Annotated in this window: 44 protein-coding genes and 1 pseudogene (1 of these 45 running past the window's edge); 17 read left to right on the top strand and 28 right to left on the bottom strand. The window is 65.8% G+C overall.

Features of this window, described 5'->3' with window-relative positions:
- The 6 genes from tssH to N5C91_RS29195 form a co-directional block, all read left to right on the top strand.
- Positions 1-1,778 carry the 3' portion of a type VI secretion system ATPase TssH gene (tssH, locus tag N5C91_RS29220; protein ID WP_279833857.1) on the top strand. It extends 772 nt beyond the left edge of the window, so 1,778 of the gene's 2,550 nt are visible here — the last part of the coding sequence; its start codon lies beyond the left edge, outside the window; the stop codon is at positions 1,776-1,778.
- Between the two features lie 43 nt (positions 1,779-1,821).
- Complete coding sequence (locus N5C91_RS29215; RefSeq protein ID WP_279833854.1) at positions 1,822-2,673, top strand: hypothetical protein; 852 nt, start codon at positions 1,822-1,824, stop codon at positions 2,671-2,673.
- Positions 2,674-2,772: 99 nt separating this feature from the next.
- Positions 2,773-3,225 (top strand): hypothetical protein, encoded by a 453-nt coding sequence (locus tag N5C91_RS29210; protein WP_279833852.1) that lies wholly within the window; start codon positions 2,773-2,775, stop codon positions 3,223-3,225.
- A 100-nt stretch (positions 3,226-3,325) separates the two neighbouring features.
- Positions 3,326-4,294 (top strand): endonuclease/exonuclease/phosphatase family protein, encoded by a 969-nt coding sequence (locus N5C91_RS29205; RefSeq protein ID WP_236200106.1) that lies wholly within the window; start codon positions 3,326-3,328, stop codon positions 4,292-4,294.
- Positions 4,295-4,350: 56 nt separating this feature from the next.
- Positions 4,351-6,357, top strand: a complete 2,007-nt coding sequence (gene tssI / locus N5C91_RS29200; RefSeq protein WP_279833850.1) for a type VI secretion system tip protein TssI/VgrG — start codon at positions 4,351-4,353, stop codon at positions 6,355-6,357.
- A gap of 10 nt (positions 6,358-6,367) precedes the next feature.
- Positions 6,368-6,913, top strand: a complete 546-nt coding sequence (locus N5C91_RS29195) for a toxin-antitoxin system YwqK family antitoxin (protein ID WP_236173540.1) — start codon at positions 6,368-6,370, stop codon at positions 6,911-6,913.
- Positions 6,914-6,934: 21 nt separating this feature from the next.
- On the opposite strand, the gene N5C91_RS29190 is transcribed toward N5C91_RS29195, so the two are convergent.
- The 11 genes from N5C91_RS29190 to N5C91_RS29140 form a co-directional block, all read right to left on the bottom strand.
- A complete protein-coding gene (locus N5C91_RS29190) occupies positions 6,935-7,330 on the bottom strand; it encodes a DUF4280 domain-containing protein (protein WP_236200102.1) in 396 nt (131 codons plus the stop codon).
- Between the two features lie 74 nt (positions 7,331-7,404).
- On the bottom strand, positions 7,405-8,892 hold the full coding sequence (locus tag N5C91_RS29185; protein ID WP_236173542.1) for a TolC family protein: 1,488 nt from the start codon (positions 8,890-8,892) through the stop codon (positions 7,405-7,407).
- A 62-nt stretch (positions 8,893-8,954) separates the two neighbouring features.
- Complete coding sequence (locus tag N5C91_RS29180; protein ID WP_279833846.1) at positions 8,955-16,076, bottom strand: DUF4347 domain-containing protein; 7,122 nt, start codon at positions 16,074-16,076, stop codon at positions 8,955-8,957.
- Positions 16,077-16,156: 80 nt separating this feature from the next.
- Positions 16,157-16,765 carry a tail fiber protein gene (locus tag N5C91_RS29175; RefSeq protein ID WP_279833844.1) on the bottom strand — a complete coding sequence of 203 codons (609 nt, stop codon included), beginning with the start codon at positions 16,763-16,765 and terminating at the stop codon, positions 16,157-16,159.
- 67 nt (positions 16,766-16,832) lie between these two features.
- Positions 16,833-17,141 carry a hypothetical protein gene (locus tag N5C91_RS29170; RefSeq protein ID WP_279833843.1) on the bottom strand — a complete coding sequence of 103 codons (309 nt, stop codon included), beginning with the start codon at positions 17,139-17,141 and terminating at the stop codon, positions 16,833-16,835.
- 11 nt (positions 17,142-17,152) lie between these two features.
- On the bottom strand, positions 17,153-17,668 hold the full coding sequence (locus N5C91_RS29165) for a GNAT family N-acetyltransferase (RefSeq protein WP_279833842.1): 516 nt from the start codon (positions 17,666-17,668) through the stop codon (positions 17,153-17,155).
- 197 nt (positions 17,669-17,865) lie between these two features.
- Positions 17,866-18,828, bottom strand: coding sequence for a sulfotransferase family protein (locus tag N5C91_RS29160; RefSeq protein ID WP_279833840.1), 963 nt, complete (start codon positions 18,826-18,828; stop codon positions 17,866-17,868).
- On the bottom strand, positions 18,828-19,637 hold the full coding sequence (locus N5C91_RS29155; RefSeq protein WP_279833837.1) for an aspartyl/asparaginyl beta-hydroxylase domain-containing protein: 810 nt from the start codon (positions 19,635-19,637) through the stop codon (positions 18,828-18,830). Before N5C91_RS29155 ends, N5C91_RS29160 begins: the two co-directional genes overlap by 1 nt.
- Positions 19,627-21,720 carry an HlyD family efflux transporter periplasmic adaptor subunit gene (locus N5C91_RS29150; protein WP_279833836.1) on the bottom strand — a complete coding sequence of 698 codons (2,094 nt, stop codon included), beginning with the start codon at positions 21,718-21,720 and terminating at the stop codon, positions 19,627-19,629. The genes N5C91_RS29155 and N5C91_RS29150 overlap by 11 nt, the downstream gene beginning before the upstream one ends.
- Positions 21,721-23,040: an HlyD family efflux transporter periplasmic adaptor subunit gene (locus N5C91_RS29145; protein ID WP_279833834.1), complete on the bottom strand. Its 1,320-nt coding sequence runs from the start codon at positions 23,038-23,040 to the stop codon at positions 21,721-21,723. It abuts the gene before it with no gap.
- Entirely contained in the window at positions 23,037-23,816 is a 780-nt protein-coding gene (locus tag N5C91_RS29140; protein WP_236173551.1) for an efflux RND transporter periplasmic adaptor subunit, read from the bottom strand. Before N5C91_RS29140 ends, N5C91_RS29145 begins: the two co-directional genes overlap by 4 nt.
- Positions 23,817-24,000: 184 nt before the next feature.
- Here N5C91_RS29140 and N5C91_RS29135 point away from each other — a divergent pair, with 184 nt between their 5' ends.
- On the top strand, positions 24,001-24,690 hold the full coding sequence (locus tag N5C91_RS29135; protein ID WP_279833832.1) for a phytanoyl-CoA dioxygenase family protein: 690 nt from the start codon (positions 24,001-24,003) through the stop codon (positions 24,688-24,690).
- 99 nt (positions 24,691-24,789) lie between these two features.
- The gene (locus tag N5C91_RS29130) at positions 24,790-25,773 is read left to right on the top strand and encodes a D-2-hydroxyacid dehydrogenase family protein (RefSeq protein WP_279833831.1); all 984 of its coding nucleotides are present in this window, start codon (positions 24,790-24,792) and stop codon (positions 25,771-25,773) included.
- A gap of 31 nt (positions 25,774-25,804) precedes the next feature.
- Here the strand turns inward: N5C91_RS29130 and N5C91_RS29125 are convergent, their stop codons facing one another.
- Positions 25,805-26,731: a cation transporter gene (locus N5C91_RS29125; RefSeq protein ID WP_236200091.1), complete on the bottom strand. Its 927-nt coding sequence runs from the start codon at positions 26,729-26,731 to the stop codon at positions 25,805-25,807.
- A gap of 374 nt (positions 26,732-27,105) precedes the next feature.
- Here N5C91_RS29125 and N5C91_RS29120 point away from each other — a divergent pair, with 374 nt between their 5' ends.
- Together N5C91_RS29120 and N5C91_RS29115 are read left to right on the top strand one after the other, a co-directional pair.
- Complete coding sequence (locus tag N5C91_RS29120) at positions 27,106-27,537, top strand: hypothetical protein (protein WP_279833830.1); 432 nt, start codon at positions 27,106-27,108, stop codon at positions 27,535-27,537.
- Positions 27,538-27,670: 133 nt separating this feature from the next.
- Positions 27,671-28,555 (top strand): DMT family transporter, encoded by an 885-nt coding sequence (locus N5C91_RS29115; protein WP_279833829.1) that lies wholly within the window; start codon positions 27,671-27,673, stop codon positions 28,553-28,555.
- Here the strand turns inward: N5C91_RS29115 and N5C91_RS29110 are convergent.
- The 3 genes from N5C91_RS29110 to N5C91_RS29100 all read right to left on the bottom strand — a co-directional run bounded on the left by N5C91_RS29110 (position 28,552) and on the right by N5C91_RS29100 (position 33,116).
- Complete coding sequence (locus N5C91_RS29110; protein ID WP_279833827.1) at positions 28,552-29,886, bottom strand: MFS transporter; 1,335 nt, start codon at positions 29,884-29,886, stop codon at positions 28,552-28,554. The genes N5C91_RS29115 and N5C91_RS29110 overlap by 4 nt on opposite strands.
- A 275-nt stretch (positions 29,887-30,161) precedes the next feature.
- Positions 30,162-31,241 (bottom strand): C45 family autoproteolytic acyltransferase/hydolase, encoded by a 1,080-nt coding sequence (locus N5C91_RS29105; RefSeq protein WP_279833825.1) that lies wholly within the window; start codon positions 31,239-31,241, stop codon positions 30,162-30,164.
- 138 nt (positions 31,242-31,379) lie between these two features.
- A complete protein-coding gene (locus N5C91_RS29100) occupies positions 31,380-33,116 on the bottom strand; it encodes an amidohydrolase (RefSeq protein WP_279833824.1) in 1,737 nt (578 codons plus the stop codon).
- Between the two features lie 106 nt (positions 33,117-33,222).
- Between N5C91_RS29100 and N5C91_RS29095 the strand changes: the two genes are divergently transcribed.
- A complete protein-coding gene (locus tag N5C91_RS29095; protein ID WP_236173560.1) occupies positions 33,223-34,137 on the top strand; it encodes a LysR family transcriptional regulator in 915 nt (304 codons plus the stop codon).
- A 634-nt stretch (positions 34,138-34,771) separates the two neighbouring features.
- Here the strand turns inward: N5C91_RS29095 and N5C91_RS29090 are convergent.
- The gene (locus N5C91_RS29090) at positions 34,772-36,244 is read right to left on the bottom strand and encodes an aldehyde dehydrogenase family protein (protein WP_279833823.1); all 1,473 of its coding nucleotides are present in this window, start codon (positions 36,242-36,244) and stop codon (positions 34,772-34,774) included.
- 249 nt (positions 36,245-36,493) lie between these two features.
- Positions 36,494-37,234 (bottom strand): nuclear transport factor 2 family protein, encoded by a 741-nt coding sequence (locus N5C91_RS29085; protein WP_054909797.1) that lies wholly within the window; start codon positions 37,232-37,234, stop codon positions 36,494-36,496.
- 240 nt (positions 37,235-37,474) lie between these two features.
- Here N5C91_RS29085 and N5C91_RS29080 point away from each other — a divergent pair, with 240 nt between their 5' ends.
- The 3 genes from N5C91_RS29080 to N5C91_RS29070 all read left to right on the top strand — a co-directional run bounded on the left by N5C91_RS29080 (position 37,475) and on the right by N5C91_RS29070 (position 40,422).
- Positions 37,475-38,860: an FAD-dependent oxidoreductase gene (locus N5C91_RS29080; protein WP_279833821.1), complete on the top strand. Its 1,386-nt coding sequence runs from the start codon at positions 37,475-37,477 to the stop codon at positions 38,858-38,860.
- Between the two features lie 11 nt (positions 38,861-38,871).
- Positions 38,872-39,231 (top strand): cupin domain-containing protein, encoded by a 360-nt coding sequence (locus N5C91_RS29075; RefSeq protein WP_236173563.1) that lies wholly within the window; start codon positions 38,872-38,874, stop codon positions 39,229-39,231.
- 384 nt (positions 39,232-39,615) lie between these two features.
- Positions 39,616-40,422 (top strand): lytic transglycosylase domain-containing protein, encoded by an 807-nt coding sequence (locus tag N5C91_RS29070; RefSeq protein ID WP_279833819.1) that lies wholly within the window; start codon positions 39,616-39,618, stop codon positions 40,420-40,422.
- Between the two features lie 360 nt (positions 40,423-40,782).
- Here the strand turns inward: N5C91_RS29070 and N5C91_RS29065 are convergent, their stop codons facing one another.
- The 6 genes from N5C91_RS29065 to N5C91_RS29040 form a co-directional block, all read right to left on the bottom strand.
- Entirely contained in the window at positions 40,783-41,877 is a 1,095-nt protein-coding gene (locus tag N5C91_RS29065; protein WP_279833817.1) for a hypothetical protein, read from the bottom strand.
- A 105-nt stretch (positions 41,878-41,982) separates the two neighbouring features.
- Positions 41,983-43,134 carry a Xaa-Pro peptidase family protein gene (locus N5C91_RS29060; protein ID WP_017517744.1) on the bottom strand — a complete coding sequence of 384 codons (1,152 nt, stop codon included), beginning with the start codon at positions 43,132-43,134 and terminating at the stop codon, positions 41,983-41,985.
- A 90-nt stretch (positions 43,135-43,224) separates the two neighbouring features.
- A complete protein-coding gene (locus tag N5C91_RS29055) occupies positions 43,225-44,067 on the bottom strand; it encodes an ABC transporter permease (protein ID WP_279833816.1) in 843 nt (280 codons plus the stop codon).
- The gene (locus N5C91_RS29050) at positions 44,064-44,915 is read right to left on the bottom strand and encodes an ABC transporter permease (RefSeq protein WP_236173567.1); all 852 of its coding nucleotides are present in this window, start codon (positions 44,913-44,915) and stop codon (positions 44,064-44,066) included. The genes N5C91_RS29055 and N5C91_RS29050 overlap by 4 nt, the downstream gene beginning before the upstream one ends.
- A 1-nt stretch (position 44,916) precedes the next feature.
- Complete coding sequence (locus N5C91_RS29045) at positions 44,917-46,038, bottom strand: ABC transporter substrate-binding protein (protein ID WP_236200080.1); 1,122 nt, start codon at positions 46,036-46,038, stop codon at positions 44,917-44,919.
- Between the two features lie 39 nt (positions 46,039-46,077).
- Positions 46,078-47,157 carry an ABC transporter ATP-binding protein gene (locus N5C91_RS29040; protein ID WP_279833815.1) on the bottom strand — a complete coding sequence of 360 codons (1,080 nt, stop codon included), beginning with the start codon at positions 47,155-47,157 and terminating at the stop codon, positions 46,078-46,080.
- 176 nt (positions 47,158-47,333) lie between these two features.
- Between N5C91_RS29040 and N5C91_RS29035 the strand changes: the two genes are divergently transcribed.
- Positions 47,334-48,203 (top strand): LysR substrate-binding domain-containing protein, encoded by an 870-nt coding sequence (locus N5C91_RS29035; protein WP_045207678.1) that lies wholly within the window; start codon positions 47,334-47,336, stop codon positions 48,201-48,203.
- Between the two features lie 111 nt (positions 48,204-48,314).
- Here the strand turns inward: N5C91_RS29035 and N5C91_RS29030 are convergent, their stop codons facing one another.
- The 5 genes from N5C91_RS29030 to N5C91_RS29010 form a co-directional block, all read right to left on the bottom strand.
- Positions 48,315-50,750 (bottom strand): MMPL family transporter, encoded by a 2,436-nt coding sequence (locus N5C91_RS29030; RefSeq protein WP_279833812.1) that lies wholly within the window; start codon positions 50,748-50,750, stop codon positions 48,315-48,317.
- A 44-nt stretch (positions 50,751-50,794) separates the two neighbouring features.
- Positions 50,795-51,871, bottom strand: coding sequence for a YCF48-related protein (locus N5C91_RS29025; protein WP_279833810.1), 1,077 nt, complete (start codon positions 51,869-51,871; stop codon positions 50,795-50,797).
- A gap of 54 nt (positions 51,872-51,925) precedes the next feature.
- Positions 51,926-53,284 (bottom strand): DUF1329 domain-containing protein, encoded by a 1,359-nt coding sequence (locus N5C91_RS29020; RefSeq protein ID WP_236173572.1) that lies wholly within the window; start codon positions 53,282-53,284, stop codon positions 51,926-51,928.
- A 41-nt stretch (positions 53,285-53,325) separates the two neighbouring features.
- Complete coding sequence (locus N5C91_RS29015) at positions 53,326-55,164, bottom strand: DUF1302 domain-containing protein (protein ID WP_279833809.1); 1,839 nt, start codon at positions 55,162-55,164, stop codon at positions 53,326-53,328.
- A gap of 172 nt (positions 55,165-55,336) precedes the next feature.
- A complete protein-coding gene (locus tag N5C91_RS29010; protein ID WP_279833807.1) occupies positions 55,337-55,903 on the bottom strand; it encodes an alpha/beta hydrolase in 567 nt (188 codons plus the stop codon).
- Between the two features lie 345 nt (positions 55,904-56,248).
- Between N5C91_RS29010 and N5C91_RS29005 the strand changes: the two genes are divergently transcribed.
- Together N5C91_RS29005 and N5C91_RS29000 are read left to right on the top strand one after the other, a co-directional pair.
- Entirely contained in the window at positions 56,249-57,253 is a 1,005-nt protein-coding gene (locus N5C91_RS29005; RefSeq protein ID WP_236173616.1) for an AraC family transcriptional regulator, read from the top strand.
- Between the two features lie 87 nt (positions 57,254-57,340).
- A pseudogene (locus N5C91_RS29000) lies at positions 57,341-57,496 on the top strand (AraC family transcriptional regulator); the annotation flags it as partial.
- Between the last annotated feature and the right edge of the window lie 175 nt (positions 57,497-57,671).

Raw genomic sequence — 57,671 nt, 5'->3', positions numbered from 1 at the left:
ACCTGGGCCTGCTGCAGGCCGGCGCCGGGGTCAAGGGCGAATTCGAGCAGCGCCTGAAGGGGGTGATCGATGCCGTGCGCAGCAGCGAGCAGCCGATCATCCTGTTCATCGACGAAGCCCATACGCTGATCGGCGCCGGTGGCACGGAGGGTGGCAGCGATGCCGCCAACCTGCTCAAGCCTGCCCTTGCGCGGGGCGAGCTGCGCACCCTGGCCGCCACCACCTGGCTGGAATACAAGAAGTACTTCGAGAAGGACCCGGCCCTGGCACGCCGCTTCCAGCTGGTGCAGGTGGAAGAGCCCGACGAAGCCACCGCCGTGGATATGCTGCGCGGTGTCGCCGCCAAGCTCGAACTGCACCACGGCGTGCAGGTCCTCGACGTGGCCATCCAGGACGCGGTGAAGCTTTCCCACCGCTACATCTCCGGGCGCCAGTTGCCGGACAAGGCCATCAGCGTGCTCGACACGGCCTGCGCGCGGGTCGCCCTGGCCCAGCACGACGTGCCGCCAGCGCTGGAGAATCTGCGCCACCGTGAACTGGCCGTGGAGGAAGAGCTGCAGCGCCTGCGCCGCGAACAGGCCACCGGACTCGAGCACAGTGCGCGCATCACCGGCCTGGAGCAGGAGTCGGTGGGCAATCTGTCGGCCATCCGCGCTCTGGAAAAACGCTGGGGCGAAGAACGCGAGGCAGTGCGCGAACTGCTGCAATCACGCCGCGAGCTGCTGACCCTGAGCGAGAGCGCCGACGCCGCCAAACCCGATGAAGAACTCGACGGCCGCATCGACCACCTGGCCGCCGAACTGGCGCGCCTGGAGGCCGGGCTCGAGGCGATCCGCGAGGACGACCCGCTGGTGCCCGAGCAGGTCGATTCGAAAACCGTGGCGGCGGTGATCGCGGGCTGGACCGGCATTCCGGTGGGCAAGATGCTCGCCGACGAAGCCCACGCCATTCGCACCCTGGGGCAACGCATGGGGCAACGGGTGATGGGCCAGGACGCCGCGCTGGGGACCATCGCCCAACGCATCCAGGCCTACCGCGCCGGCCTCACCGATCCGGCCAAGCCGGTGGGCGTGTTCCTGCTGCTCGGCCCCACCGGCGTGGGCAAGACCGAAACCGCCTACGCCCTGGCCGACGCGTTGTACGGTGGCGAGCGCAACCTCATCAGCATCAACCTTTCCGAGTATCAGGAAGCCCACACCGTCAGCCAGCTCAAGGGCGCCCCGCCCGGCTACGTCGGCTACGGCACTGGCGGCGTACTCACCGAGGCCGTGCGCCGCCGCCCCTACTCGGTGGTGCTGCTGGACGAGATCGAAAAGGCCCACCCCGATGTGCTGGAAGCCTTCTACAACGTCTTCGACAAAGGCGTGATGGAGGACGGCACCGGCCTGGTGGTGGACTTCAAGAACACCGTGATCCTCGCCACCAGCAACGTTGGCGCCGAACTACTGCTGGACACCCCGCCCGAACAGATCGCCACGCCAGTCTTCGACGAACGCCTGCGCCAGGTACTGCTGCAAGCCTTCCGCGCCGCCTTCCTCGCGCGCATGACCGTGGTGCCCTACCGGCCCCTGGAGGAAGCGACGCTGGAAGGCATCGTCATCACCAAGCTGGAGAAACTCCGCGAGCGCTACAAGGCGGCCACCGGCAAGCCGTTCGACTTCGACCCGGCCATCGTCAAGGCAGTACTCGCCAAGTGCAGCTCGGCGGGGGCACGGGATATCGAGAATGTGCTGATGGCAGAAGTGACCGGGAAGCTGGCGCAGTGGGTGTTGGAATGATCTACCGTCGGCCAGCCATAGAGAAAAGGAAATCGACACGACAATGAGCTACCAGAACGTCCTGAATGGCGCCGTCAATCTGGCCGCAGCCAACTTCAACGGCACCCCTGCCGTTGCCTCGCTGGGCCGGCAGTTCGTGATGAGCTGCCTGCTGGCACGTCTCACGCCCGCTAACCACATGGTTCAGATCAACAACCGCTTTCATCAGTTTCTCAGCAACCGTGGCTGGCGCTGGGAGCCCGGCGTCGCCGGCGCTTCGTACATCGCCGGCGCACGCCTGCTGGACGGAACGGTCACGCAGGGAGAGTGCGGTTTTCCCGCCTATGCCCTGGCTTACTTGATCCAGGCTCCGCCGCCCTACGGATTCGGCATGGGGATTGGCAGCGCAAGCGTCATCACCTACCGCGGCACGAACAACAGTGGATTCATTTCGGACCATGCCAACGCACTTCCCGGTCCCCAGCCCAATATCACCAGCCCGGCCGGAGCGCCGCTCGCCGGCTTCTATTACTGGGCCAACCACAAGGTCGTGCAATACGCAGGGCAGATTTACGATCCCTGCTACAACGCTGTATATGCGACTCCCGCTGGCATGGCAGCGGCTTCCCTCCTGACCGTGCGACAGCGGGCCCGGCTGCGCGACCTGGAAAACTACGACCCAGCGAGCCCCTGGGGATTGCTGCTCGGCTGGGGGTTGCCCAGGCTCACCGCCCTGAAGATTAGCGACCTGCTTTGGGGCAACAGCCATACGATCACCGTCACCCAGGCCGTCAACGTGACCGATAACGCCGTCAACGGCCATTTCATCGAATGGGACGAGCAATGGGCCCGGCCAGGGCTCGCTGGGCGGGGAAACATCTACGGCCCCATACCGCACAACCCTCTGGTCCGCTGATGGCGACGCCCCCTTCGCCAGCCCTGTTAGTTCCCTATGGAGCCCACTCCCATGGACCCAGGCGCTCCCTTCAGACCGAACGACCAGCGAGTGCCGCGCATGCCCCGCCCCGCCAACAGCACTAACAGCCTTTCCCGTACAGCATCGACGCTGGCGGATTTCTATCCGCAGGTTATTGCCGGTCGGGAGGCGCTGAACGATCTCGCCAATCTGCAAGTTCTGGACTTTGCCAGCAGTCCGCTCCCCCTTGCTAACGCCGTTATCACCCACGTCACCACCACCCTCCACAATGACAGCCAGCAACTCAGGTTCAGGGACTGGGGCGACGAAAATCGACTTTACGATCCAACACTCTGCACCACCACAGGGAACAACTACGATGCCATCGAGGGCAGTACGCAACCTTTAGTAACGCAGAATGACCAAGTAATTGCCGAGGTATTCGGAGAAAAGCATCTGGTCGTCACCCAGGGGCAAACAAGGGGCATCTTCCAGGCAAGCCAATCAACGCTAAACAACCGATATATCATTCAGGATTCTTCTTATGTATAGCAAGGGCACTTACGGACAATCAACCTACTCCGGAAATGGAGTAGCGACTGCACTTCAAGAACACTGAAACAATCGCACACATCACGCCAATGGAGTCAGTATGCCTCTGAAGATAATGATCTGGAACGCACAGCACTTCGACAACCAGAAATATTTCCGATCACAGGCATACACCGATAAACTTGATTTTCTCAGACATTATCTGACACAAGAAGAAATTGACATTATTGCCTTGATGGAGACCGGAAAAACCGGAGATATCAACCAAACGCTAATTGACGACCTCTCCTCCGAGTACACGATTATCGGAGCTGCATCGCAGGAGGGCGGGGCGAAGAAAAATACGACATTGGGGACCATGGTTTTTCTGAAAAATAAAATATCCAAGAAATTCTCCCTGATTGACAGCTATGTCCTCTCCCCAACCGAACAGCGTGGCGCCGTGATAATAAAGCACAATGAAACCCACTTGGGATTTGCCTTTTATCATGCAAACTCTTCGTATCGAGCAATGGCCAACATTATCGATACAGTGCAGTACATCCAACTCAACCTGAGTTCGCTCGGCATCTCGAAGCTCTGTTATTTCGGCGGCGACCTGAATACAGACGGAAAGTACGAGAGCAAGGAAATCTCCAGCAGAAAGACCCTGAGTGACAAGAACAATCCCTATGCGAGAGTGTTCCAGGTGGCAGGTCCCTCTCTGTACAAACTGCTGCCAACGGGCAGCGGCTACACCCATGCAAGTATCAAGGAAGTATTCGTACCGGATGCAAAAAGCCGCAGATTGCTCAAGAGTGCCGAGCAGCAGAAGAAACAACCAAGGGTTTCGATGAAGAGAACTGTACCTAAAACTTTGGTCCTCACAGGAAAAGTGACCGGATACACCACAACCTTTCGCCTCCTCGATTTTGCCTATGTCGATGACCTTGGAGCCTGGTCGGCCACTTGCGACGCCTCCCTGTCGGCACCAGGAGGTCTAATCAGGCCCACCCGAATGAGCAAAGGAAAGGCCATGCGCAGTGACCACTATCCCGTCGTGTTCACCCACAACGGTAATTTCGACTGAGTTAACGAGCCTCTCTGAAAGATGCAATCGCCACCAATAACTGCCCGAGACAATCCATGACCCGGCCCACCGATACCACGTCCAGCCTTTCCTTGACGGCGTCGGCGCTCACGGAACTCTATCCGCAGACCATTGCTGGTCGGGAGGCGCTGAACGATCTCGCCAATCTGCAAGTTCTGGGCTTTGCCAGCAGTCCGCTCACCCTGGCTAACGCCGTTGCCAGCCACGTCACCACCACCCTTAACAATGACAGCCAGCAACGCCCCCTCGATGCGCTGGTCGCCGAAATCCACCAGCTCCCCGCCGACGCCAGCGCCGAGCGCTACCAGCTCATTCTGCGTCCCTGGCTGTGGTGGCTGACCCTGGCCAGCAACAACCGCGTTTTCCAGAACCTCGCCACCAGCGACATCGTTACCACGATCTTCAAGGCCCACGGCTTCACCGACTTCAAGCTGTCGCTGAGCGGCAGCTACGAGCCGCGCGAGTATTGCGTGCAGTACGGCGAGAGCGATTTCGCCTTCGTCTCGCGGCTGCTGGAAGAGGAAGGCATCTTCTGGTTCTTCACCCATGAAGAGGGCACGCACACCCTGGTGCTCGCCGACAGCAATGACGCCTTCCCGCCCATCCCCAACGGGCCGAAGGTGCCGTACCTGGGCCAGGAGCTTGGCGTGCGCGAACTGCACGGCATCCGCTCGGCGCAGTACTGTCTGCAGGCGGTGGCCGGGACCTACAGCGCCACCGACTACGAATTCACCACGCCCAGCACCTCGCTGTATTCCCAGGCCCAGGCCGACGCCGGGCCGCGCGCGCAATACGAACACCCCGGTGGCTACACCGCCAAGGCCCGTGGCGATGCGCTGACCAAGCAGCGCGTGGACGGCCTGCGCAGCCAGGAACAGCGCCTGATTGGCGAGAGCGACTGCCGCTGGCTGGTGCCGGGGCACTGGTTCAGCCTGACCGGGCATGACGATGCCGCACTGAACATCGACTGGGTACTGACCTCGGTGACCCACGAGGCGGACCATGAGCACTACCGCAACCGTTTCGAAGCCATCCCCAAGGCCACCGCCTACCGCCCTCCCCGCACCACGTCCAAGCCACGCATGCACACCCAGACCGCCAAGGTGGTCGGCAAGGCCGGCGAGGAAATCTGGACCGACCAGTACGGCCGCATCAAGATCCAGTTCCCCTGGGACCAGCAGGGCAAGAACGACGAGACCTCGTCCTGCTGGGTGCGAGTGGTACTGCCGTGGAGCGGCAAGGGTTTCGGCATGCAGTTCATCCCGCGCATCGGCCAGGAAGTGATTGTCACCTTCATCGACGGCAACCCGGATCGCCCGCTGGTCACCGGCTGCGTCTACAACGGCGACAATGCCCTGCCCTATGCGCTGCCGGACAACCAGACGCAGTCCGGCATCAAGACCAACTCCTCGAAGGGCGGCGGCGGTTTCAACGAGCTGCGCTTCGAAGACAAGAAGGACGCCGAGGAAGTCTTCCTGCAGGCGCAGAAGGATATGAAGGTCAACGTGCTCAACGACAGCACCGCCACCATCGGCCACGACGAGACGCTGACGGTGCAGAACGCCCGCACGCGCACCGTGAAGGACGGCGACGAGACCATCACCCTGGAAAAGGGCAAGCGCAGCGTCGCCATCCAGACTGGCAGCGACACGCTGGATGTGAAGGACAGTCGCACCGTAACGGTAGGCGCCGACCAGACCCACAGCACTGGCGGCAACTACAGCCACAAGGTCAGCGGCAACTTCGAGCTGAGCGTGGACGGCAACCTGACCATCAAGGTCAGCGGCACCCTGACCCTGCAGAGCGGCGGCAGCCTGACGCTCAAGACCGACGCCGACCTCGCCGCCCAGGCCGGGACCTCGGTGACCAGCAAGGCCGGTACATCGCTGACCAACCAGGCGGGCACCGCGCTCACCAACAAGGCCGGCACCACGCTGACCAATGACGCCGGCGTCAGCCTCACCAACAAGGCCAGCGCCGAGCAGACGGTGGACGGCGGCGGCATGCTGACCATCAAGGGCGGCCTGGTGAAGGTCAACTGAGGACAACGACATGGCCAACAGCGGAACCCTCGACCTCAAGCGTGGCGACAGCACCCTGCGAGGACGCCTGCAGGATGGCGAGCTGGAGGGCCCCCTGCGCATCGCCGAGCGTGATCGCGCGCAGGCCAGTCTTGCCTACCAGGGCGGCGAATTGCACGGCAGCAGCAGCCTGTTCCACCCCAACGGCAAGGTCAGTGCGCTCATGCCTCATGTGCGCGGGCGCCTGCACGGCGAGGCGCGCTTCTACGCTGCCGATGGCGCCCTGCAGCGCAAGGTGATGTACCGCGACGGACTGATGCATGGCGAAGCCTGTACCTACTTCCCCGATGGTTCGCTGGCCGAGCAGTGCTTCTACCGTGACGGCGTGCAGGAAGGACCGTATCGGCGTTTCCACGGCAACGGACAGTTGGCTCACGAGGCACGCTTCGACAATGGAACGGCGACGGAGATGCCGCGCGCCTACGCCGAGGATGGCAGGCCGCTGGACGAACAGGGCAAACCGGTGTCGAGGCTGCGCTGGTGGCTGGGCAGCCGGGATGATGAAAGCATCGCCTAGGCGCGGTGAAAGGCGGAGTCCTCAGGGAATCAGCATCTGCACCTGGCCCGGCATGCTGATCTTGATCACCCCCGCCCAGTTGCACATCAGCGTGCCATTCGCGTCCAGCGCCGGCACCCCGCCCAGCAGCACGGTCGGCGGCCCGCCGGGAATCCAGGGCGACGCCGTTGCCGGAATGCACGGCATCGGCGTGAGCACTCCCAGTGCGGCCGCTGTGGCGGCCGCCACCATGGGGTTCGCCGGGCTGCTGCAGAGGCCGAACGGCAGGATGTTCACCAAGGGGATGTGATCCTGCAGGTTGGCCGCGGGCATGCCGCTGGTCAGCGTGCGGTTGATCGGCAACACGTTCAGCGGCGACGGCGCCACCCCGAAACTGCATTGCAGAACCGCACCACTGCATACCTGCGGGCATCCCATCGCTGCATCACCTCTGTGCGTGGAAGATCACCGGCGCGCATGGAGCTGGCGCTCCGGTGCGCACCGACGGAGGCTTACTGCACGTTGCCGCTGTCGAGCTGGCGCTCCTTCTCGGCCAGGCCGTTGGCCAGGGTCGACAACCGGGTGTCCGGGGCATTGCTGGGCAGCGGGTCGACGCCGGCCGAGGCGAATACCTGGCCGTAGCTGTTGCGCAGTTCGGCGTAGGCCAGGTCGCGGCGCAGGTCGGCCTGCAAGGCGTTGAGTTCACCCTGGATCAGGTCCAGCTCGCCGATGCCCTGCGCCTGGTGGCGGTTGCGCAGCTGGCCGACGATCTGGTTGTCCAGGCTGGCCAGTTCCTGGGTGGTGACGAACTGGCGGCGCGCCTCGTTATAGTTGGCGTTGGCCACGTAGAGCTGCGCCAGAACGGCCATCGACATGGCCTGGCGACGCGCCACGTTGACGTCTTCGCCGGCCTTGGCGACATCGATGGCTGCCGGGGCGGAAAGGACGTTGAACAGGTTCCAGGTGACCTTCACGCCGTAGTCGGCCCAGCGGTTGTTGACCAGGAAGCTGTTCGAGTCGTAGTGCCCGCCAGCAGAGAATTCCAGGCCCGGCAGCAGGCGCAGCATGGCCTTGCGGGTTTCCGCGGCGCTGATGCGGGCCTGGTAGTCCTGTTCGCGCAGTTCCGGGCGGCTGGCCAGGGCCTGCTGTTCCAGTTGCTCGATGCCCACTTTCAGCTCCGGCACGTCGTAACCTTCCGGCGCTGCCAGGGTCAGGTCGGTGCCCAGCGGCAGGTTGATCAGCGTGGCCAGTTCGGTCTTGGCCAGGGACAGCGCCCGGCGCTGTTCTTCCAGCTGGCGGCTGGCCTCGATCAGGGCGCGCTGGTAGCCCAGCGCCTGGACCGGGTCGCCGATGCGCTGCTGGCTCATCTGCTGGCTGTCCTTGCGTGCACTGTCGACCCGCGCCATCAGCGCGTCGATGCGATCCAGCAGGCGTTGTGCGGCGACGGCGCGCCAATAGGCCGAGCGCACGTCCTGGATGATCGTCTGCACCACCTTGCGCCGACGTTCCTGGACGATCAGGCGCTGGTCGGCCTGCTGCTTGGCGCTGACGTAGCTGACGCCGAAGTCCAGCACGTTCCACACCATGGTCAGATCGGCGACATCGCGGTCACGGTCCTGCGAGGTGGAAGGTTCCAGCGACTGGGTGTTGGTCAGCACGCTCTGGCTGCTGGAGGCGCTCTGGTTGTTGCGCCCGGCGTAGCCCGCTTCGAGCGCCATGCGCGGCAGCATGTCGAAGGTAGCGAGGTCGAGTTGCCGGCGCGACAGCGCCTCCTCCATTACCTTCAGGCGCGACTCGAGGTTGTACTTGACCGCGCGGGCCATGGCCTCGTGCAGGGTCAGCGGGCCGCTGAGCGGCTCCTGGTCCTTGAACATCGCCTGCAGGTCGTCACGTGCACGCTGCTCACTGACGCTGCGATCGATAGGTTGCGTGGTAACGGCGCAGCCGGACACGGCAAGTGCCAACAAGCTGATCCCTAGCAAAGTCGTGTGTTTTTTCATCCCTGGCCGTCCCCCTGGTTACGGCTTCGTTCTTGTGCTTATTGTGCTTTTTGATGTGCTGATCAGGATGCGTCGCGACCCTGGGCAACCTGCCCCAGCGCCCAGGCCAGCTCACGCACCGGTTGTTGTTCGGAGTCATGGATCTGTTGCAATTGCTGCGTCAGGCTCGGCGCGCCGAAGATGCCGCGGATGCCCTGGTCGATATGACCGCTGCGGCGGTCGAAGGCCTTGAGCGGCGTGTTCTCGTCGACGCCGTTGCGATCGAAGATGCCCGCCAGCGTGCTGCTGCCGAATACCCCGGCATCGCCGCCGCCAAAGCCGAGGAAACCGCTGCCGCTGCCATCGCCGAACGATGAACTGCCAAAGGCCTGGGCGATGAAGCTCTGCGACAGCCCACCGTCCTGCACGAAGATATTGCCCAGCGGCGGCAGGCCACCGGGACCTTCGCTCTGGAACAGCGAGGACGGCAGCACCGGCGAAGTGCCCTGCGGCGTGACCAGCACTGGCACGTTGGGCTGCAACGGCGTCGTCGACGGCGTTGTCGGTACGCTCGGCGTGGTGATGCGGAACTGCGGATCGCCATCGGACAGCGAGCCGATCACGTAACTGTCGCCGCGCAGGGAATTACCCAGGGCATTGCCGGCGGCATCATTGATGCCGCCAGCGTTGACCGTCAGGCCCAGGCTGCCCTGCCCGCTCACGCTGCCGACGGTCACGCGGTAGATGCGTGCGTCCAGTTGCACGACCGAGACGATACTGCCGCTGGCCGAGTTGCTGGTGACCAGGGAGAAGTCGCCGGCATCGACGCCGTTGACGTCCTCATCGAAAGTCACCAGGAAATTCACCGTGCTCGCGCCGGTGGGTGACGGGTCCAGGCGCACGACCCCGGTGGCCGTGGGCGCGCGGGTATCCACCAGCACACCGTGGCTGTCGCCGACGCCGTTCAAGGATGGATTCAGCGCATTGCCGGTGGCATCGCGCAGGGAGCCGCCATTCGCGGAAAGCCCGCTGACCTGGATGCCATCCGCGTCGTTGTCGCCAGCCTGGACGGTGTAACGGAACACCAGGCTGTTGCTGCCGGAACCGCTGACGTAGTCGGCGAATACCGTGCGCCCGCCCATGTCGATGGCCAGCTTCGGCGAGCCGTCCACCAGCACCGCTTCGCTGGTCTGAACCACGAACTCGAGGGTGTCGCCGGCCTTGTGCAGCGCGCCCGGCGGCACGCTGACCGCGGTGATGGTCGGCGCATCGCGGTCGACGCTGTATACCGCGCCAGCCAGGCCGCCGCTCAACGGGTTGCCCGCCGCATCGACAATGCCGGTGGCGCTGCCATTGAGGTTCAGGCCCAGGGTGCCGGTCCCCGAGATGCCGCTGACGGTGATCTGGTAAGTGCGCGCGTCGATCTGCTGCAGACCGCTCAGGCTGCCGGCGGCAGTACCGCTGCCGACCAGGGTGAAATCACCCAGGTCGACGCCACTGACGTTCTCGCTGAAGGTCACGGTGTAACGCACGCTGCCGGCATTGGTCGGCGACGGATCGAGGGTGACGATGGCGCTCGGGGTGGGTGCAACGGTATCGACGATAACGCCATTGGTGCCGCCCACATTATTGAGCGTCAGGTTCATGTCGTTGCCGGCGACATCGCGCAGGGTGGCGCCGTTGGCCGACAGTGCGCCCACGCTGATGCCGTCGGCGTCGTTGTCTCCCGCCTGGACGGTGTACTGGAACACCAGGGTCGAAGTGCCGGAGCCTGCGACCAGATCGGCGAATACCGTATGGCCGCCGATATCCAGGGCCAGCCGCGGGGCACCGTTGACCACGACCGCCTCGCTGGTGTTGACCACGAAGGTCAGGGTATCGCCGGCATTGTAGGGAACGCCGACCGGCACACTGACGCTGCTGACCGTGGGCACCACGGCATCGACCAGCACGCCGGAGGTGCTCGCCACACCGTTCAGGCCGGTGATGATGTTGTTGCCGGCAGCGTCGCGCAACACACCGCCGTTGGCCTGGATGGATGAGCCAAGGCTGATGCCGTTGGTATCCAGTTGACCAGTGGCCACCACCAGGCGGAACACCAGTGCGCTGCCGCCGCTGCCACTGACGTACTGCGCAAAGACGGTGCCGCCGCTGTCCAGGGTCACGGCGATGCGCGGTGTACCGCCACTGCTGTCGACGATGACGTTCTCGTTGAAGTTCACCGTGAAGTCGAGGTTCTGCCCCGCCACGTAGGTACCGTTGGCCGGCACGCCGACGCTGGTGACCGTGGGCGCCACGCCATCGATCACGATATCGCTGCGACCGCCGAGGGAGTCTGCGCCGCCGATGGTGGGCAACGTCAGGATCGCCAGGTCGTTGTTGGCGTTGGCCAGGACCGCGCCATTGAGTCGCAATGCCGTGGTGCTCTGGGCGTCGAGATCGGCGCTGCGGTCTCCGGCCTGCACGATGTACTGGAACGTCAGGATGTTGCTGCCCGAGCCGCTGATATAGACCGCCTCGCGATCGACCAGGCCGGTTTCCAGCAACAGGCTGGGGACGCCGCCACTGGTGTTGACGAACACCGAGCGGTCGAACTGGACCTGTACCACAATCAGGTCGCCCACTTTGTAGGTGCCATCCGGATTGCCGGCGCTGACACTGACGATACGCGGGTTGGGCTGCTCCACCGTGATCAGGATGAAGTCACTGTCGGTCTGGCTGCCGCCGCTTCCGGACTGCCCCAGGTCATTACTGACGATCTGCAGCGAGGCCGGGCCGTTGTAGCCGGCCGTGGGGCTGAAGCTCATGCCGGCCAGAGCATGGTTGATATCGGCGAGACTTCCATCGAAGGTGACGGTGCTGTCAGCGGAACCACTGCCGACGCTGAACGCCAGGCCGGTGACGCTGCCCAGGGTGATCGTCCCGTTGACGGCGGTGAGTGTCACCCGCATGGTTCCAGTGCCCACATCCACGTCCGAAATGGAAATCGGGTTGCCGCTGCCGACACCGAAGAACAGCGTCTGGCCACCAAGCACCGACTGGCTTCCCGGTACGCTGTTCACCGGGGCGTCGTTCACCGGGCTGATGGCCAGGTTGAAGGTGCTCGACGCATACAGGTTGCCGCCCATACCGGTATTGCCAAGGTCATCGAGCCTGACCGTCACGGTAACAGTGCCCGATGCATTGGCCGCCGAAAGGTAGCTCACCGCGCCGCTGGCGATGAAAGCGTTGATATCGGCCAGGGTGCCGCTGAGCACCAGGTGGTTGCTGCCCGACCCCGTCAGCGTCACGCCGCCTGCCGCCAACGCGCTGAAGGTGCCTTTGTCGGGTAGTACGCTGAAACTTGCCTCGACCTGCCCGGAGCCGGCGTCGATATCGCTGAAACTGATACCGGTCAGCACCAGGGGCACGTCCTCGTTGGCGTTCACCGGGGACGACGGCACCACGGGGAGGTTCGGGACATCGTTCACCCCTTCGACGTGCAGCGTCAGGCTGCCGCTGCTGGTCTGCGCCGGGCCCCCGCTGTTGCCCAGGTCACTCACGCGGACGTCGAGGCTGACGTCGCCGAAGTAATTCGGCGACGGCATGTAGGTCAGGTTGTTGCCGGCAAGGTAGGCGTTGATGTCCGCGACCCGCCCGGTAAGGATCACGCTGTACATCGCCGTGCCGACGGCGACGGTGCCGCTGACCGCCGCGTTCAGGGTGCCGTAGCCGGCAGGCAGAGTGAAGGTGACCTGGACGTTGCCGGTGCCCGCATCGACGTCGGAAACGCTGATGCCGGTGATACTGCCGGAGCTATCTTCAATGAGGTTGATCACCGTGGGCAGGCTGAGCTGCGGAGAGTCGTTGGCAGCCGTCACGGTCACCGTGCGCGTGGCTGAGGCACTGTCGAGCGAGCCGTCACTCACGCTGAAGCTGATGCTGCGGGTGGAGGTGTTCGGGGTGTCCGAGCTGTTGCTGTAGGTCACCGAGCGCAACGCCGCCTGCCATTGCGCGGCGGTGGCGCCGGCGGCGGAACTCAGGATCATGGTGCCGGTGGCGCTGTCATAGACGCCGACAATGTCGCCCATGGTAGCCGGATTGCTGGTGAAACCGAGCGCATCCTCACCCATCTGGAAATTGCCGGCGATCTGCACCCTGGCGCCCTGCAGCAAAGGCGAGTCGGCGTCGGTCACCGTGAGGCCGCTGTCGATCACCACCGGAGTCGAAGCGACGTCAGCGCCTTCGACGAACGCGGCGCTGCCGCCGCTGGCGGTGATCAGCGGCGCATCGTTGATCGCTGTAACGGTGATGGATGCCGTGTCGCTGCCAATGGAGTACGGCGAGCCGCCACCTGCGCCGGTTGCATTGGCCTTGGTGCCTTGCAGGCCGGCTGTGATGTCAGTCTGGTCCCAGGCTCTGTAGGTGATGCTTGCGCTGGTGCCATTGATGCCGTCCGGCACGAAGCGCACGCGGTCGATGCTGCGCAGCAGCAGCGCCGAATTGAGGGAGACCACTCCGACGTTCTGCCAGCTGGCACCGCCATTCACGCTGTATTGCCAGGTGCCGTTACCGGCGTTCAGGCCGGTGATGGCAATGCCCGTCAGTGCCCCGTTGTCGACGTCGCTGACACTGCCGAGGAAGCTGGAGACAGCCTGGCCGACGTTGTCGATGTCGGAATCGGTCAGCCCAGTGAGCGTGGGCGCCGTCGGCGTCAACACCGGCGCATCGTTTTCGCTGCTGACGATAAGCATCGCCTGAGCCGTGCCGCTGGAGAACGCGGTACTGCCGCCATTGGTGCTGGTGTCGCTCGTGCTGCGCACACCGTTAGTGGAAGCGATGCCGACAGTCCCGTCCCAGGCACGGAACGACAGCGCCGCCGTCTCGCCATTCTGCCCGTTGGGCACGTAGCGCAACTGGGTGGTGGCCGACAGCATCAGGGCGCTGGTGCCGCTGACGCTGCCCACCTGGGTCCAGGTCACCCCATCGGTGGAGTATTGCCAGTCGCCACTGCCAGTGCTGGCGATGATGGCAATGCCGCTGTTCGGGCCATCGCCATCGGCGTAGCTCACGCCGGACAACAGCGAGGACACGCTGACCGCGCTCGACGTGGCGTCTTCGCTGGTGCCGGCCCACGCGTAGGGACCACCGGACAATGTCGGAGCGTCGTTAACGGCGGTCACCGTGAGCTGCGCAGTGGCCAGGTTGGAAGTGCCGCCCTCGGCGTCGGTCACGGTGAAGTTGACCTGGCGAGTAATGTCGGTACCGCCGAAGGTGGGGTCGTCCGAAGAAGACGAATAGCTCACCGAACGCAGCACGGCCTGCAACGAAGCCAGCGAGCCGCTGCCGCTGATCTGCATCACGCCGGTCGTGCCGTTGTAGGTCGCCGAGAAGCCACCGGAAACGCTCACCGACAGCACGTCACCCGAGCGGAAATCGCTGATGATGACCGTGGCTCCCTGGAAGGTCGTGCTGTCGGCATCGGCCAGCACCAGGCTGCCCACCAGCACAGCAGAGCTGCCACCCTCGGTGTAACTCACCGAATTGTTGGCGGGATTCAGCGTCGGGGCATCATTCACCGGGCTGACGGCAACGCTCGAGGTGAGGTTCGGCGTTGCGCTGTTGTTGTTCGGCCCGCTGTCCGTCACCGTCACGACGGTGACGGCACGGGTGGCGCTGCCCGGGTTATCGCTGCTGTTGCGGTAGGTGATGCCGTCGATCAGCTGCGCCATCTGCGTGTTATCGCGCGACAGGCTGCTCAGGGTGATCAGTGCCGTACCACCGGAAAGGCTCACGCTATAGCTGCCGATGCCGGCAATTGTACCGCTGCTGCCGTTGCTCAACGCGATGTCGACGCCACCGATGTTCAGGAACTCGCTGGCACCATTGCTGACGTTGGTCACCCGCAGCGTCATTCCGGTGAAGGTCTCGCCGGCATCGTTGCTCGCGGCGACCACGCCACTGAACAGGTCCACGGCGGCGCCGTTCTCGGTGAAGCTGGGGTTGCTGGCGGTGGCGGTCACCGTCGGGGCAGTGCTCGGCGGAACAGGGTCGCCGGCAAAACTGTCGATGTTGGTGTTGAAGAAATCGCTGCCACTGATACGCACTTCGTCGACGCGGATGCCACCGAAGCTCAGAGTCCTCTGCTGCCCCATCAAGACGGTCTGCGCCGTCCCGACGAGTACACCATCGCGATACCCCGCGACAGTGACGGTCTCGCCGGCGCCGTTATTCAGGTAGATGCTGGTGAAGGTGAAATCGGCACCATCGGTGCGAGCAATGGTAAACACCTCGGTGGTTCCGGTGTTTGGGCTGGCGGACAGCAGGTTGATCGACGCGCTGTTGCCCTCCCCATAGAGGTTTTCCCAGGCTGCGTCGCCGCCGTCCCCCGCACTGGTGAAGGTATAGGTGTAGCTGACGCCGCCCAGTACTCGGGTAAAGGAAGCGGTTTGCCCGGTGTCGGTGCTGAAGTCGTCATTGAAGCTCACCAGCAGGCCGCGGAAGTCGCCCACGTCGAGCGCCGCCGCCTCGACGGCGCCGTGGCTGACTTCCAGCACCCAGTTGCCGCCCAGCGCGGTGGCGCCGGTCATGTCGTTTGAGGCGGCGACGTCGGCGCCGGTGGCATCGGCCAGTTGATCGACGAAGGAATGGCCCGCACCGTCGGCGCCCACCTGGCAGCCATACAGGAGGATGTCGCCATTCTTGTCCAGCGCCTGGCCGATGCTGGTGAGCAGGTCACTGCGCAGGGCGATGCTCGAACCGTCCAGCCAGATATTGCCCAGCTGCACCTTGCCTACATCGCCGTGACTGAGAATATGGATCGAATCGATGCCGGAACGCCCCTGTAGGTAATCGGCAATCTGCTGCAGGCCGTCCTTGTTCGCGTCGAGCACCACCACTTCGGTACCCGGCTTGAGGCCGGCCACCAACTGCTGGTAGCCCTTCACACTGGCGTCGACGAACACCACTTCCTGGCGGTGGTCCGAGGTGCCGGCAGGTACGGCGGAGAGGTTATCCTTGCTCGCGTCGTGGGCACTGTTGTCCTGCGCCGGGTGGGCCTGGGCGTCCTTCGCGGCGGTGTCGGCGGTCGGTTTGGCATCAGCGGCCTCGGCCATGGTGGCGGCCACGGCACCGTCGAACAGCATGCGCGGTTCCAGCGCCATTGCCAGGGCCGGCTTCACCGGTGCCTTGACCGGTACTGCACGCTTCGCCTTGTTCCACCACATGACCCACCTCCACTGCTCTTGGTCGGGAGCGGGTGCGCCCCGCTCCACTGTTTACTGCTTTAACGGTCGAAAACGAGCGATCAGTTGCGCGACGGGAAGACGCCTTCCAACGCAATGATGAAATTGATGCCCAGGTAGGGGTTGCGCACAGAGAAAGGCTGGCTACCGCCAGCAATGCTGGCAGTCCCGTTCGGTACGTTACCGCTGCAGGTGATGGTGAAGGGCTGCAGGGTAGTATCCGCCGCCGTGGTGGAGTACAGCGTGCCCGGGCGGCCGCCTGCGGCGATCGGCCCGAGTACGGTGGTCGCGCCCGGAGCTGCCTGGGTCGCCGTGCTGACCGACGCAGCCGGGATCGCGGCCTGGCCAGTGGCGGTCAGCGGCGAACCGAATGTCACGGTGTGCGTATGCTGCGGCATCTGGTTGGTATTCAGCGTGGTGTTCTCGACACCACCGACCTGGCCCAGGTTGATCGGCCCGAGACCGGGGGCTAGCCCCTGGCCGACGGGGCTGCGGCCGCGCATGTCGGGCAGGCCGAACGTGACCTGACCATCGCCGCCGTACGTCGTGCCCAGCAGCGAGAACAATGCTGAGTTCTGCGCGATCGACATGAGCTGCCCCTGGCAGAATGCGTAGCCACGCGGTGCGAAATTGCCACCGAACATCTTGATCTCACCGATAAAGGGGTCCACGTATTGCCTCTCCTTGGTACCAATCGCTGGAAATGACGGCCAGGCTCACAGCCGCCGGAATGGGTCGCTACTCCGCCTTGCGGGTATGGAAGACCGCCTGGAGCACCGCGCGGCGATCGGCAGCAGGCTGCACCGGGGTCAACAGCAGCAGCCAGCCCTCCTCGCCGGGTGGGGACAGGCGGTACAGCGCCTGGGGCAGGTCCCACTGCTCGGGCAGGGCAAAAGCGGCGCTGAAGCTCTCGTACTCGGAGCTCATCGGATTACCGACGAGCACCTCGAGCAGTTCGACGTCCAGGGCCTGATCCGGGGCAATCCACAACTGGAAGCGCGAACCTTGCGCCTGCTGCAGGCCATGCTGGGTGGGCATCGGATACATGGAGTTTTCCTTCACGACAGGACGTCGGCAGGCGCGATGGCCTGCGGTACGGCGCGGGGCAACCGGCGCAGCTTGAGATAGACGCCGTTTTCGCCGGCCACGACGAACCCCAGGCGGGTATACAGGCGCAGGGCCGGGTTGTAGTTCTCTACGTGCAAGCCGACGCTCAGGCCCTGTGCATCGGCGCGTTCGAGCAACTGCCCGAGCACACGGGTACCGATTCCCTGGCCGCAATGGCTGGGCAGCAGGGCAAGGTCGATGATCTGCAGGTGGGTGGCGCCCCAGTGGAGGTAGACGCGGCCGACGGACTGGGCGTCCGCCTGGATCACCAGGTACTCGGCGTCGGGGAAATGCGCCTGGTAGTAGTGGTGCTGGGCGTCGAACTGCTGGGTGAGAAAGGCATCGATGGTGGCAGGCTCCCAGGCTACCTGGGCCAACTCAGCGGAGCGGGTGCTCGCATAGAGGGCGCGCAGGAACGCCAAGTCAGCGTCCACGGCGGGATGGAACCTCAACGCGAGTGAAGTCATGGTGCTTTGAGTCCTTTCATACGGCAGCCCGGGAAGCCACCTACACCCTTTTGTTATTGAATCGCGCACGCAATTAGCTGCAAGACTACCTGATGCTGAAGGCAAGTTGCCACCTGATTCCAACACAACTAACCAGTCTTTTCGCAAACTATTGTCTGAATTCGATCAGCCTGACTATTTCCCCTACGACAACACCCTTACGCCTCCCGCAGGCGCAGGGCCTCAAGGGCCACATAGGGCGCCCTCGCCCAGCGTTCCACCGCCGCTCGCACCGCCTCATCTGCAGCCGCACGCTTGCGCTCGCCGTCCGGGCTGAAGGCCATGCCGGGCTGCTTGGCGTCCGAGGCTGCCACCGCCTGCAGGCGCTCCCTGTCCCCCGCCTCAACGCGCAACAGAGCCGCCAGCCGGTGCCAGGCCGCACCCGGCAGTTCGCTGTAGCTCACCGGCACGGCCCCCCACTCACGGCAGAGCCGCAGGCCGCCGTGCAGAATCTGCCCAATGTGCCGGGCCATTCTGTCGACTCCAGTCAGTGCCCCGGAAGAGTCCAGAGAGGTCGCACCCAGAAGTCCCGGCACCATGTGCATGCCGGGCTGGCGCAGGTGCGAGACGACGATTTCCAACGGATCGCGATAAACGAACAGGCTCGGCGTCATGGGGTACAGCTGGCGCAGACTCGATGCCTGGAAAACACTCCAGGCATCGAGCTTCACCACCAGGGCCTGCTCCGTGCCGAGGCGCCGCTGACCATAGGCGCTGAGCAACCCACGTACGCCCTCGCTCGCTTCGGCTGCAAGCTCCGGAGCCTGCAGCCCGGCGCGCAGCAGCGTGTCCAACGCCGGAGCCTCGGAGACCACGATGTTCTTCTCGTCGCTGGCAAGCAGTTGCGCCAGCAGGGTCGAGCCGCATCTCGAGGCATGATGGATGAACAGGCTCGGCGCCACACCGGGACTTGTTTCGCGCCATTGACGCATGGCGTCCAGCGAGCTTTCCCGACGCATCGCCTGGTTGAACGGCAACCGCAGTGCCCGGCGCACACTGTCACTGAAGAATGGCTCGATTAACGGCGTGGAGCCGAACCAGCACCAGTCGACCCGCCAGTCGTCTCCCGCAGCGAACACCCGAATCGGCAGCCAGCCTTTCCAGTCATCGCACCCGTCCATCAGTAACTCCGTTGATCCAGCCAGGCCTGACGTCCTTGGCGCATAGCCGCACGGACATCGTCATCCTGAAAGCGCAGCCCGAGCCCGGCTCCGAGGGCCACTGCGCGCTCGCAGAAGTCTCGGGGGTCCTGAAGGTCCCGCAGCGCCGCGGCAAGGTCCGCGCGGCGCTCCACCTGACGGCGAAATTCGGCGAACGCCAGGGTCGAACATGCCGGCCGGCACACGGGAGTATCCTGTAATCCGCGGGTGATCTGCCGGCGCAGCCAGTCATTACGCCGGGCGTCGACCACCAGATGCACCCGCGCCTGTTCGCCGACATTCTCGACCCGATGCGGCCGTGCCAGGTCGAGGAACCAGCATTCTCCCGGCGCCATCGGCACCACCTGCCCCTCGAGCAGGAACTCGACTCCTGGTCCACTGAAAATGGGAAGGTGCAAGCGCACATCCCCTTCGGGGTCGCCCAGGTCCGGGTCGCAGTGTTCACGGATGCTGCTACCCGCTTCCAGGCGCAGCAGGCGGGCGCAACGCACGGGCATCTCGATGCGCCGCAACAGCTCCTGCCAGGGCGGGCCGTACCAGCGTGTCGCGCAGGGCGGCTGCGTGCCACTGCCCTGCCCCGCCGACAGCGCGTGGTTCGAATCCTCCGGGGCCAGCAGGCTGATGCCGCTCCAGCCTCCGGTATGGTACGCAGTGTTGAAATGAGTGACCCAGGCGCTGGCCGGCAACGCAGCCACGGCGGCCTCCAGCCCCTGAATCGAGAAACGCAACGGCAGTCGGGCGCAGGCCGGCAGGCAGAAGTCAGAAGCCACTTTCACGCACTCCCAGGGCCGCCAACCTTCGCCAGATGGCGCTGAGCGGCGACTCGCCGTTGGCGTCCAGCACCACCTCTCCACGCACCGGCTGCGTCAGCTCGACTGCCTGGTCCGCACTCAGCCGCACAGCGTATTGTCCCTGAACCGGCTGTGCACGCCCCTCGCCGTCGCGCTGCACGGCAATGGGTCCCTGACGATCGGAAGCCAGGGCTTCCAGGTCGAGGTGCGAAGTGCCGGTAGCATCCACCGACTCCATGCGCACCGGGAGCGCCGGACGCGATGGATCGTCAGCAACGAAGCGGCCCGCCGCTCCGGGTTCAATCCGCCACACCGCCTGCTCAGCGACGTAGCCGCGCAGGCGTACACCCGGCCCCACGACTCGCGCCAGTACCTGGCGCGGCGACAACCAGAGGCCGGGAACCAGTTCGGGCAGCAGGTCCCGTACTACTCCGGCATGAGGCGCGCGGATTTCTAGACGCTCGCGTTGCGCAGCCAAGCCGCGGTACTCGGCCACCGCTTCGGCCAGGCGCTGCTCCAGAACACCTATATCGGCAGCTGTCTCGCTTCGGCCAGCCTGGCGCCGCAATTGCAGCTGGGTGATTTCAATTTCCCGACGGGTAATGCTCTGCCGCGCGGCAAGATCAGGGGACTCCAGTTCGAGCAGCAATTCGCCGGCGGCCACACTCTGTCCGTCGCTTACCACGATCCGCTTCAGCATGGCCGCCAGCGGCGCGTGGAGCGCCGACGCTCGCGTAGCCTCCAGCACCGCGGGAATCTCCACACTGCCACGCCAGGGCACCAGCAGTACCAGCAGCAGCGCCGCCAGCCCGGCGGCGCCCAGCAAAAGGCGTCCAGGCTGGGCCTGATCGCGCCGCTGCCACCACTCGCGCAATTCGCGCCAGATGGGCAGGCCGATGAACCACACCAGTTCCACCAGCATCAGGAAGATGCCCAACACCTTGAAGAACAGGTGATAGACCGTCAGCGCGATCCCCAGGAACAGCGCCGCGCGCCATAGCCAGGAGCCGTACCCCCACAGTAAAAGGCGCCGCCGCAGTCCGTCAGGCCAGGGCTCGGGCATCGGATCGCCGTAGTCGAACAATGCCTCGCGCAATCGCCAGCGGCACAAGGCGAAGGCTCGTCCCTGAAGATTCTCGACGCCCAGCAGATCGCTGAGCAGGAAGTAGCCGTCGAAACGCATGAACGGATTGAGGTTGACCAGCAGGGTGGTGACCCAGGTCGCACTGGCAAGCATGAAGGCTGAAGTACGCAAAGGCCCGTCCGGCAGAAGCGACCAGGCCAGTAGCGCGATACAGGCCAGCGTCAGCTCGGCCAGTACGCCTCCCGCTCCGATCAGCAGCCGCGAGCGCCGATCGTTGACGCGCCAGGCGTCGCTGACGTCGGTATAGAACAACGGCAACATCACCATGAACGCCACGCCCATGCTCTGTACCCGGCAGCCGGCGCGCTTGGCCATGAACGCATGGCCGAACTCGTGGCATAGCTTGGCAAACAGCAACGCGACACCGAAGGCCAGGGCACCGCCAAAGCTGAACAGGTGCGGGAAGGTCGCGAGGAAACGATCCCAGTCGCGCGCCACCAGCAACAGGCCCAGGCCAAGGGTCAACGGAAGGCCGATCCGCAGCAGCGGCCCGCCGTGGCGGGCCAACCAGGGCCAGGCGCGGTTGAGGAAGGCATCCGGCCGCCACAACGGAATTCGGAAGAACAAGTACTGGTGCAGCAGCGATTTCCACAGCCCGTGGCGCTGCAACGCGGCCTTCTGCCCGTAGCTGTTACGCTGCTCGCCGTCGGCCGAGCTGATCAGGTCCTGCTGGCGGAGGAATGTGAGCAACTGCTGCAACTCCTGTTCGCCCAGCGGATCCCCACCTTCGCTGTTCGCCGCTCGCAGCACCCGTTGCGGATCACCCAGCGCCCAGTGGCGCAACAGGCGCATCGCCGCCACGCCAAGCTTGAAGTAGCGCCCGCGCAGCGGGTCGGCCAGTGTCCATTGCGGCGAACCATCCAGCGTCGGGGCGCCTGGCGATAGCTGCAAGTCGGCGCGCAGCGCCGGCAATACCATCTAGAAGCCCACCGTCTGACGAAGCGCCGCCAGGGGACGACGCAACAGGTAGAGCAGAATGGGCGCTCGCTCGCCATAGAGTTTGGCGGTACCGCGCAGACCGATCCGCGGCGGCGCGGAGTCGAAGCGTGCGTCCAGACGGTAGGCCAGTTGCCCGCCGGCGACCGGCTGGGCCTCATAAGCGCTGCGTGACAGGCGGGCGGCATGGCGGTTCAGCGGATCGCTATCGAGGAATAGCTGGACCTCCGCCTCTGGTGCCAGGCGGATGGCATTGGCCACCGCGAGGTCGATGCGCAGCTCGGCCTGGCGCGGATCGGCCAGCTCCATCAGGCGCTCGCCGGTCTGCACCGGTTTGCCGGTCCAGCGTTCGGCATCGGCGAATACCGCGATGCCGTCGCGTGGTGCGCGAACCTCGGCGCGCCCCAGCAGGTCGCGGGCGTAATCACGTTCGGCGCGCTTCTGCTCCACCCGCGCCGCCAGCAGGTCGACCCTGGAGCCTGACTCGGCGTCGGAGAACGCGCGCTGCGAATTGGCCTTGAGCTCAGCCTCGGCCACGCCCAGGGAGCGCTCGGCCACGTCTGCCTGGGCTTGCAGGGTGGTGGCGTCGAAACGCACCAGCAGATCGCCGGCCTTGACCGTCTGGTTGGGCTTGACCAGCACCTGCTGAATCACCCCATCCAGCGGGGCGGCAATCACCTGGCCGTCCAGCGGCACGACCTCCGCCGGCGCCAGCACCGACTGGCGTACCGGCACGAGCAGCAGCAGGCACAGCCCGGCGGCAATCATCAACAACTTCTTCTTCGGCCAGCGGGCTCGCCACGGCTTGCGCGGCTGCAGGGCCTTCCAGGCATGCGCGTAGGCGTCGCCCAACTGCACCAGCAACGCCTGCTCCGCCTCGCTCCACGGCTGCTCGCGGGCCAGCCAGAGGCCGCCAAAGGGCGCCCCCTGGGAGTCGGCCAGGGGCAACCAGAACACATCGCCGGCGGAAAGCGCCTGCCAATCGGCCTGCTGCTGCGCCCCCAGGGCCTGGAAGTCGATGCGCTGCGGCTGGTCCAGCGCAGCGCGCGCCTGTAACTGGGCGCAGGCCTGTTCGACGAAGGCCACGAACGGCGCATTCGGCTCGACAACGCTGATGCCGGTGAGCGCCTGGACCTTGCCGGCGATCAGCAACGCCGCGTGTCGATAGCCGAACAGCATCTGTCCGTCATTGACAATGTGATAGGCCAGTTCCTCGACCGTTCGCGCCGCGCGGGCCTGGTGCTCGAGATCGAGAAATTGCGCGAAGACCCGCTCGGCCAGGCCGACCTGTGGTGCGTTCATGGCGTCTCCGCGAAACGCGCAGTGCCGCTCATGCCCGCCAGCAAGCCCTTGGCATCGCCGGGCAGGGACGCAATCAGCGGCAGCATCTGGCTGCCTTCATCGATGCGCGCGCCCAGGCGCTTGATCTCGACCTGCAGGGCCTGCCCGGTTTCGTCGGGCACGAAGGTGAAGGACTGCCCTACTTTCAGCCGTGCGACCCAGCGCGAGGGCACCAGCAGGCGGATTTCCAGGCTGCGGTTATCGACGATCTCCAGCAACGGCGCGCCGCCCGCGACACTCTCGAAGGGTTGCGCCTTGCGTTGCACCACCTGGCCATCGAACGGCGCCACCAGCGAACAGCGGCGCACCTGGACCTGGTAGACCTGCGCTTGTGCCTGCGCCTCGGACAGCTTGGCTTCCGCCAGTGCAACCTCGAAACGCCCTACCGAATTCAGCGCGGCCAGCTGGCGGTTGTGCGCCAGTTGCTCGCTGGCCGCCTTGGCGCCGGCCTGGGCGGCACTCAACTGGGCCTGGTAGGCGGAGCAATCGAACCGCACCAGCACATCGCCCTTGCGGAAGGATTGCCCCTCGGCGAAGGGCATCTCGAGGATGCGCCCGGCCAGCTCGCTGGACAGCATCGCCTGGTCGCGCGCCCGCAGGATGCCGCGTACATCGCTGGTGCCACCGGCCGATGCGGGGCTCGCCAGCAGCGGATCGTCCTGGGCAGGTTCGACGGCCCCGGCCACACCCACGACAGCCAGCGACAATCCCAGCCCCAACCAAATCCCTTTATGCATTATTTTTCTCTCCGGCAGATCGCCGGAGTCTACGGGAGTCGATCGTCGTCGGAAATTGGCTACAGAAGATTTCCTCAGTACGCTCGACTTTCGATCGCTGCCAGCGACGCAGCACCGGCCAATGCGCCTGCACCACAAGGGCCTGTATCAGGAAGGCAAAGGACAACAGGGAATGGATGACTGCATGCTCGATCGCCAACAACTCCATGAAAATGGCTATGCACTGCTGCGCCAGGTGATCCCGCGCGCAACAGTGGACGAGCTCCGCACGCTATTCGATGCCAACGTCCTGGAGTCCGAGCACTGGCCGGCGCCCCGCGGCCAGGACTGGCGCCACGCGCAACTCGATCTGGAGCCGACAGTTCAGGCGATGTGCCGGCTGCCGCTACTGCTGGCGACAGTCGGCGAGCTCATCGGCGAGCGCTTCTTCCTTGCCCAGGCGGAGGGACGCGAGCCCCTGCCGGGCGGCGGGCACCAATCGCTGCACCGCGATCTCTCGGCCCAGCGCCCAGGCGACAGTGTGAGTGCCCTCGCCTTCCTCGACGACTACGCCCCGGGCAATGGCGCCACGCGCATCATTCCCGGCAGCCATCGCCCCGCAGCAGGGGCGCTGCCAGAGGAATTCAATGAGGAATCCCGCTGCCTACACCTGCAAGGCAGCGCCGGCGACATCCTGGTATTCGACGTCGACCTGGTGCACGCCGGCAGCCTGAACATCAGCGGCGCCCGTCGACGCTCGATCCTGGTCAGCTACCGGGCCGAACCGCTCTATGCCATGCACCTGGAAACCACCAGGCTACGCAACGTGCGGATGGACACCGCCGAGCGCTTCACCCCGGCGACCTACCCCGTACATGTCGCAGCGCTGTCCTGACGACTGGCATCGGGTAGGACTTCTGCGGCGGATCGAAAGCCTCGCGAAGATCGGATATCGTCCCGAACTGACTCCAACGACTGCAGAGGCGGGCTCCTTATGAACATCGTCATCCCCGACGACTACCAGGACGTGATCCGCACGCTGGACTGCTATGCCCGACTGGCCGGGCATACGGTCCGCGTGCTGCATGACCTGGGGCCCGCCACGCCGGACGAACTGGCCGCGCGCTTCGCCGACGCCGACGCGCTGGTGCTCACCCGCGAGCGCACCCGCATCGACGCCGAGCTGCTCGACAGGCTGCCGAAGCTCAAGCTGATCAGCCAGACCGGCAAGGTGGCCAGCCATCTCGACCTGGACGCCTGCACCGCGCGCGGCATCGTCGTGACCGAAGGCCGAGGCTCGCCGGTGGCGCCGGCCGAGCTGGCCTGGTCACTCATCCTCACTGCGCGCCGGCAACTCGTCCCGGCCATCGAAGCGTTCAAGGCTGGCCAGTGGCAGGTCAACCTCGGCCAGGCCGTGGCCGGGCAGACCCTGGGCATCTGGGGCTACGGCAAGATCGGCCAGCGCCTGGCGCGCTATGCCCAGGCATTCGATATGCCGGTGCTGGTCTGGGGCAGCGAGAACAGCCGCGCAGCCGCCGTCGCCGATGGCCATCGGGCGGCCATCTCGCGCACCGCCTTCTTCGCCGAAGCGGACATCCTGAGCCTCAACCTGCGGCTGTCCGAGAGCACTCGCCACGAGGTCACCTTCGAGGACCTGGCGGGCATGAAACCCAGCGCCCTGCTGGTGAACATCAGCCGCGCCGAACTGCTCGCTCCCGGCGCCTTGCTGCAGGCCCTGGACGCCGGGCGGCCAGGCTACGCCGCCGTGGACGTGTTCGAGCAGGAGCCGCTGCTCGGCGTCGACAACCCCTTGCTGAATCACCCCCGCGCGCTCTGTACCCCGCACCTGGGCTACGTGGAGAAAAACGGCTACGAGCTGTACTTCGGCGATGCCTTCGACAACCTGCTGGCGTTTTTCGCCGGGGCACCGAAGAACGTGGCGAACCCGCAAGCCCTCGAGGCGTCACGGCCCGCGTAGCGCAGCCCGCCTCGTCCGTGCGCCTGGCCGCTCAGCGGGTCCACAGCGGGTCAGTGGTGAAGGCGATGGTCAGCCAGCGGTTGGGGCCTTCGCCGCCGATGGCCTCGCCGATCTCGTCACGCAGCCGGTCCCATTCGGCCAGGGTCTGCGCCGGCCAGTTGGGCGGCACGATGAAATACAGCTCGATCTGCTGTGCCCGACCGACCTTGGCGACATAGGCCTGGTAGGCACTGAAGCCGTGTTGCGTAACTACCGCCGCCGCCACCTCGTCGACGTGCTGCTTGAGTTCGGGCGGAGTCACCAGGAGGATTTCCTTGAGCGCCTGGCGAATGGTCAGGAAGGGAATCGGCAGGATCACCAGACAGATCAGCGCCAGCACCGCCGGGTCGACGTACGGGCCGATCTGCGCGTAGCCGCTCACCGTGGCCAGGTCACCCACCAGGAAGGCGATCAGCAAGGCCAGGGAGATGCTCCCGGACATCACCCAGGACTTGGCGTCGAGCGCCACGAAGTCCGAGCCGATGCGTCGGTTGGCGCGGAACTGCACCGCCGCCAGGGCAAAGCAGACCAGCGTGGCCACCGCCGCGTAGAGGATGGCGAAACCGAATTCCAGCGCATGGCCACCGCTGAGCAGCCGGCCAATGGCGTTGATGAGTGCGTACAGCGTGACGCCGCACAGCAGCGTGCCGTTGAGCGCCAGCACCATCGGCTCCAGGTGCCAGAAACCCATGTTGAAACGCTCGGCCAGGCGCCGGCTGGCGTCGCCTTCGGTGGTGTGGCGGCGGATCAGCGTGGCCACCATCAGGGCCAGGCCGCTCATGCTCGCATCGGCCAACGAGTAGACACCGTCGAAGACGATGGAGAAGGATCCCGACAGCAAGCCGACGATAATCCCGAAACCGGCCAGCAGCACGGTGACGATGATGGAAAGCCGCAGGATGCCCTGTTCTGTTTTCATGACTGGCGTGCTCCTCGCGCCTCGGTGGTTGCGTTGCCGGAAACAGGCCTGGACGGCACTGGCGGCTTCGCTGGGGGGCGCGACTATAAGCCAGCGCCCGGTGCAAGACCATTGGCACCTGGGCAATCCCGCCCTGCACGCTCGCAAGGGCGCAGCCCGCTGGGTGGGGGGCCCGTGCATCGGGCGATGCGCCACGCTGTCCGGCCAATGGACAGGCTGCCAGGGGCTTCGTAAGCTGCGCGCACCGTCGCCCGCTGCAGACTCCGGTCTCGACAGGCGGCGCCGCAATGCACTACGCGGGGTCGCCGGAGTACCTGGCGCGTCCGTCCAGCAGCGTACGTATCCCATGCCATCGGCACACTCAAGGAAGAGTCATGCGTCGCTTCAATCTCGTGCTCATGTTCGCGGTCTGCGTGATCAGCGCACTGCTGGGTGCGAACAATCTGCTCAGCGGCATCCGTCACTACCCCAATAGCCTGCCGCTGACGGCGTCCCTGGTCGGCCTTGCGCTGATCTCGTTTGCCTACGCCCTCGTCCTGCTGCGGTACGCCACGACGCACAACGCAGGGCAACTCCTCATCCTGCTGTTGTACGCGGTCAGCGCCGCTTCCGGATTCGTCGCGTGCGGCAGCCTCGGCCTGCTGCCCTATACCATGCAGAGCCTGTCACTGAGCCTGGTCCAGGCGCTGGACTACCTCTGGCGCAGCGTCCTGTTCTGCAGCGCCTTGTCCCTGGCCTCTTGCGTCCTGGCGATCCTCTACCTGCGGCGCCAGCGAGCCGTCCTCCAGCCGCTCCCCGGCCCTTGAGCGCGGCAGCGGCGCCGGCGGCCGGAAAAACCTCGGCGCGCCGCCTTCCCAAGCGTCCCGGGTGCCCGGCAAGATAGCGGCATTCGCCGCCGCGCTTCGGTGGCCCTCTTCTGCCTTGCGCCACCGGAGTCGTATGCAACCGCGCGACCTTGCCGCCTACCTGTTCCTCGCGATCGGCTGGGGGCTGTCCTTTCTCGTCCTGCTCAAGGCCATCGCCGGGTTCGGCTGGGTCGGCGCAGTCAGCTTCCGCGCGCTGATCGCCAGCTTCACGCTGTTCGCCGTGGCGCGGCTGTCCGGGCGCCAGCTGAACTTCGCAGGGCTGTGGAAGCCGCTGTGCGTGATCGGCGCCACCACCGTGGCCGGCCAGTTGATCGGCATGACCTACGCCACCCCGCGCATCGGCACCGCCATGGCGGCGATCTTCGTCGCCGGGATTCCACTGTTCTCGATGCTCATCGGCCGCCTCTGGGGCCTGGAACGCATCACCTGGAGCGGTCTCGGCGGGCTGGTGCTGGGCTTCTTCGGCATGCTGCTGCTGGTGGGCTTCCCAGCGGTGCCGATCACCCACGAGTTCATGCTCGGCAGCGCAGCGTCCGTGTTCGGTGCTGTCTGCGCGGCCTTCGGCAGCAATTACGCCAGCCTGAAGCTGCGCACCGCCGGCCCCTGGGAAGTGACCTGCGGCGCCTTCGGCATCGGCGGGCTGCTGACCCTGCCATTGCTGATCTGGGTGCCGGTGCCCGGCACGCCGCAACCGATCGATGTGTTCTTCCTGCTGATCTGCGGCTGCATATTCAGCGCGGTGAACTACGTCGTCTACTTCCAGCTCGTCTCGCGAATCGGCGCGACCAGAACCATCAGCGTGGAGTTCGTCGTCACCGTGGTCGCCGTCCTGATCGGCGCCCTGGTGCTGGGCGAGAGCCTGTCGCTGGTGCAGGGCGGGGGCGCGCTGATCATCCTGATCGGCTGCGCCCTGGTGCTTGGCCTGGTACCCGGCACCAAAGCCCGCGCCGTGACTTAACCGACCTGCGCCTGGGCGACGCCCGGAGCGGCGTCGTCGCGGTCGATCAGCTCCATCGGCAGGTGCGCGGTCTCCCGCAGCAGCCAGGAACACAGCGCCACCAGCAACAGCGCCGCTGCACCGTAGAGTGCCACGCCGAAGGGGTTGCGCCCGGTGGCGATGAGGATGGCCGTGGCGATGCTCGACGCCGTGCCGCCACCCAGCGCCGCGCCGATCTGGTAGCTGAAGGAAATCCCCGAGTAGCGCATTTGCCGCGGGAACTGTTCGGCGAGGAAAGCCGGGATCGGCCCCTGGGTAGCCCCCATGAAGAAGCCCACGGCGATATACGCCAGCAACGCCAGCGGCAGGTTGTGCAGGCCGATCAGCGGGAAGAAGGCGAACAGCCCGAGCGCCATGATCGCCGCGCCGAAGATCATGACCGCACGGCGGCCGAAGCGATCCGACAAGTGACCGAAGAACGGCGCCGAGGCAACGATCGCCACTGACAGCGAGAAGTCGAACAGCAGGGCGTGGCTGCTGCTGTAGCCGATGTCGGTCGCATAGGCGAGGAAGAAGGTGCTGCCGATGTAGGCGATGGTGACGTAACCGAAAGCGATGCCGATGCACAGCAGCAGCTCGCGCGGACGGCGGCGGAAGGCCTCCATCAGCGGCATGCGCGTCTCGGCTTTCGGCGCGGCCTTGGGCTGCGGCGCGGTGTTCTGCAGGCGCGCATAAAGGCCGATCAGCACCAGCAGGCCACCGAGCCAGAACGGAATACGCCAGGCAATACCGCTCAGGTCATCGTCGAAGGCGAAGCTGACGATGGCGAACACCGCCGAACCGAAGATGCCGCCGATGCCGATGCCCATGCTCGTGAAGCTGCCCCACAGGCCGCGGCGGCCCTTGGGCGCGACCTCGATGCCGAACAGCGCCGCCCCGCCCCACTCGCCGCCGGCGGCAAAACCCTGCACCAGGCGCAGCAGCACCAGCAGGACGGGCGCGGCGGCACCGATGCTGGCGTGGGTCGGCAGGAAGCCGATCAGCAGCGTGCTCGCGCCCATCAGCACCAGGGTGGCGACCAGCGCCTTCTGCCGGCCGTAGCGGTCGCCCAGGTGACCGAACACCACACCGCCCAGCGGACGGGCAAAGAAGCCGGCGCCGAAGGCCGCAAAGGCGACCAGCACAGCGGTCAGCCGGTCCATGCCGGGGAAGAACAGTTGCGGGAAGATCAGCGCGGCGGCGTAGCCGTAGATGACGAAATCGTAGAACTCCAGCGCGGTGCCCATGCCGGAGACGCAGAAGGCGCGAAAGGCCGAGCGCGAGCCAGGAGCTGCGGGCGTGTGGTCGATCATGGCGGTTCACTCTTGTTTTTGTGGCAACACGAAACCCGCGTGGCGGCCGGCGGGCTGCCACGGAGGCGTCAGTTCTGAAATTGAGAAGTTGCGTTGTGACGTTTGCGATCTGCGCTGAAGCGAACTTCAGCGCTCGGACATTGCCCTCGCCCCAGCCCTCTCCCAAAGGGAGAGGGAGCCGCATGTACCGGCTGACGCTGTTGTTTCAAGCTCTGCCGATCAGTCCCCTCTCCCCTTGGGAGAGGGTCAGGGTGAGGGGCTCCCACCCGTTTGCCTCAGAAGCGCAGGAAGCCCTCATCCGCCAGCTTCTTCGGCGTGCCGGCGACGTACTCCAGGGCGCACCCGACGGTGTCCAGGCCGATGCTCAGCAGGGTTTCCCAGCGCTCGGTATCCGGTTCGGACATGTCCGGGTGGAAACACACCACCGCCTGGTCGCCGTCGGCGCCGCAGAAGGCGTCGGCGCGCTCGCGCAGGGCCTTGCCGGTCATGCCGGCGGTGGCGGCCCTGAGGTGGTCCAGGCGCGCGTAGGTGGTGGACACGTCCGCCGTGCGCTCGCCCCAGCTCAGCTCGCCATCGAGGAAGTGGTTGGTATGCAACAGCCAGCCATCTTCGCGCGGCACCACCACGGCGGTATGCGCCGGGCTCATCTCGATACTGGCGGCGCGGGCGCGCACGTCGTTGCGGGTGAACACGCTGAGCACCGTGGAGGCGCTGACCCGCGCCGAACGCGCCAGATCGATGGCCTCGGTGACGCTGCTGGCCTCTTCCAGCACGCGACGGGCGATGGCATGCACCGGCACGCCGGCACTGCCGTCGTCACTGGCGTGGTGCAGGATGTTGAAGTGCACGCCGAGGCCCGCGCTGTTCACACCGATCTTGCCGAGCATGCCGAACTCGGTGAACAGCTTGGCGGTGAGGCCGGTGCTGCCGGTGAAGCCCAGCAGCAGGCCGTGCGGTACCAGGCTGTCATGCCAGTCCCAGGTCTGCAGACTGCGCGGTGCAGCAGCACCCGCCGGGGCGTAGACGGAAGTGGAGCACTCGCCTTCCACCGGCTGCTCGGGCATCACCGCCAGCACTTCGGTGCGGGCGTTCAACGCCGCCAGCTGCCACAGCGGCAGGCCGACGCCCAGGGCCAGGCCTTCGACTTCCCTGGCCAGCGCCGGGCACCAGTCGGCCAGCGCCGACAGGCTGCCTTCACCGATGGCCCGCGCCTTGTCGATCTCCACGCCAACGCGGGGGAAGAAGTCCAGGTACAGCGCCACGCTCTGGCGGATCTGCTCGGCGAAAGTTTCGCCGATCTGCCGGCCACGCTGCAGCGGGTCGCGGATGTCGGTGGTGAAGGTGTGAAGAATCACGGCAAGGCTCCTGTAGAACTATCGAATCAAATCACAGAGTGCTTTGTAGGATGGATGGAGCGCAGCGATACCCATCGATCCGGCGTCGCTACAGCATGGCTATCGCTACGCTCCACCCATCCTACGAGATGACAACGTTCACGGTTTGTCGCCCGGACGACTATAGACTTCGCGGCCGGCGAACCAGGTCTTGAGCACCTGGGTGTCACGCAGCGCTTGCGGCTCGACGGTGAACACGTCGCGGTCGAGCAGGATCAGGTCGGCCTGCTTGCCCGGCTTCAGCGAACCGATGCTCCCTTCCAGGCGCATAGTGCGCGCGGCGTTGAGGGTGTAGGCCTGGAACATGGTCTGCCGGTCGATATCCTCGGCGGCATTGAGCACACCCTTCGGGCCGACGCGCTGGATTGCCTGGTAGATGGCTTTCCACGGGTCGGGCGTGGTGATCGGCCAGTCGCTGGCGCCGGAAATGGTCGCGCCGTTCTTCAGCAGCGAGCGTGCCGGGTACATGTGCAGGAAGGCCATGGCGCTGACGTAGGGCTTGACCAGGTCGACGCTGTTCTCGTCGGCGGCGGCCCAATAGAGCTGCATGGCAGCGATCACGTCGAGCGCCTTGAAGCGCGCGAAGTCCTTCGGGTTGACCATCTGCAGGTGCGTGATGGAGTGCGGGATGCCGCTGTGGCGATCCTTGCGCGCCTGCTCGATGCCGTTAAGCGATTCGCGCACCGCGCGGTCGCCGATGGCGTGGATGTGCACCAACCAGCCGCGGGCATCGGCGGCGCTGACCAGTTCGCCGAAGTGCTCGGGGTCGATCAGCAGTTCGCCGTACTTCTTCGAGTTGCTGTAGGGCTCGAGCATCGCCGCGCTCTGCGCCGGCACCTCGGCCACGCCGTCAGCGAAGATCTTGATGCCCGGCAGCGTCAGGTTGGGAACATCGATGAACTGCTGGCGCACCTTGTCCAGCTCGTCGAGGTCGGCCGGGGTCGCCTTGGAATCGGCCATCAGCAGCGCAGCAACGTGTGCAGTCAGCCCGCCCTGCTGCGCCAGCAGCTTGTAGGCCGGCAGCACGCCGACGGAATCGTTGTGGATGTCGCCGCCGGGGTTCTCGTTCGCCAGGGGCTCCATCCAGGCGGTGATGCCCAGCTCGTGGTAGTAGCGCTGCGCGCCTTTCAGGGCCTTGAGTAACTCGTCGTCGGTCGGCAGCGGCAACAGCGCCTGCACCGGGTAGAGGCCGGCATCCACCAGGAAACCGTTGGGCTGGCCGTCAGCGTCATGACCGATGGTGGCCTGCTCTTCGCCCTGCAGCGATCTGACCTTGGCAGCGTCGATACCGGCCAGTTTCAGCAAGGCCTGATTGGCCCAGCCGGTGTGGTAGTCACCACCCGCCAGGAGGATCGGCTGATCGGCCCACTCACCCTGGTTGAAACGCTGCTGCAGCTCGCCGATCTCGTCCCAGTACGCCGTGGGCACACCACCGACATAGAGGAACTGGCCACGTCGCGCGCGGCCGTCGTCGCGCCACTGGCGCAGCTTGTTTTCGAACTCGGCCAGCGGCAGGTCCTGATTATCCAGGTTGGCCTGGAGCATCTGCAGGCCACCCTTGACCAGGTGGGTGTGAGCGTCGATGAAACCGGGCATCAGCACCTGGCCATGCAGGTCGATGAGCTGGGTCGCCGGTTGCTGGAGTTTGAGGATCTGCGCGTCGGAGCCAACGGCGAGGATGCGGCCGTTCTCCACCGCCACCGCCTGTTGCAGGGCCTGGCCGGGTTCGGCGGTGTAGACCTTGCCGCCATGGAAGATGAGGTCGGCGGCGGCCATAGTTTCCATCGAGGAAAAAGCGCAAGCCGCCGACACCAGCGCCGGAATCAGTAGTTTCATCACAGAGCCTTCGTTATTGTTGATCTGTGACGAAGGTTAAGCAAAAGCCCTGGCGGCTTTAACACTGACTTCCCGCACAACTTCTGTTCCTACCAGGAAGCAATCCATGGACAAGATGACCGCCCTCACCATGTTCGTCGCCACCGCCGACCACGGCGGCTTCAGCCGCGCCGCCGAACAGCTGGGCAAGACGCCATCGGCGATCACCAAGGGCGTGGCGCAACTGGAAGCCGACCTCGGTCAGCGCCTGTTCGAACGCACCACGCGGCGCATGGCGCTGACCGAGGCCGGGCACATCTACCTGGAAGGTGCTCGCTCGGCGCTGATGCAGTTGCAGCGCGCCAGCGAGGAAGTCGAGCAGTTGCAGACCGAGTTGCGTGGCAGCCTGCGCATCGTCTCGCCGCCCTCCTTTGCCCCGGCCTTTTTCAACGCGGTGTGCTGCCGCTTCCTGCGCGAGCACCCGCAGGTGCGCCTGGAGGTGGACCTGCTGGACGAATTCGTCGACCTGGTGGAAGGCGGCTACGACATTGCCCTGCGCGACGGCCCCATCGACCTGCCGGACGTGATCGCCCAGCCGCTGCTGGAAAATCGCCTGATGCTCTGCGCCAGCCCGAAGTACCTGGCGGAAAAGGGCCTGGAGGTGACATTGGAGAACTACGAGCAGCACGACTGGCTGATCTTCCGCCATCCGCTGCTGAACCGGAATTTCTGGTGGGTGCAGAAGGACGGCGAACGCCTGCGCATCCGCCAGCCGGTACCGCGCATCGCCAGCGACAACTACGACTTCCTGCTCTCCTGCCTGCTCGACGGCCAGGGCCTGCAGTTCCTGCCGCAATGGAGCGCACTGCCCTACCTGGAAAGCGGCGAACTGGTGGAACAACTGCCCGACTGCTGGCGCGACCAGAGCGCCTTCGGCCCCTGGGTGCATGTGCTCTACCTGCCGCACCGGCGCAGCACGCGCAAGGTGCGGGTGTTCATCGAGTACCTGCGCGAGCATTTGCAGGGGAAGGGGTTGATCTGATCTTGCGACTGGCGCGGCGGTGAAGTCGATCGCGGACAGAGTCCGCTCCTACGCAGTCTGAAACGACGGAGTGCAGCGACGCGCGCTTCGGCGCTGGGCGGGCTCGCGAGCAAGCTCGCTCCTACAGGTGTCTGCCGGACGGCCCTGCGCAGGTGAAGTCGATCGCGGACAGGGTCCGCTCCTGCGCAGTCTGAAACGACGGAGCGCAGCGACACGCTTCGACGCTGGGCGGGTTCGCGAGCAAGCTCGCTCCTACAGGTGTCTGCCGGACTGCCCTGCGCAGGTGAAGTCGATCGCGGACTGAGTCCGCTCCTACGCAGTCTGAAACGACGGAGCGCAGCGACGCTGCGCTTCGGCGCTGGACGGGTTCGCGAGCAAGCTCGCTCCTACAGGTGTCTGCCGGACTGCCCTGCGCAGGTGAAGTCGATCGCGGACAGAGTCCGCTCCTGCGCAGTCTGAAACGACGGAGCGCAGCGACGCTGCGCTTCGGCGCTGGACGGGTTCGCGAGCAAGCTCGCTCCTACAGGTGTCTGCCGGACTGCCCTGGGTAGGAGCGAGCTTGCTCGCGAACAATGGCCAATTGAAACGCTGAAGCTCAGGTGTTGGGCGCGCTACTCGCCGCGCCCCGCGCAACTTACTTGATGTACCAACCCCACGGCTGGTCGCTGAGGTACTCGGTGACCTGCTTGGTCTCCAGGTAATTGTCCAGCCCCCATACGCCCAGCTCGCGGCCGATGCCACTCTGCTTGTAGCCGCCCCAGGGCGCCTGGGTGAAGGTCGGCTGCGAGCAGTTGACCCAGACGATGCCGGCACGCAGACCACGGCTCACCCGCTGGCAACGCGCCGGGTCGGCGGACATCACCGCCGCCGCCAGGCCGAACTGGCTGTCGTTGGCCAGGCGCAGCGCCTCGGCTTCATCCTTGAAGCGGCGCACGGCGAGCACCGGGCCGAAGATTTCCTCGCGCCAAACGGCGCTTTCCAGCGGCGCGTCGATGAACACCGTCGGCTCGACGAACCAGCCCTTGTCCCGATGCGCCGGGCGCTTGCCGCCAGTGGCCAGTTTCGCCCCATCGCGCACGCCGGCTTCGATGGCCTGCAGTACCTTGGCGTGCTGGCCGGCGCTGACCAGCGGGCCGAGCAGCACGCCCGGCTCCAGGCCGTTGCCGATGGTGATGCGGCGGGTTTCCTCCACCAGGCGCTCGATCAGCCGATCGTGCAGGCCGTCCTGCACCAGCAGGCGCGAGGTGGCGCTGCAAACCTGGCCCTGGTTCCAGAAGATGCCGAAGAGAATCCACTCCACGGCGGCCTCGATATCGGCGTCGTCAAAGACAATGAAGGCCGACTTGCCGCCCAGCTCCAGGCTGACGTTCTTGATGTCCTGGGCCGCCGCCTGCATGATCGCGCGCCCGGTGGGCACGCTGCCGGTGAAGGCCAGCTTGTCCACGCCCGGATGCGCGGAAAGTGGCGAACCGGCATCGCGGCCCAGCCCGGTGACCACGTTGAGCACGCCTTTGGGCAGGCCCACGGCATCGGCGGCAGCGGCCAGCTCCAGGGAGGTCAGCGGAGTCAGCTCGGAAGGCTTGAGCACGGCGGTGCAACCGGCAGCCAGCGCCGGCGCGACCTTCCACGAAGCCATCAGCAGTGGGTAGTTCCACGGGATGATCTGCCCGGCAACACCGACCGGCTCGCGCAGCACACGGCAGGCGAAACGCTCGTCGGGCAGCGCGACCACTTCGCCCTCGTCGTTCAGCCCTTCGGCCAGCTCGGCGTAGTAGTCGAAGCAGCCGATGGCGTCGTCGATATCCCACTGCGCTTCAGGCAGCGGCTTGCCGTTGTCCTGCACTTCCAGGCGGGCCAGGTCTTCGCGGCGGCCACGCAGGTTGTCGGCGATGGCACGCAGGTAGCCGGCGCGCTCCTTGCCGCTGCTGCGGCCCCACTCGCCTTCATCGAACGCCCGACGCGCGGACTGCACGGCGCGATCCACATCCTCGCCGGTAGCGGCGGCGACCTCGGTCAGTACCGCTTCGCTGGACGGTTCGTACACCTCGAAGCGGCCGCCCTGTGCGGGTGCCTGCCACTGGCCATCGATATAGAGCTGGTCGCGCATGCGAAGGTCTCCTGAGCTTGTTGGAATGCTTGTCGGCCGAGCATAGGGAAATGAGCACGGGATTGATAACGCGGGCGCCGTGCATGCGGGCACGCGCGGAGCGGGCCCGAGAATTGCGGGAATCGATCAATATCGCCCCCCGCACGTCGCACTTCGTAGGATGGGTGGAGCTTGCGATACCCATCAACAGGGCCACCAGCGATTGATGGGTATCGCTTCGCTCCACGCCATCCTACAAAAGCGATCCGATCACGAAGTCGCCTTCTGTTCCAGATAGGCCTTGGGCGACAGCCCCGTTTCCTCGCGGAAGCAGCGGTAGAAGGTCGACAGCGAACGGAAGCCCGCCGCCCGTGCCAGTTCATCGATGCGCGTGACGCTGGTGGCGCCGTCGAGCTGGCCGAGCAGGTGGCGCAGGCGCAGTTGGTTCAGGTACTGGTAGAAGCTCAGGCCCAGCACCTGGTTGAGGAAGTAGGAAATCTGGTTGCGCGTGTAGCCGGTGGCCGCCGCGACCTGGGGCATGTCCAGGTCGGGATTGAGGAACGGCCGGGTCTGCTGGAAATACTGCTGGATATCGCCGCCCAACTGGCTCAGCTGCCGCGCTGAAAGCCCCAGCCGGCTATCAGCCATGCGCGGTTGCGGTTCACTGGCAGCCTTCTGCGGCTGACCGATCAACGCCGCGTGCTCGTTGACCCGGATGATCCGGCCATCGCGCACGGTATAGGCTTCGGTGGTGCGGAAGGACACCAGCCCCTGCGTGCCGCGCAGGGTCACCTGGTACTGCAGGAAAGCCGTGTCGCCGTCCACCCGCAGACGGTCGGTGTAGACCTGCGATTCATCCCCCGCCGCCGGCATGCTGGTCTGCAGGTACTCGCGCAGTTCGCTCGGCGCGATCCGCCGCCCCTGGAAGAAATCGTTGTACTCCACCTGCGGGTCGAACAGCGCCATCAGCGCCTCGATGTCATGTCGGCGCCAGGCCTGGTGATAGCGCATCACCACGGCGTGAGTAGCGGCGCTGGCCGGGTCGGGCTGGTGAGTCGTACCTTCGAGCGAGGTGCTCCAGCCCTGTTCTTCGATCATTGCGTTCCCCTGCCGGTCTCGGCCGGCCTTTCCTGCTCCGGGCGTGCCCGCAAAGAGCGGCAAGCCGTATGCCTGGGCACCCCGGAACGATTACAAAACCTCGACGCGGCCCGAAGACCGTTTTTTCTTCCGACATTCTGCCGGAGTTTTCCGATGACATCCGCCCCTCTTGCGCACGCCATTCCCCGACCCTTCTGGCTCGATACCCTCGATCCCGCTCCCGCCGCACCGGCACTGGAAGCGGATCGCCGCTTCGACCTGGTGGTGGTCGGTGGCGGCTTCACCGGCCTCTGGACTGCCCTGCACGCCCGCCAGCGCTGGCCCGGCGCGAGTATCGCGGTGCTCGAGGCACGGCGCTGCGGTGGCGAGGCCAGCGGGCGCAATGGTGGCTTCTGCGCGCCGAGTATTTCCCACGGCGTAGGCAATGCCCTGCGCCGCTGGCCGGAAGAAGCCGAAACCCTGGTACGCATGGGCCGTCAGAATCTCGATGAATTCGAAGCGGACCTCAAGCGCTTCGGCATGCACGTGGAGTTCGAGCGCCGCGGCAAGCTCAGTGTCGCCATGCAGCCCTGGCAGGTCGACGGCCTGCGCGGCATGCAGCGCAACTACGAGCGTTTTGGCATCGATTGCGAGTTTCTCGACAAGGCGAAGCTAACCGACAAACTGGACTCACCCGCCTACCAGGCCGGCGTGTTCGAGCCCAACTATGCACTGCTCAACCCGGCGAAAATGGCCGCCGAGCTGCGCCGGGTGTGCCTGGAACAAGGCGTCGAGCTGTTCGAGAACACCCCCGTGCACGAGTTGCATCAGCGCAACGACCGCCTGATGCTGCGCTGCGATCGTGGCGAGCTGGAGGCCGGGCAGATCGCCCTGGCGACCAACATTGCACCGCCGCTGCTCGGCCACCTGAATTCCAGCGTGATCCCGGTGTACGACTATTCGCTGGTCACCCAGCCGCTCACCGACGACCAACTGCGCGCCATCGGCTGGGTCGATCGCTACGGCATCGCCGATGCCGGCAACCAGTTCCACTACCTGCGCAAGACCGCCGATAACCGCATCCTCTGGGCCGGCTTCGACGCCATCTATCACTTCGGCAGCCGCCGCGACGAAGCGCTGACCCAGCGCCCGGAAAGCTTCGAGCGCCTGGCCGGGCAATTCCGCGAGGCCTTCCCGCAACTGGGCCCGGTGGAGTTCAGCCATGCCTGGGGCGGCATCATCGATACCTCGGCGCGCACCACGCTGTTCACCGGCTGCGTGCTGGGCGGCCGAGTTGCCTATGCATTGGGCTTCACCGGCCAGGGCGTGTCGGCCAGCCGTTTCGCAGCGCTGAACATGCTCGACCAACTGGGTGGCGAAAGCACCGAACGCACCCGGCTGCGCATGACCTCGCAGAAGCCCTTCCCCTTCCCGCCCGAGCCGCTGCGCTATCTCGGCGTGCGCCTGGCCCAGCGTTCGCTGGCCAGGGAAGATCGCAACGGCCGCCGCGACCTGTTGCTCAAGACCTTCGATGCCTTCGGCATCGGTTTCGATTCCTGATGGAGAACCTCATGTCCACCCTGCCCCGCCACGTCATCGACTTCGGCAATCCCGCCCTCGCCCCGCAGGAGCGCGAGATCAACGACCCAGCCATCGTCGATGCGCCCTACCAGAGCCGCAGCTGGCGGCACTTCAGCGCCCCCGAGAAGAACGCCATCGCCGGTATCTGGGAAGCCGGTGTGCACCTGGAGCGCTGCGAGTGCGACTACGACGAGCTGTGCCACATCCTCGAAGGCACGGTGCGCCTGACCGACGCCGACGGCGTGGCGAAGACCTTCGGCCCGGGGGACTCGTTCGTCGTGGCAGCGGGCTTCAAGGGCACCTGGGAAAACCTCACGCCGGTGCGCAAGGTGTATTTCATTCTCGGCTGAATCGGTGCTGCATAGGTTCGCGAGCAAGGACTAGGCGTCCCCCTCGGTCCTACAGCTGCGTGGCAAGCGCCGTAGGAGCGGACTCCGTCCGCGATCGACTCACCGCCACTCTGATCGACCCAGGAGCCGGGGGGATGCCATCGCGGACAGAGTCCGCTCCTACTGAATGGCTGCCGTCAAACACCTCGATCTGTTCCGCCTTCCGCAGTACCGGCAGGCCGTACGTCTGCACAAACTCCGCTACAGGTGGAAAGGGCTATAACTAGCGAACCGAAACGGCGGGCTGCCCGGGTTGAACCCTGCAATGGCAGCCCTATTGGCTTTTCCCATTTGCCCGGATCAGGCGCCCCAGCCTGATCGGCGCCCGCGGCGCGGAGCGGTTTGATGAGTTCCAGAACCTGGCGATGGGCTCGCAGGAGCCTTCCTGGCTGCATCGGACTGGCCTTGCTGGTCGCACCGCTCTACGCCAATGCCCTGTTCAAGTGCCACGCACGGGACGGAGCCGTCAGCCTCAGCAGCCAGGCCATCGCCGGCGCGCGCTGCACGCGCCAGAAAGACCCGACGGGCACCGCTGGCAGCACGCGGGCAAAGACCGCATCCACGCTGGAGCGGGGCAACGGCCAGAGCGCAGATCGGATCCGGGTGTACACTTTCGTGCACAAGGGCGTTCGCCAGTATGTGAGCCGCCGCCCGGTTGGAATCTCAGCGCGGGTCGATGTGATCGATGTGTATTACATCAAGGGCTGCTACCTGTGCATGGCACCGAAGGATTTCAACGTCGCCACACTGCGCCTGGACACCCGCTCCTATCGCCGGGAGATCGAGGCTGCATCGGTGCGCTACGGTGTCGACCGGGCGCTGGTGCGCGCGGTGATCCATGCCGAATCGGCCTTCCAGCCCAACGCCATCTCCATCGCCGGCGCCCAGGGCCTGATGCAGTTGATGCCCGATACCGCCGAGCGCTTCAACGTCAGTGATCCGTTCGATGCGCGGCAGAACATTCGCGGCGGCGTGCGCTACCTGGCATGGCTGCTCAAGCGCTTCAACGGCAACCAGCGGCTGGCGCTGGCCAGTTACAACGCTGGCGAGATGACGGTCGACAAGTACAACGGCATCCCGCCCTACGCCGAGACGCAAACCTACGTCGCCCGCGTACAGTCCCTGACCGAACGCTATCGCAACCATCCGTAGGGCACCCCACTCGAACGGTTAATCCGTCCCACCTTTGCAAAAGCGGGTGCGGCCGGCGTAGGAGCGGACTCCGTCCGCGATGGGTTTGCCCGCACTCCATGGCCTGCCGGAGCGGTGGTGAATCGATCGCGGACGAAGTCCGCTCCTACGAGATGCTTCTGCGCTTGGGTCGGCCCTCACCCTAACCCTCTCCCAAAGGGAGAGGGGACCGTTCGGTGCAGGATGAAACTTCGGCGTCAGCGGGCACGGACGGCTCCCTCTCCCTTCGGGAGAGGGCTGGGGTGAGGGGAAAGTATCGGCACGGATTCACCGGAAGAAGACAGTTGTTCCTACGCCAAGCCCACTCCTGCGCCCTACCGCTCAGCCGAACTTCCACCCCGCTGCCGCCAGCCGTGCATCCAGCGCGGCGAGGTCGGCTTCCACCCGCGTCGCCGGTTCCGGCATGTAGGCCAGCGGATCGGGCAGCGAGGACGGCTGGCCGAGGAAGCCTTCGGTCGCCGCGTGCAGGCAGTAGGCGCTGTAGGCCGGGTTGTAGCCGCCCTCCTGCACCACCAGCAGCCGCCCGGCGCACAGCTCGTCGGCCAGCGCGCGGGCGCGCCGCGCCAGGCGGTTGAAGCCCTGCATGGTCACCAGTTGGCGGCCGTTGGGGTCGAACTGCGAGGCGTCCAGGCCGTTGGCGATGATCAGCAGGTCCGGCTTGAAGGCGCGTAGTGCCGGCTCGACGAAGCGGCTGAAGACCATCTCGTAGAGCTGGTCGCCAGAGCCCATCGGCAGCGGCAGGTTGAGGTTGCTGCCCAGCCCCGCGCCATAACCGCGCTCGTCCACCGCGCCAGTCTGCGGGTGGCTCGGGCCCCAGGCGCCGTGGTCCATGTGCAGCGATACGGTGAACACCGAAGGATCATCGTAGAAGCCTTCCTGCGTGCCGTTGCCGTGGTGCACGTCCCAATCGACAATGGCGACGCGTTCCAGGCCGGCCGCCTGGGCCGCGCGTGCGGCGATCCCGGCATGGTTGAAGAAGCAGTAGCCGTCGGCCATGGCCGGCGCGGCGTGGTGACCCGGCGGGCGCACCAGGGCCATGGCCGGGTTGCCGCTGGCCAATACGCTTTCCAGCGCCGCCAGGCTGGTGCCGGCCGCGGCCAGCAGCCCGGCGAGGCTGCCGGCGGACATCAGCGTGGTGCTGCTGAAGCGCTTGCCGGCGGCGTCCGCCGCGAAGATGCCGCGCAGGTAGTCGGCATCATGGAAGCTCAGCAGATCCTCTTCGCTGGCGTGGCGCCCTTCGTGCCAGCGCAACGAGCCGGCGACCGGCCCGCGCTGGAGGATGGCGCGCATGTTGAGCAACCGGGGATTGCTCTCCGGGTGCAGCAGCTGTTCGGCCAGCAGGTCGCTGGGCGGCGCCTCGAACACGCCGGCGGCGGTGTCGTGGCGCAGCACGTCGTCGTGCCAGAAAACATCCATCGTGTGACTCATCAGAAGCCCTCGGATTCCATCACTGCGCCCGCAGGCGCAGACACGCAACTCGGCTTCGCCCCCGGCAGTACGCGGACCGGGGGCGAACCTCCATCAGTCGATGATCGTCAGCTCAGGCGGCAGCTCCGACAGGCTCGCCGAGCCCTTCTCGCCGCACAGCACGGTGTCGCCGAGCTTGATGCCGAAGCCTTCGTTGTACAAGGACAGGTTCGGCTCGATGGAGAACGACATGTTCGGCTGGAACACGTGGTCGTCGGCCTCGTCCACCATCATCGCTTCCAGCCAGGTCGGCGGGTACGCCAGGCCCAGGCTGTAGCCGATGCGGTGCACGCGGGTGCGCGAGAGGTCGATGCGGTCGAGAATCTGGTTGCACACACGGTTGGCCTCGCCCACCGGGGTGCCCGGCTTGGCGATCTCGATGGCGGCGTTGAAGGCCTCGGTGAGCAGGGTCGCGACTTCCTTCACGCGCGGGCTGGGTTTGCCGATCACCGCGGTGCGCATGAGGATGGCGTGGTAGCGGTTGCACACGCCGGCATGTTCGAGGATCACCACGTCGCCGTGGCTGATGGTCTGGCGGTGCGGCATGGCGTGGGTCATGGTGCTGCGGCGGCCGGTGGCGCACATCGGGCTGATCGCCGAGTACTCGCTGCCGGCACGGCCCAGGGCGTTGGCGACGATGCCGGCCACTTCCACTTCGGAGATGCCCGGACGCAGCGCCTCGAAGGCAGCCAGCATGCCCTGGTCGGCCATACGCGCGGCGCTGCGCTGGTATTCGATTTCCTCGGCAGTCTTGATCAGGCGGTTCTCGGCGACCAGGGGGCCGGCGTCTTCGAAGCGCGCCTCGGGCATGTAGCCCAGCAGCGCGTTGTACTGCGCCGGGGAGAAGGTCGAGGCGGTCATTTCCAGGCCGATGCGCGCCTGGGACAGACCGGCCTGGGCCAGCACGTCGGCGACGATCTTCAGCGGGTCCTGCTTGGCGATGTCATAGAAGATCGCCTCGTTGATGCACGACAGCTCCCAGGTGCAGGGCTCCTCGCTGGTACGGGTGAGGAACACCGGCTCGGCCAGTTTCGGCGAGATGATCAGCGCCTGGTACCAGAGGAAGCCCAGGCTGTCGAAGCCGCTCAGGTAGTTGATGTTGTCCGGGTAGTTGACCACCAGGGCATCCAGGCCACGGTCGGCCATGCGGCGTTTGACGGCTTCGACGCGTTGACGGTAGGTGCGAGCGGGGAAAGCAGTAAGCATGGGGATTCCCTCCTCAGGGACAAGGTGCAAGCGACACAGGTGTTGTTGTTTGGGGCCGCCATCCAGCGGCCGTATGCGGGGTTGAAACAGTCAGCTGGGTGGCTGATGCCGTGCCAGGTACAGGCGCACCAGCATCACCACCAGGGTGAGGACAATCATCAGGGTGGACACGGCGGCAATCGCCGGGTCGAGGTTGTAGCGCAGGCCGTCCCAGATGCGCTTGGGCAGCGTCACCACGTTCAGGCCGCTGGTGAACAGGGTCACCACCACCTCCTCCCAGCTCATCACGAAGCCCATGAAGAAGCTGCCGAGCACGCCGCCGCGCACATTGGGCAGCAGCACGTTCCACAGCGTCTCCCAGAGCCCGGCGCCGAGGGAACGCGAAGCCTTGTACAGGCTCTGGTCGAGCCGCGCGTAGGCCACCAGCATGGCGATCACCGAGTACGGCAGCGCCATCAGCAGGTGGCCGAAGCCGACCCCCAGCAGACTGTCGAGCACGCCCAGGCGCGCATCCAGGTAGTAGATCGACATGGCCGAGACCACCTGCGGCACGATCATCGGCAGCAGCACGATGGCGGTCAGCAGCGTGCGGTGCCGGCGCTGCAGCCAGATGCCGGTGGCGAACAGGAAGGCCAGCGCCGTAGACAGCGCGCCAACCACCAGGGCCAGGCCCAGGCTCTGCAGGATCGACACCAGCCAGGCGCCGTCGAACAGCGTCGCATAGTGACGCAGCGACCAGCCGCCGTCCGGGAAAGCCAGGTAGCGCTGGTTGCCGAACGACAGCGGGACGATCACCAGGATCGGCAGCAGGAGGAACAGCGCGGACAGCGCCAGCGCCGCCCAGGACAGCCAGCGGCCGACCTGCGGGCGTGGCAGTTGCGGCTTTTTCACGCCCTTGGGCATGGCGGAGAGATAGGTTCCCTGCGGAGTCACAGCTCAGCCCTCCCGAGCAGGCGGCGGTAGCCGATGAGTTGTCCGAACAGCAGCGCGCAACCGACCACCAGCAGCATCAGCACGATGCTCAGTGCGGCGCCCAGGCCCCAGTTGGACAGCTGGAACATCTGTACGTAGATGTACTCCGCGAGCATCGCCGCCTTGCCGCCGCCCAGCAGCGCCGGGGTGACGAAGCAGCCGAGGCTGAAGACGAAGACGATGGCCGATGCGGCGACCACACCGGGCAGCGTCAGCGGGATGAAGATGTCCTTCAGCGTCTGCCAGTGGCTGGCGCCCAGGCTGCTGGACGCGCGCAGCAGGCTGTCGTCCACCTGCTTGAGCGACGACAGCAGCGGCAGCACCGCATAGGGCACCATGAAGTGCACCATGCCAATCAGCGCGCCCAGTTCATTGCGCACCAGCGGCGGCGGCGCGTCGAACCAGCCGGTGGCCATCAGCCCCTGGCTCACCAATCCCCCATTACGCAAAAGAACCAGCCAGGCGAAGGCGCGGATCAGCATCGACAGCCAGAACGGCAGCAGCACGAAGAGCTCGATCAATTGCCGGCCGCGCGGCGTCGCGAAACGCCAGCGGTAAGCGATCAGGTAGGCGATGGCGACACTGATCGCGGTGGTCAGCAGGCAGATGCGCAAGGTGCGCCAGATCACTGCCTGCAGGTTGGCGTTGTCGGCGATCGCCGCGTAGTTCTGCGTGCCCCACTCCGGCAGGCTGAAGCTCCAGCCCAGCACGCCGAGGGTCGGCAGCAGGTAACCGATGATCACCAGCAGCGGCAGGGGCAGGATCAACAGGCCGTAGACCGGCAGCACGCCCGGTGCAAAACGTCGCATCTCAGCCACCGATCAGCGCGAGGTAGCGCTCCAGGGTTTCACCGTAGTGTTCGGCATGCCACTTGTTGTTCAGCGACACCTGCTTCTTCAGGTTGTCCGGCGCAGTGGGGTTGATCGCCTGCAGCTGGGCGCTGAGCAGGTCGTTGGCCTTGAGGTTCACCGGGCCCATGTTGTAGACCTCCATGAGCTTGGCCTGCACTTCCGGCCGCAAGGCGTAGGCGATGAACTCCATGGCAGCCTTGGCGCCGGCCGGGTTGTTCTTCGGCACCATCCAGACAGATGGCGAGACGACGCCGCCGTCGAAGCTCCAGTCGATCTTGCCGGCGGTGTCGTTCTTCACCAGCTCGGCGCGGGTGTGCCACATCTGCGCCATGCTCACTTCGCCATCGCGGATCAGTTGCTGCGACTCGGCGCCAGTGGACCAGTGAGTGGCAATGTGCGGCAGCAGTTCCTCGATCTTGCGCAAGGCACGGTCCACGTCCAGCGGGTAGAGCTGCTCCGGTGGCACGCCGTCGGCCAGCAGCGCGCACTCCAGGTTGGCGCTCATCCATTTGTAGAGGGTGCGTTTGCCCGGGTATTTCTTCACGTCCCAGAAGTCGGCCCAGGACTTGGGCGGGTTCTTGCCGAACTGCTCGTGGTCGTAGCCGATCACGTAGCTGTAGGTGTAGTTGGCGAGGCCGAAATCATGCACGTCGCCATAACCGATCAGCGACTTGTCGACGATGCCGAAGTCGATGGGGGTCAGGAACTTGTCCTTGCCCAGGCGGTAGGACGAATACATCTCGCCATCGCATACGTCCCAGCGCACCGCACCACTGCTGACCTGGGTCTTCAGCGCACCCTCGGTGGGGCCGCTGCCGTCCACTTTCAGGGTGAGGCCGGAGGCCTGGTCGAAGCCGCCGAAGCTCTTCTCGAAAGCCGGCACCGCATCACCACCCCAGTTGGCCAGCACCAGGCTGCCGCCGGCAGCGAACGCGCGACTGCCGGCGCCGAACGGCAGCGCACTGGCGGCGGCGAGCAGCAGCAGGCTGCGGTTGAAATCGCGACGGCTGATGCCGGCACGCTCGCTCTTGTCGGCGGCGATTTCGATGGCGTCTTCGATGAAGCCTTGGCGTTCGTTCATGGTGATTGCTCCCCGATCGTTGTTTTCGTTATGCGAATGTCAGGCGGACAACAGGTGGCAATGCTGCGGCGACCAGCTGCACCAGTAGCGCTGGCCGCTGCGCAGGTCGGCCAGCAGCGGGTGCGCAACCGGCAGGCGCAGGTCGAGGCGCTCGCCCTGCTCCAGGGTCAGTTCGAGGTTGACGTGGGCACCCTGGTAAGTGGCATTGCCGACGGTGGCGCACAGGCCGTTGTCGCGGCCGGCGTCCTGCAGCGGGTGCAGGTCGATATGCTCCGGGCGTACCGCCAGCCAGCTCTTGCCGCTCTGGGGCGCTGGCGTCGTATGGGCCACGCGCAGGTGCTGGCCGCGGAAATCGCAGAGGGTCGTTTCAGCCTCTCGCCCAACCACGCCCACCTCCAGCAGGTTGGTGTCGCCGAGGAAGTTGGCGACGAAGCGGCTGGCCGGGCGTTCGTAGACTTCGCGCGGCGTGCCGACCTGCTCCAGGCGGCCCTTGTTGAACACGGCGATGCGGTCGGACAGCGCCAGGGCTTCTTCCTGGTCGTGGGTGACGAAGACGAAAGTGGTGCCGAAATCCTTGTGCATGCGCGCCAGCTCGCCCTGCATTTCCTGGCGCAGGCGGCGATCGAGGGCGGACAGCGGTTCGTCGAGCAGCAACAGCTTGGGCTTGAACACCAATGCACGAGCCAGCGCCACGCGCTGCTGCTGGCCGCCAGAGAGCTGGGCGATGCCGCGATTGCCCATACCGGCCAGGCCGACGCGCTCCAGCACCTCGGCCACCCGGCGCTCGATCTCCGCGCCCGGCACCTTGCGGATGCGCAGCGGGTAGGCGACGTTCTGCGCCACGCTCATGTGCGGGAACAGCGCGTAGCCCTGGAACACCACGCCGAAATCGCGCTGGTCCGGCGACAGCTGGGTGATGTCGCGGCCGTCCATCTCGATATGCCCTTCGCTGGGCTCGACGAAGCCGGCGAGCATCATCAGCGTGGTGCTCTTGCCCGAGCCCGAAGGGCCGAGCAGCGTGAGGAATTCGCCCTGGCGAATGCTCAGGCTGAGGTCGCTCAGGACCTGCAGGTTGCCGTAGCGCTTGCCCAGGCCGAGCAAGTCGACGAAATGCTGCATGGCGGATCTCCAGCCGTTTTTCTTGTTGATCGGTATTGGCTTGGTGCTTTTTTTGTATTGGCTTGAGGCCATCTTCTGTGCAAATTTAACTAACGACAATTCAATAGATTTCCGCCTGAATCGTTAGTCAAATTCACATAAAAAGGCCTTCCATGCGTCAGAACAGTGCGTTCCGAATGCCCTCCCTCATCGCCCTGCGCGCTTTCGAGGCGCTGGTCCGGCAAGGCAGCATCAGCCGTGCGGCGCTGGAGTTGCACGTCACCCACGGGGCGGTCAGCCACCAGGTGAAGAAGCTGGAAGAAGAACTGGGCATGGCGCTGGTGGAGCGCCAGGGCAAGGGCGTGAAACTGACCGCCGCCGGGCGCCAGCTGAGCCAGCAGATCAGCAGCGCCTTCGACCAGTTGCGCGACATCCGCCGCGCCCTGCCCAGCGAGGAGCCCGCCGGCGAACTGCGCATCGCCTGCGCCCCGGCGCTGCTGGCGCGGGTGTCGTCGCTGCTGGAGAAGTTCCTGCGCAACTACCAGGAAGTCGCCCTGCACCTGTTGCCGATGAGCAGCGACCTGGGCCAGGTGGACATGGTGATTTCCTTCGGCGAGACGCACATCGAGGGCCAGCGCTTCGCCGCGCTGGGCGACATCCGCTACTTCCCGGTGTGCAGCCCGCGCCTGCTCAACACCCAGGAACACCTGCGCAAACCGCGTGACCTGGCGCGCCAGGTGCTATTGCACGAAGACGACGGTTTCGACTGGAGCCGCTATTTCCTCGCCGCCGGAGTGCCCGGCCTGCAGGCGCGGCAGAACGTCTTTCTGCCCGACGCCTACCTGACCATCCGCGCCGCACTGGCCGGCGGCGGCGTGACCATCAGCGACCACATCCTGGCCGGTGAGGAACTGGCCGAGGGCCGCCTGGTGCGCCTGTTCGACATCGACTTCCCGGCGCCCCACCCCTACTTCCTGATCATCCCGCCCCACGGCAACCAGGCCCTGGCGCGGGAGTTCGCCGACTGGCTGCTGCACGAGCTGGAGGCGATTCCGGCGTTTGATTGAAACGGGATAGTCCTCTGCGCCCTGCACCCGATCGCGGACGGAGTCCGCTCCTACGCAGATGCGAGGACCTGGGTATGAGCGGACTCCGTCCGCGATCGACTCACCGGCAGCTCAGAGCTTCCGCCCGCCGAGCAGGAAATGCGATAGCGCCGGGATCAGGATCAGCGCCCCGAGCATGTTCCAGAGGAACATGAAGGTCAGCAGGATGCCCATGTCCGCCTGGAACTTGATCGGCGACCAGGCCCAGGTGATCACCCCTGCCGCCAGGGTCACGCCGACCAGCGCGACCACCTTGCCGGTGAAGGCGACCGCCTGCTGGTAGGCCACCGACAGCGGCAAGCCGGCCCGCTGCATCTGCAGCTGCACACTGAGCAGGTACAGCGCGTAGTCCACGCCGATCCCCACGCCCAGCGCGATCACCGGCAGGGTGGCGACCTTCACGCCAATGCCCATCATCACCATCAGCGCCTCGCAGAGAATCGAGGTAAGCACCAGCGGCAGCAACGCCACCAGGGTCGCGCGCCAGCTGCGGAAGGTGATCAGGCAGAAGATGCCCACGGCCGCATAGACGTAGAACAGCATGCGATGGTTGGCCTCGCGCACCACGCGGTTGGTCGCCGCCTCGATGCCGGCGCTGCCGGCGGCCAGGAGGAACTGGCGATCCGGCGTGCTGTTGGCGCGGGCGAAGTTCTCGGCGATGCCGGCCACTTCGTCCAGGGTCTGCGCCTTGTGGTCCTTGAGGAAGGCGATCACCGGCATCAGCGAGCAGTCGGTGTTGAACAGCTCCGGGGTGTTCACCGAAGCCTGCTGGGCGGCGTAGTTGAGCACGTCCTGATTGCGTTGCAGGCTGGCGAACTTGGGGTTGCCCTCGTAGGTGCCGGCGGTGATCTGGCGCACCGCGTTGACCAGCGAAGTGGTGGCCTGCACGCCGTCGTGCTGTTGCAGCGCCCACCCCAGACGGTCGGCGAGAATCAGCGTGCGGTAGTTCAGGCAGCCTTCCGGCGCGGTCTTCACCATCACCGCGAAGAGGTCGCTGGACAGCGCGTAATGGCTGGTGATGTAGGCGTTGTCGCGGTTGTAGCGCGAGTCGGCGCGCAGCTCCGGCGCACCGGCGTCGAGGTCGCCGATCTGCAGGTGCTGGCTGACCAGCAGGCCACCCGCGCCGAGCAGCGCCGCCACGGCCAGGGCGACAGTCGCCCAGCGCCGCTCGGTGAAGTGGTCGAGCAATGCCCACAGCCTGCCGATGCCCTGCTGGCGGTCCACCTGGCGTTCCTCGCGCAGCGCACGCTCGGCGGCACGCTGGCTGACGCCGAGATAGGAGAGCGCCACCGGCATCATCAGCAACGAGGTGAATATCAGCACCGCCACGCCGATGCTCGCGGCAATCGCCAGGTCCTGGATCACCGGGATGTCGATCAGCATCAGCACGGCGAAGCCCACTGCATCCGACAGCAGCGCAGTGACGCCGGCGAGGAACAGGCGGCGGAAGGTGTTGCGTGCGGCCACCTGTTTGTGGGTGCCACGGCCGATGTCCTGCATGATGCCATTCATCTTCTGGGTGGCGTGGGACACGCCAATGGCGAAGATCAGGAACGGCACCAGGATCGAGTACGGGTCCAGCGCGTAGCCCAGCCACGCCACCAGGCCGAGCTGCCAGACCACCGCCAGCAGCGAACAGCCGATCACCAGCAGGCTGCTGCGCAGGCAGCGGGTGTAGAAGAAGATGATGACGAAGGCGGTGACCACCGCCAGGCCGAAGAACAGCATCACCCGCAGCAAGCCGTCGATCAGGTCGCCCACCAGCTTGGCGAAGCCGATCACGTGCAGGCGCACCGGGCCCTTGCCCTCCTCGCCGGCGGCGAAGGCGCGGGCATCGCCGAGGTATTCGTACTTCAGGCGCAGCTCGTCGAGGGCGCGGGAGAACTCGCGGTAGTCGATGCCCTTGCCGGTGGCCGAGTCGCGGTCCAGCAGCGGCACCACCAGCATGCTGGAGCGGAAGTCGTTGCCCACCAGGCTGCCGACGATGCCGGCGCGGGCGATGTTCTCGCGCAACTGGCCGATGGCCTCGGGTTTGCCGTCGTAGCCGTCGGGCATCACCGGGCCGCCCTGGAAACCTTCCTCGGTGACCTCGGTCCAGCGCACCGCCGGCGACCACAGCGACTTCATCCAGGCGCGATCGACGCCATGGCTGAGGAACAGCTGGTCGCTGATCTGCCGCAGGCTGGCGAGGTAGGCCGGGTCGAAGATGTCGCCGTTGGGATTCTCCACCACTACCCGCACCGAGTTGCCCAGGCCGCGCAATGCGGCGCGGTTATCCAAGTAATTGCGGATGTAGGGATCGCTGTGGGGGATCATCTTCTCGAAGGCCGGGCGCATCTCCAGGCGGGTTACGGCCATGTAGCCCAGCACCAGGGTGACCAGCGCGATCATGGCGATGAACAGCGCGCGGTGGTTGAACACCAGGCGCTCCAGCAGGTTGCCGCTGTGGGTGTCGAAGTCCCGCAGTTCGCGGACTACAGGCATCTCGCCTTGCTTGAGGTCGACCATCAGGCTGTCTCGCTTGCTCTTGTTCTTATGAAAGGCCGGCGCGCTCAGCGCACCGGCATGGCGTTCTCGCGAACGCCGCGGGTGCCCACCAGCAGCAGGCGACCGGGGCCGGCCACGGCGCCGCTGACGGGCAGGCGCTCGGCCAGTTCCAGGGGTTTGAAGCTGGCGCCACGGTCATCGCTGACCAGCCCCTGGCCAGCCTGGCTGAACAGATACAGCCGGCCGCTGGCGTCAAAGCTGGCGGCAGTCAGGCTCACCGGCAGGCCGGTATCCACCGCACTCCAGCTGGCGCCGCCGTCGAGGCTGCGGATGGCGTGGCCGCGCAGGCCGTAGGCGAACACCAGGCCGGGCCGCGCAACGATGCCGAAGAAGCTGCCGGCGTAGGGCGACGGCAGGGCGACGAAGCGTTCCTGCTGGCCCTCCTGCTGATGGGAAAGGCGCAGCAACAGGCCCTGCTCGCCGACGATGAACAGGTCATCGCCGCTGGCCGCGATGGCGGTCAGGTGCAGCGCCTGCGGGTTGTCGATGCGATGGTTCCAGGGCTCCCAGCTGCGCCCGCCGTCGCCGGTATGCAGGATCAGGTTGAAGGCACCGACCACGAAGCCTTCGTTGGCATCGCGGAACCACAGGTCGAGGAACGGCTTGTCGGCGCCCTCCTCCTTGAAGCGCCGCGCCTGCTCCAGCCAGGTGGCGTTGTCCGGCTGCGGATGGGCGGCGTAATAGTCGAGCATCAGTTGGCCGATCTGCCGGCCATCGAGCTGGCGCTCCCAGTGGATGCCGCCGTCGGCACTGTGCAGCACCACGCCATCGTGGCCCACCGCCCAGCCGTCCTGCGGCGTGGGGAAGCGCACGGCGGTCAGATCCGAGCTGACCGGCACCGCGGCCTGGCGCCAGGCGCTGCCACCGTCATCGGAGTAGAGAATGTGGCCGCGCGCGCCGACGCTCACCAGCCGCGAGTCGGCTTCGGTGATCGCCAGCAGCGGTACGCGGCTGGGGGCTTTGCTGTACGCCGCCGGCAGGTCGAGCACGTCGACGAAGCCGTCGGCTGGCGTGGCGGCGTGGGCACCACCGGCCAGCAACAAGGCGCCCAGCAACACCAGGGGCTTGAAGGGAATCTGCATGAAGCTTTCCTCGGGTAGAACAGCGGCGGCCCCGGCTGGAGCCGCCGCCCACGGTCAGCGGATGCCGCTGCCGGCCAGCGCCTCGGGGGACCACTGGGTCTTGGCCAGCGGGTCGATGTAGCTGATGCCGCCGTACGGACCGACCACGCCGTTGATGTTGTACGAGCCGGCGGTCAGGTCGTAGATCATGAACGGCGTGGCGTCCGGGATACGCTTGTCGTAGCTCTGGCTGAGGAAGGCAAAGGAGCCACGATAGAGCTGGCCGCGCGCGTCATATTGGTCGGAGGCCAGGGCCACCCAGCTGTCTTCGTCGAGGTAGAAGCGACGCTTGGCATAGATGTGCCGCGCACCGGATTTCAGCGTGCCTTCGACGACCCACACGCGGTGCTTCTCCCAGCGCACGTAGTCCGGCGACAGGTGGTTGGGCGTGACCACCGGCTTGATGTCGCTGGCGTAGGTCAGACGGTAGGTGTTGTAGGGCACGATCATTTCCTGCTTGCCCACCAGTTTCCAGTCGTAGCGGTCCAGCGCACCGTTGAAGACGAACACGTCGTCGTAGGTGCCGGCGCCGGCCATGCCGGGGTTCGGCGTGTCGTAGGCAAGGTTTGGCGCCAGCTTCACGCGGCGCTGGCCGGGCAGGTACTGCCAGGCGCGGCGCGGCTGCTGCAGCGGGTTGGCGGCGTCCTTGAGCATCATCGCCTCGCCGGCGCGACGGGCCGGGCCGCTGTAGTACAGCTTCATCTGGTAGTAGACCTCGGAGCCTTTCACCGGCTGGGTGAGGTCTTCGTACACCGGGTAGTTGATGAACGCCTGGCCGGTGGTGGCGAGGTTGGCGCTGCCCGAGGCGTCGACGTTCCAGGAGTCGTACTTGGCCTTGATGTTCACGCCCTGGTAGCGCAGCAGGAAGTTCCACATGGCTTCGGCGCCGGTTTTCGGAATCGGGAACGGCACGCCCGGCAGCGCGTTGTCGATCGCCGTGCCGCCTTCCAGGGACTGCGCGGTGACGGCGTTCTTCCTGCTGTTTTCCAGCACGGTGTCCGGCAGCGCGGCGCTGCGGTGAGTCGGGTAGACGTCGACACGGAAGGTCGGATAACGCCTGGCCAGCTCGACGGTGGTGGCGGACAGCTGGTTCTTGTACTGCTCGACGTTCTTGCCGTCGATCACCAGCAGCGGCTTTTCACTGGCAAATGGGTCCGGACGCATGCTGTCGCCGGCCTTGAAGCCGGCCGGGGCGCTGGTCAGGCCACCAGCGTAGGCGGGAATCGCACCATCGCTGCTGGCGGCCTTCTCGGCGCCGACCAGGGTCAGGCTGCTGCCGAGCTGGGCGGCTTCCTGCGGGGACACGGCGGCCTGGGCCGCGCCACAAAGAGCCAGGCCGAGGGCGGTGGCGATCAGGGTGGGCTTGAAGTTCATGCTGTGTTTCTCCTGCTTCGAGGACGAAGCCTTACGTGAAATCAGAAGGTGGCCTTCAGGGAGGCAGTGACCATGCCGCGGTCCTTCAGCAGGGGCGCGAGGCCGCCCTGCGAGGTGATCTGGCCGGGGATGCACTGGTACTGGCCGTTGGCGCCGGGAGTGTTGTTGTCGCGGCCGCTCTCGCAGGTATCGAAGGGGCCGAAGGCGTCGACGTATTTCAGGTCCAGGCGGTACTGCTGGTGGAAGTCCGCGGCAACGCCCACCGAGTAGCTGCCGGCGTCCTCGTTGCCGCCCAGTTGCACTGCCGAGTTGCCGTGCAGGCCGACGTTGTAGGACATGGGCATGGACAGGTCGACGCCGGGGAAGGCCTGGTACCAGGTCGGGGTGAAGTTGGCGGACATGGCGTAGGCGTTGGTGGTGACCTTGTCGACGCCGCGGTAGCTGGAGTCGCCCTTGAAGGTCTGCTCGCCTTCGGTGACGTCGATCAGGTGCGTCAGGGTGCCCTCCACCGCCAGCGACGAGGCATCCCACAGCGGGGTGGCGCCGAAGGTCACCAGGCCGTTGAGCACGACGTGGAAGGTCTTGCCGCGGGCCAGGCCGGTATCGCCATCGCTGGGCAGCTCGCCGATCAGGTTGGCGCCGTTGATCGCGCCGCGCTTGGCGGCCGCGTAGAGCGTCGAGTTGACCGTGGTGAAGTTGCTCGCCAGCGGCATGTTCTCGCGGTAGTTCAGGTCCATGCCGACACTGACGCCGGCGACTTCCTTGGACAGGCTGATGCCGTAGATATCGATATCGTCGGCGTAGGCGGTGATGTAGTTCATCCCCGGCAGGCCGGCGAGGCCGGGCTTGTGCAGGTTCGGTGCGTCGATGAGCACCGCCGGCAGGGTGTCCGAGGTCTTGCGGTAGTAGAAGCCCAGGGTGCCGTCGAGCCACTCGGGGCTCCACTTGGCCATCAGGCCGAAGTCACCGGTGTTGTCGGGCTTGCGGTCATGGCCACGCACAGCGCCGTAGAAGGCGTTCTGCGCGGGCAGCGGCAGCCAGAAGACGTTGCCGCCGTCGTTGAGCATGTCGTAGGGGCCCATGTAGGTGCCGCCTTCGGGGAAGCGCGAGTTCTCGAACTCGAGGAAATACTGCGCGGCCAGGGTCAGCTCGGGGTTCACCGTCAGCGACGCGGACAACTGGTTGCGCGGCATGAACAGCTCTTTCGCCTCGGTGCCCGGCACGTTGTACAGCTTGCCCAGGTCCAGGGCCGACTGGCCGTAGTTGATGCCGTTGGCGGCGCTGAACAGCGTCTCGCCCCAGTAGATGGTGTGGCGGCCGAGCTTGCCGCTGAGCTGCATGTCGTCGCCGACCTGGTGGCTGGCGAAGACGAAGGCATCGAGCAACTCGCCGGACGGGCCGTTGTAGTAGCGGTCGGCGAAGTTGCTCAGGCCATGGGTGGCCGGCTGCGCGCCGCGCGGGGCGATGACCGTGCCGTCGCGGGTGACCAGGTGACCGGCATTGCCTTTCTGCCCGGGGAACGGATTGCCGCCACCGACATCATCGTAGGCATGGTCGTACCAGCCGGCGGCGCTGAGGCGGAAGCCCATGCTGTCGCGGTAGACGAAGTCCAGCTCGCTGAGCAGATCGAAACGCTGGGTCACCGGCGTGCCGGAGGAGAAGTTGCGGTCACCATCGTTGGTGTTGGCGGTCCCGGCGATCTTGCTGTTGGGTGACTCGACGCGCTGCCCGTAGCTGAGCTTGACGGTGTTGTCGAAGCGGATCGAGAAGTCCGGGTTGCCGGTGTCCAGCTCGAAGGCCTGCACGGGCTGGCCGGCCATGGCGGCGAGGATTGCGGTTGCCAGCAGGCAGCGCTGCAGGGAGTTGCTCTGGTGATGCATGCGTGTGCTCCGTTTCTTGTTGTGGTCGGGACGCTTTCCGGGCCCGTCCCGCGGCCCTTTATTGGCGATTGAAGAGTCCTGCGCCGGGGCGCACGAGGTCCTGCCCCGGCGCGAACGCCGGAACCGGGTTGCTCTTGAATCAGTTGCTGGTTGGATCGATTGCCTGGGTGAGTCAGTTGTCGAGCATCTGGATCAGCGCCTCGGCCTCTGGCCAGTCACCGAATCCCGAAGCCGGGTTGAGGTGGCCGACGCGGCCCAGCTCCACCAGGCTGGCGCGCCAGTGGCGGGCCATCTGCTGGACCGCCGCAGGGCTGGCCAGCGGGTCGTTGTCGCTGCAGGCCACCAGGGTCGGGAACGGCAGCGGCTCCAGCGGCAGCGGCGCCCACCCCATCTCGGCAAGAACCGTCGGCTTGGGGTAATGCGCCGGCCAGTCGCCGTCCAGATCCGGCGGGGTGGCCAGCAGCGCGCCCTTGATCGGCCGGCTGTAGCGCGCCGCCCAGTGCGCGACCATCAGTACGCCAGCGCTGTGGGCGACCAGGATCACCTCGCCGTCGATGCTCTCCAGCTCGCGCTGAATGGCTTCGACGCGGGCGTTCAGGTCGAGCTTGTTCTCGGTCAGTGGCGGCACGCTGCGAGCATTGGGCAGGCGTTGCTCGAGCAGGGTCTGCCAGTGCTCGGCCACGTGGTCGCGCAGGCCGGGCACCATGAGGACGGTGGTGGAGGTCTTGTTGTTGTTCACCGAATCACCTTTGCCTGGATTTCGAACTTGTTGGACAGACAGTAGAGATGCCCCGGTGACGGTGCTTTGCATTGAGCGTCAGGCACTTCGCATTTGGTGACAGACAATGCCCCGCCTGGCATCCCGCCACTCCGCCAGGTGCCCTGCGTTACGGGACGTACGGTGCATTCCAGAGCGCCGCAGGCACTGGTCGAACTGCGAAACTTCGTACACGCTTGGTTACAGCTGTCGCTAGAATCTGACGTCATCGACCCAGCCAGCGTGCATTCCGGTCGCCAGGTGCCCACGAGCCCTGTCGATACGGTGCAACCACAAGAACAAAAAGGCGATTCACGCATGACCCCAATGGTTCGCATTGCGGCCCTCACCAACTACCTGGAAGTGGCCCGGCACCTGGGCCTCAACCCTCAGCAGCAACTGAGTGCGGTGGGCCTTTCCCAATCCATGCTCGAGCATCCGGAGCAACGCATTCCCGTTGCCGCGGCGGTGACCCTGCTGGAAGAGTCGGCACGCATCAGCGGCTGCGAGACGTTCGGCCTGCGCATGGCCGAATCGCGCCAGCTCGCCGATTTCGGCGTGATCAGCCTGCTGCTGTCGCACCAGGCGACCCTGCGCGAGGCGATGGATACCATCATTCGCTACCGCCACCTGCTCAACGAATCCCTGGCGCTGTACGTCGACCAGGAAGGCAAGATGGCGATCCTGCGCGAAGAGCTGCTCACCGTACCGCCAATGCCGATGCGCCAGGGCCTGGAGCTGGCCCTGGGCACGCTGTACCGCCTCTGCGCCGCCCTGCTCGGCCCGCACTGGCGGCCGATCAGCGTCAACTTCAGCCACGACGCCCCGGCGGACCTGCAAGTGCACCGCCGGCTGTTCGGCTGCAAGATCGAGTTCGGCAGCGAGTTCAACGGCATCGTCATCCCCGCCGCCGACCTGGACGCCGCCAACCCCATGGCCGACCCGGCCATGGCCCGGCACGCGCGCAGCTTCGTCGACTCCCTGCCCGGCGCCACCGACGGCAGCACGCTGAACGAGGTGCGCAAGTCGATCTACCTGCTGTTGCCCATGGGCCGCGCGACCATCGAGCAGATCGCCCAGTCGCTGGGGCTGAACGTGCGCACGCTGCAGCGGCGGCTGGAAGACAACGGGGTGACCTTTTCCGACCTGATCAACGAGGTCCGCCGCGAGCTGGTGCTGCGCTACATGGAGAACCCGCGCTATTCGCTGGGGCGCATTGCGGATTTGCTGGGGTACTCGATGCCCAGCTCCTTCACCCGCTGGTTCGCCGTGCAGTACGGGATGTCGCCGGCGGCGTGGCGCAAGGAACATCTGGGGCGGGAGGGGGAGTGATTGATTCCTGATGGGGCGGTGCCGTGCGGTTCGCGAGCAAGCTCGCTCCTACAAGGAGCGCAGCAACTCCAGCCTGCCGGAGCGAGATTGCTTGACAGGGAGAACCCGCGCTATTCGCTGGGACGCATTGCGGATTTGCTGGGGTATTCGATGCCCAGCTCCTTCACCCGCTGGTTCGCCGTGCAATACGGGATGTCGCCGGCGGCGTGGCGCAAGGAACATCTGGGGCGGGAGGGGGAGTGATTGATTCCTGATGGGGCGGTGCCGTGCGGTTCGCGAGCAAGCTCGCTCCTACAAGAGCACGCCCTAGATTTGGCTTTGGCTTTGGCTTTGGCTTTGGCTTTGGCAAGATTTCCAGATAAACGTCAGCGCACTCCGAACGCCCCGTTCAGGAGGCCTCGTTGAAGCGGAGTTTCAG

This window comes from Pseudomonas sp. GD03903 (assembly GCF_029840045.1).
GTDB classification, from domain to species: domain Bacteria; phylum Pseudomonadota; class Gammaproteobacteria; order Pseudomonadales; family Pseudomonadaceae; genus Pseudomonas; species Pseudomonas pseudonitroreducens.
The sequence above is the reverse complement of the archived record's forward strand: the minus strand, read 5'-3'. Positions and strand labels throughout refer to the sequence as shown.

Bases quoted from the DNA above. Each gene is read 5' to 3' on its own strand.
- N5C91_RS29215 (WP_279833854.1), top strand. From the start codon at position 1,822: ATGAGCTACCAGAACGTCCTGAATGGCGCCGTCAATCTGGCCGCAGCC.
- N5C91_RS29210 (WP_279833852.1), top strand. From the start codon at position 2,773: ATGCCCCGCCCCGCCAACAGCACTAACAGCCTTTCCCGTACAGCATCG.
- N5C91_RS29205 (WP_236200106.1), top strand. From the start codon at position 3,326: ATGCCTCTGAAGATAATGATCTGGAACGCACAGCACTTCGACAACCAG.
- tssI (WP_279833850.1), top strand. From the start codon at position 4,351: ATGACCCGGCCCACCGATACCACGTCCAGCCTTTCCTTGACGGCGTCG.
- N5C91_RS29195 (WP_236173540.1), top strand. From the start codon at position 6,368: ATGGCCAACAGCGGAACCCTCGACCTCAAGCGTGGCGACAGCACCCTG.
- N5C91_RS29190 (WP_236200102.1), bottom strand. From the start codon at position 7,330: ATGGGATGCCCGCAGGTATGCAGTGGTGCGGTTCTGCAATGCAGTTTC.
- N5C91_RS29185 (WP_236173542.1), bottom strand. From the start codon at position 8,892: ATGAAAAAACACACGACTTTGCTAGGGATCAGCTTGTTGGCACTTGCC.
- N5C91_RS29180 (WP_279833846.1), bottom strand. From the start codon at position 16,076: ATGTGGTGGAACAAGGCGAAGCGTGCAGTACCGGTCAAGGCACCGGTG.
- N5C91_RS29170 (WP_279833843.1), bottom strand. From the start codon at position 17,141: ATGTATCCGATGCCCACCCAGCATGGCCTGCAGCAGGCGCAAGGTTCG.
- N5C91_RS29165 (WP_279833842.1), bottom strand. From the start codon at position 17,668: ATGACTTCACTCGCGTTGAGGTTCCATCCCGCCGTGGACGCTGACTTG.
- N5C91_RS29160 (WP_279833840.1), bottom strand. From the start codon at position 18,828: ATGGACGGGTGCGATGACTGGAAAGGCTGGCTGCCGATTCGGGTGTTC.
- N5C91_RS29150 (WP_279833836.1), bottom strand. From the start codon at position 21,720: ATGGTATTGCCGGCGCTGCGCGCCGACTTGCAGCTATCGCCAGGCGCC.
- N5C91_RS29145 (WP_279833834.1), bottom strand. From the start codon at position 23,040: ATGAACGCACCACAGGTCGGCCTGGCCGAGCGGGTCTTCGCGCAATTT.
- N5C91_RS29140 (WP_236173551.1), bottom strand. From the start codon at position 23,816: ATGCATAAAGGGATTTGGTTGGGGCTGGGATTGTCGCTGGCTGTCGTG.
- N5C91_RS29135 (WP_279833832.1), top strand. From the start codon at position 24,001: ATGCTCGATCGCCAACAACTCCATGAAAATGGCTATGCACTGCTGCGC.
- N5C91_RS29130 (WP_279833831.1), top strand. From the start codon at position 24,790: ATGAACATCGTCATCCCCGACGACTACCAGGACGTGATCCGCACGCTG.
- N5C91_RS29125 (WP_236200091.1), bottom strand. From the start codon at position 26,731: ATGAAAACAGAACAGGGCATCCTGCGGCTTTCCATCATCGTCACCGTG.
- N5C91_RS29120 (WP_279833830.1), top strand. From the start codon at position 27,106: ATGCGTCGCTTCAATCTCGTGCTCATGTTCGCGGTCTGCGTGATCAGC.
- N5C91_RS29115 (WP_279833829.1), top strand. From the start codon at position 27,671: ATGCAACCGCGCGACCTTGCCGCCTACCTGTTCCTCGCGATCGGCTGG.
- N5C91_RS29110 (WP_279833827.1), bottom strand. From the start codon at position 29,886: ATGATCGACCACACGCCCGCAGCTCCTGGCTCGCGCTCGGCCTTTCGC.
- N5C91_RS29100 (WP_279833824.1), bottom strand. From the start codon at position 33,116: ATGAAACTACTGATTCCGGCGCTGGTGTCGGCGGCTTGCGCTTTTTCC.
- N5C91_RS29095 (WP_236173560.1), top strand. From the start codon at position 33,223: ATGGACAAGATGACCGCCCTCACCATGTTCGTCGCCACCGCCGACCAC.
- N5C91_RS29090 (WP_279833823.1), bottom strand. From the start codon at position 36,244: ATGCGCGACCAGCTCTATATCGATGGCCAGTGGCAGGCACCCGCACAG.
- N5C91_RS29085 (WP_054909797.1), bottom strand. From the start codon at position 37,234: ATGCGCTATCACCAGGCCTGGCGCCGACATGACATCGAGGCGCTGATG.
- N5C91_RS29080 (WP_279833821.1), top strand. From the start codon at position 37,475: ATGACATCCGCCCCTCTTGCGCACGCCATTCCCCGACCCTTCTGGCTC.
- N5C91_RS29075 (WP_236173563.1), top strand. From the start codon at position 38,872: ATGTCCACCCTGCCCCGCCACGTCATCGACTTCGGCAATCCCGCCCTC.
- N5C91_RS29070 (WP_279833819.1), top strand. From the start codon at position 39,616: ATGAGTTCCAGAACCTGGCGATGGGCTCGCAGGAGCCTTCCTGGCTGC.
- N5C91_RS29065 (WP_279833817.1), bottom strand. From the start codon at position 41,877: ATGGATGTTTTCTGGCACGACGACGTGCTGCGCCACGACACCGCCGCC.
- N5C91_RS29060 (WP_017517744.1), bottom strand. From the start codon at position 43,134: ATGCTTACTGCTTTCCCCGCTCGCACCTACCGTCAACGCGTCGAAGCC.
- N5C91_RS29050 (WP_236173567.1), bottom strand. From the start codon at position 44,915: ATGCGACGTTTTGCACCGGGCGTGCTGCCGGTCTACGGCCTGTTGATC.
- N5C91_RS29045 (WP_236200080.1), bottom strand. From the start codon at position 46,038: ATGAACGAACGCCAAGGCTTCATCGAAGACGCCATCGAAATCGCCGCC.
- N5C91_RS29040 (WP_279833815.1), bottom strand. From the start codon at position 47,157: ATGCAGCATTTCGTCGACTTGCTCGGCCTGGGCAAGCGCTACGGCAAC.
- N5C91_RS29035 (WP_045207678.1), top strand. From the start codon at position 47,334: ATGCCCTCCCTCATCGCCCTGCGCGCTTTCGAGGCGCTGGTCCGGCAA.
- N5C91_RS29030 (WP_279833812.1), bottom strand. From the start codon at position 50,750: ATGGTCGACCTCAAGCAAGGCGAGATGCCTGTAGTCCGCGAACTGCGG.
- N5C91_RS29025 (WP_279833810.1), bottom strand. From the start codon at position 51,871: ATGCAGATTCCCTTCAAGCCCCTGGTGTTGCTGGGCGCCTTGTTGCTG.
- N5C91_RS29020 (WP_236173572.1), bottom strand. From the start codon at position 53,284: ATGAACTTCAAGCCCACCCTGATCGCCACCGCCCTCGGCCTGGCTCTT.
- N5C91_RS29015 (WP_279833809.1), bottom strand. From the start codon at position 55,164: ATGCATCACCAGAGCAACTCCCTGCAGCGCTGCCTGCTGGCAACCGCA.
- N5C91_RS29005 (WP_236173616.1), top strand. From the start codon at position 56,249: ATGGTTCGCATTGCGGCCCTCACCAACTACCTGGAAGTGGCCCGGCAC.